This is a genomic window from Antarctobacter heliothermus, assembly GCF_002237555.1.
Classification (GTDB): domain Bacteria; phylum Pseudomonadota; class Alphaproteobacteria; order Rhodobacterales; family Rhodobacteraceae; genus Antarctobacter; species Antarctobacter heliothermus_B.
Map to the genome: position 1 here is coordinate 1302272 of NZ_CP022540.1, position 54900 is coordinate 1357171.

The 54900-nt window shown below is 61.2% G+C and carries 56 protein-coding genes (2 of these 56 only partly in view); 34 read left to right on the plus strand and 22 right to left on the minus strand.

All coding sequences use genetic code 11. From position 1 onward, the window contains the following. Positions 1-329, minus strand: partial view of a Y-family DNA polymerase gene (locus ANTHELSMS3_RS06105; RefSeq protein WP_094034108.1) — the beginning only. Its footprint begins 1327 nt before the window's first position; the window shows 329 of its 1656 coding nt (coding positions 1-329); the start codon lies at positions 327-329; its stop codon lies off the left edge, out of view. 148 nt (positions 330-477) lie between these two features. Between ANTHELSMS3_RS06105 and ANTHELSMS3_RS06110 the strand changes: the two genes are divergently transcribed. From ANTHELSMS3_RS06110 to ANTHELSMS3_RS06130, 5 genes are all read left to right on the plus strand, one after another. Next, positions 478-1590 (plus strand): S-(hydroxymethyl)glutathione dehydrogenase/class III alcohol dehydrogenase, encoded by a 1113-nt coding sequence (locus ANTHELSMS3_RS06110; protein ID WP_094034109.1) that lies wholly within the window; start codon positions 478-480, stop codon positions 1588-1590. A gap of 195 nt (positions 1591-1785) precedes the next feature. Beyond that, positions 1786-2427 carry a PEBP family protein gene (locus tag ANTHELSMS3_RS06115; RefSeq protein ID WP_094036963.1) on the plus strand — a complete coding sequence of 214 codons (642 nt, stop codon included), beginning with the start codon at positions 1786-1788 and terminating at the stop codon, positions 2425-2427. Positions 2428-2438: 11 nt separating this feature from the next. Beyond that, entirely contained in the window at positions 2439-3419 is a 981-nt protein-coding gene (locus ANTHELSMS3_RS06120; protein WP_254694860.1) for a YHYH protein, read from the plus strand. A gap of 160 nt (positions 3420-3579) precedes the next feature. Then, the gene (locus tag ANTHELSMS3_RS06125; protein ID WP_094034110.1) at positions 3580-4341 is read left to right on the plus strand and encodes an ion channel; all 762 of its coding nucleotides are present in this window, start codon (positions 3580-3582) and stop codon (positions 4339-4341) included. 44 nt (positions 4342-4385) lie between these two features. Beyond that, the gene (locus tag ANTHELSMS3_RS06130) at positions 4386-4820 is read left to right on the plus strand and encodes a GNAT family N-acetyltransferase (RefSeq protein WP_198319934.1); all 435 of its coding nucleotides are present in this window, start codon (positions 4386-4388) and stop codon (positions 4818-4820) included. Here ANTHELSMS3_RS06130 and ANTHELSMS3_RS06135 read toward each other — a convergent pair. Then, positions 4817-5785, minus strand: coding sequence for a DUF3137 domain-containing protein (locus ANTHELSMS3_RS06135; RefSeq protein ID WP_094034112.1), 969 nt, complete (start codon positions 5783-5785; stop codon positions 4817-4819). The two genes, ANTHELSMS3_RS06130 and ANTHELSMS3_RS06135, sit on opposite strands and share 4 nt — an antisense overlap. Positions 5786-5897: 112 nt before the next feature. Here ANTHELSMS3_RS06135 and ANTHELSMS3_RS06140 point away from each other — a divergent pair, with 112 nt between their 5' ends. Next, positions 5898-6605 (plus strand): NYN domain-containing protein, encoded by a 708-nt coding sequence (locus ANTHELSMS3_RS06140; RefSeq protein WP_094034113.1) that lies wholly within the window; start codon positions 5898-5900, stop codon positions 6603-6605. 47 nt (positions 6606-6652) lie between these two features. On the opposite strand, the gene ANTHELSMS3_RS06145 is transcribed toward ANTHELSMS3_RS06140, so the two are convergent. Continuing rightward, positions 6653-7588: an AEC family transporter gene (locus ANTHELSMS3_RS06145; RefSeq protein ID WP_094034114.1), complete on the minus strand. Its 936-nt coding sequence runs from the start codon at positions 7586-7588 to the stop codon at positions 6653-6655. A 207-nt stretch (positions 7589-7795) separates the two neighbouring features. On the opposite strand from ANTHELSMS3_RS06145, the gene ANTHELSMS3_RS06150 reads away from it, so the two are divergent. The 6 genes from ANTHELSMS3_RS06150 to ANTHELSMS3_RS06175 all read left to right on the plus strand — a co-directional run bounded on the left by ANTHELSMS3_RS06150 (position 7796) and on the right by ANTHELSMS3_RS06175 (position 12867). Beyond that, positions 7796-8662: a CPBP family intramembrane glutamic endopeptidase gene (locus ANTHELSMS3_RS06150; RefSeq protein WP_254694861.1), complete on the plus strand. Its 867-nt coding sequence runs from the start codon at positions 7796-7798 to the stop codon at positions 8660-8662. A 180-nt stretch (positions 8663-8842) separates the two neighbouring features. Next, the gene (gene accD / locus ANTHELSMS3_RS06155) at positions 8843-9778 is read left to right on the plus strand and encodes an acetyl-CoA carboxylase, carboxyltransferase subunit beta (RefSeq protein WP_094034115.1); all 936 of its coding nucleotides are present in this window, start codon (positions 8843-8845) and stop codon (positions 9776-9778) included. A 28-nt stretch (positions 9779-9806) separates the two neighbouring features. Then, entirely contained in the window at positions 9807-11087 is a 1281-nt protein-coding gene (locus ANTHELSMS3_RS06160; protein ID WP_254694862.1) for a bifunctional folylpolyglutamate synthase/dihydrofolate synthase, read from the plus strand. Between the two features lie 346 nt (positions 11088-11433). Beyond that, the gene (locus ANTHELSMS3_RS25420; RefSeq protein ID WP_157733411.1) at positions 11434-11790 is read left to right on the plus strand and encodes a rhodanese-like domain-containing protein; all 357 of its coding nucleotides are present in this window, start codon (positions 11434-11436) and stop codon (positions 11788-11790) included. A gap of 15 nt (positions 11791-11805) precedes the next feature. Then, positions 11806-12405 (plus strand): LysM peptidoglycan-binding domain-containing protein, encoded by a 600-nt coding sequence (locus ANTHELSMS3_RS06170; RefSeq protein WP_094034117.1) that lies wholly within the window; start codon positions 11806-11808, stop codon positions 12403-12405. 210 nt (positions 12406-12615) lie between these two features. Continuing rightward, the gene (locus ANTHELSMS3_RS06175) at positions 12616-12867 is read left to right on the plus strand and encodes a hypothetical protein (RefSeq protein ID WP_094034118.1); all 252 of its coding nucleotides are present in this window, start codon (positions 12616-12618) and stop codon (positions 12865-12867) included. Between the two features lie 78 nt (positions 12868-12945). Here ANTHELSMS3_RS06175 and zapE read toward each other — a convergent pair whose 3' ends face one another. After that, positions 12946-14010, minus strand: a complete 1065-nt coding sequence (gene zapE, locus ANTHELSMS3_RS06180) for a cell division protein ZapE (protein ID WP_094034119.1) — start codon at positions 14008-14010, stop codon at positions 12946-12948. Positions 14011-14120: 110 nt separating this feature from the next. Here zapE and ANTHELSMS3_RS06185 point away from each other — a divergent pair, with 110 nt between their 5' ends. Together ANTHELSMS3_RS06185 and ANTHELSMS3_RS06190 are read left to right on the plus strand one after the other, a co-directional pair. Then, positions 14121-14849, plus strand: a complete 729-nt coding sequence (locus ANTHELSMS3_RS06185; RefSeq protein ID WP_094034120.1) for a leucine-rich repeat domain-containing protein — start codon at positions 14121-14123, stop codon at positions 14847-14849. Positions 14850-14940: 91 nt separating this feature from the next. Beyond that, complete coding sequence (locus ANTHELSMS3_RS06190; protein ID WP_094034121.1) at positions 14941-16182, plus strand: MFS transporter; 1242 nt, start codon at positions 14941-14943, stop codon at positions 16180-16182. Positions 16183-16545: 363 nt separating this feature from the next. Here the strand turns inward: ANTHELSMS3_RS06190 and ANTHELSMS3_RS06195 are convergent, their stop codons facing one another. The 6 genes from ANTHELSMS3_RS06195 to ANTHELSMS3_RS25425 form a co-directional block, all read right to left on the minus strand. After that, positions 16546-17454, minus strand: coding sequence for an ornithine cyclodeaminase family protein (locus ANTHELSMS3_RS06195; protein ID WP_094034122.1), 909 nt, complete (start codon positions 17452-17454; stop codon positions 16546-16548). Then, on the minus strand, positions 17451-18071 hold the full coding sequence (locus ANTHELSMS3_RS06200) for an HAD family hydrolase (RefSeq protein ID WP_094034123.1): 621 nt from the start codon (positions 18069-18071) through the stop codon (positions 17451-17453). Before ANTHELSMS3_RS06200 ends, ANTHELSMS3_RS06195 begins: the two co-directional genes overlap by 4 nt. After that, the gene (locus ANTHELSMS3_RS06205; RefSeq protein ID WP_094034124.1) at positions 18068-18520 is read right to left on the minus strand and encodes a YaiI/YqxD family protein; all 453 of its coding nucleotides are present in this window, start codon (positions 18518-18520) and stop codon (positions 18068-18070) included. The genes ANTHELSMS3_RS06200 and ANTHELSMS3_RS06205 overlap by 4 nt, the downstream gene beginning before the upstream one ends. 69 nt (positions 18521-18589) lie before the next feature. After that, complete coding sequence (gene fghA, locus ANTHELSMS3_RS06210) at positions 18590-19420, minus strand: S-formylglutathione hydrolase (protein WP_094034125.1); 831 nt, start codon at positions 19418-19420, stop codon at positions 18590-18592. Between the two features lie 33 nt (positions 19421-19453). Further along, positions 19454-20068: a TetR/AcrR family transcriptional regulator gene (locus ANTHELSMS3_RS06215; protein ID WP_094034126.1), complete on the minus strand. Its 615-nt coding sequence runs from the start codon at positions 20066-20068 to the stop codon at positions 19454-19456. Between the two features lie 66 nt (positions 20069-20134). Then, on the minus strand, positions 20135-20299 hold the full coding sequence (locus tag ANTHELSMS3_RS25425) for a hypothetical protein (RefSeq protein WP_157733412.1): 165 nt from the start codon (positions 20297-20299) through the stop codon (positions 20135-20137). 170 nt (positions 20300-20469) lie between these two features. On the opposite strand from ANTHELSMS3_RS25425, the gene mbfA reads away from it, so the two are divergent. The 6 genes from mbfA to ANTHELSMS3_RS06245 all read left to right on the plus strand — a co-directional run bounded on the left by mbfA (position 20470) and on the right by ANTHELSMS3_RS06245 (position 26390). Next, entirely contained in the window at positions 20470-21444 is a 975-nt protein-coding gene (gene mbfA, locus ANTHELSMS3_RS06220) for an iron exporter MbfA (RefSeq protein WP_094034127.1), read from the plus strand. A gap of 230 nt (positions 21445-21674) precedes the next feature. Further along, positions 21675-23408 (plus strand): dihydroxy-acid dehydratase, encoded by a 1734-nt coding sequence (ilvD, locus tag ANTHELSMS3_RS06225; RefSeq protein ID WP_094034128.1) that lies wholly within the window; start codon positions 21675-21677, stop codon positions 23406-23408. 3 nt (positions 23409-23411) lie between these two features. Next, entirely contained in the window at positions 23412-24143 is a 732-nt protein-coding gene (locus ANTHELSMS3_RS06230) for a dihydroxy-acid dehydratase (RefSeq protein ID WP_198319889.1), read from the plus strand. An 83-nt stretch (positions 24144-24226) separates the two neighbouring features. Next, complete coding sequence (locus tag ANTHELSMS3_RS06235) at positions 24227-24988, plus strand: DUF6478 family protein (protein ID WP_094034129.1); 762 nt, start codon at positions 24227-24229, stop codon at positions 24986-24988. Positions 24989-25007: 19 nt separating this feature from the next. Beyond that, positions 25008-25385 carry a hypothetical protein gene (locus tag ANTHELSMS3_RS06240; protein ID WP_094034130.1) on the plus strand — a complete coding sequence of 126 codons (378 nt, stop codon included), beginning with the start codon at positions 25008-25010 and terminating at the stop codon, positions 25383-25385. A gap of 90 nt (positions 25386-25475) precedes the next feature. After that, on the plus strand, positions 25476-26390 hold the full coding sequence (locus ANTHELSMS3_RS06245; protein WP_094034131.1) for a DMT family transporter: 915 nt from the start codon (positions 25476-25478) through the stop codon (positions 26388-26390). 11 nt (positions 26391-26401) lie between these two features. On the opposite strand, the gene ANTHELSMS3_RS06250 is transcribed toward ANTHELSMS3_RS06245, so the two are convergent. The 5 genes from ANTHELSMS3_RS06250 to ANTHELSMS3_RS06270 are packed head-to-tail and all read right to left on the minus strand — an operon-like array spanning position 26402 to position 31984. Next, on the minus strand, positions 26402-27718 hold the full coding sequence (locus tag ANTHELSMS3_RS06250; protein ID WP_094034132.1) for an NAD(P)/FAD-dependent oxidoreductase: 1317 nt from the start codon (positions 27716-27718) through the stop codon (positions 26402-26404). After that, complete coding sequence (locus ANTHELSMS3_RS06255) at positions 27715-28533, minus strand: ABC transporter permease (RefSeq protein WP_094034133.1); 819 nt, start codon at positions 28531-28533, stop codon at positions 27715-27717. The genes ANTHELSMS3_RS06250 and ANTHELSMS3_RS06255 overlap by 4 nt, the downstream gene beginning before the upstream one ends. Then, positions 28530-29420: an ABC transporter permease subunit gene (locus ANTHELSMS3_RS06260; RefSeq protein WP_094034134.1), complete on the minus strand. Its 891-nt coding sequence runs from the start codon at positions 29418-29420 to the stop codon at positions 28530-28532. The genes ANTHELSMS3_RS06255 and ANTHELSMS3_RS06260 overlap by 4 nt, the downstream gene beginning before the upstream one ends. After that, entirely contained in the window at positions 29420-30841 is a 1422-nt protein-coding gene (locus ANTHELSMS3_RS06265) for an ABC transporter ATP-binding protein (RefSeq protein WP_094034135.1), read from the minus strand. The genes ANTHELSMS3_RS06260 and ANTHELSMS3_RS06265 overlap by 1 nt, the downstream gene beginning before the upstream one ends. A gap of 57 nt (positions 30842-30898) precedes the next feature. Then, a complete protein-coding gene (locus tag ANTHELSMS3_RS06270; RefSeq protein ID WP_094036967.1) occupies positions 30899-31984 on the minus strand; it encodes a polyamine ABC transporter substrate-binding protein in 1086 nt (361 codons plus the stop codon). A gap of 151 nt (positions 31985-32135) precedes the next feature. On the opposite strand from ANTHELSMS3_RS06270, the gene ANTHELSMS3_RS06275 reads away from it, so the two are divergent. Together ANTHELSMS3_RS06275 and ANTHELSMS3_RS06280 are read left to right on the plus strand one after the other, a co-directional pair. After that, the gene (locus ANTHELSMS3_RS06275; protein ID WP_094036968.1) at positions 32136-32798 is read left to right on the plus strand and encodes a GntR family transcriptional regulator; all 663 of its coding nucleotides are present in this window, start codon (positions 32136-32138) and stop codon (positions 32796-32798) included. A gap of 214 nt (positions 32799-33012) precedes the next feature. Then, entirely contained in the window at positions 33013-34413 is a 1401-nt protein-coding gene (locus tag ANTHELSMS3_RS06280; RefSeq protein WP_094034136.1) for an aspartate aminotransferase family protein, read from the plus strand. Between the two features lie 3 nt (positions 34414-34416). Here ANTHELSMS3_RS06280 and ANTHELSMS3_RS06285 read toward each other — a convergent pair whose 3' ends face one another. Continuing rightward, on the minus strand, positions 34417-35142 hold the full coding sequence (locus ANTHELSMS3_RS06285; protein ID WP_094034137.1) for an STAS/SEC14 domain-containing protein: 726 nt from the start codon (positions 35140-35142) through the stop codon (positions 34417-34419). Between the two features lie 48 nt (positions 35143-35190). After that, a complete protein-coding gene (locus tag ANTHELSMS3_RS06290; RefSeq protein WP_094034138.1) occupies positions 35191-35568 on the minus strand; it encodes a rhodanese-like domain-containing protein in 378 nt (125 codons plus the stop codon). Positions 35569-36253: 685 nt separating this feature from the next. Here ANTHELSMS3_RS06290 and mutL point away from each other — a divergent pair. From mutL to lpdA, 5 genes are all read left to right on the plus strand, one after another. Then, positions 36254-38098: a DNA mismatch repair endonuclease MutL gene (gene mutL, locus ANTHELSMS3_RS06295; RefSeq protein WP_094034139.1), complete on the plus strand. Its 1845-nt coding sequence runs from the start codon at positions 36254-36256 to the stop codon at positions 38096-38098. Beyond that, positions 38095-39264: a DNA recombination protein RmuC gene (locus ANTHELSMS3_RS06300; protein ID WP_094034140.1), complete on the plus strand. Its 1170-nt coding sequence runs from the start codon at positions 38095-38097 to the stop codon at positions 39262-39264. The genes mutL and ANTHELSMS3_RS06300 overlap by 4 nt, the downstream gene beginning before the upstream one ends. A 472-nt stretch (positions 39265-39736) precedes the next feature. Continuing rightward, positions 39737-42394, plus strand: coding sequence for a pyruvate dehydrogenase (acetyl-transferring), homodimeric type (gene aceE / locus ANTHELSMS3_RS06305; RefSeq protein ID WP_094034141.1), 2658 nt, complete (start codon positions 39737-39739; stop codon positions 42392-42394). Positions 42395-42419: 25 nt separating this feature from the next. Continuing rightward, entirely contained in the window at positions 42420-43652 is a 1233-nt protein-coding gene (locus tag ANTHELSMS3_RS06310; protein WP_094034142.1) for a 2-oxo acid dehydrogenase subunit E2, read from the plus strand. A 10-nt stretch (positions 43653-43662) separates the two neighbouring features. After that, positions 43663-45399 (plus strand): dihydrolipoyl dehydrogenase, encoded by a 1737-nt coding sequence (lpdA, locus tag ANTHELSMS3_RS06315; protein ID WP_198319890.1) that lies wholly within the window; start codon positions 43663-43665, stop codon positions 45397-45399. A 74-nt stretch (positions 45400-45473) separates the two neighbouring features. Here lpdA and ANTHELSMS3_RS06320 read toward each other — a convergent pair whose 3' ends face one another. Beyond that, positions 45474-46124: a ChrR family anti-sigma-E factor gene (locus ANTHELSMS3_RS06320; protein ID WP_094034144.1), complete on the minus strand. Its 651-nt coding sequence runs from the start codon at positions 46122-46124 to the stop codon at positions 45474-45476. A gap of 7 nt (positions 46125-46131) precedes the next feature. Next, positions 46132-46686, minus strand: coding sequence for a sigma-70 family RNA polymerase sigma factor (locus ANTHELSMS3_RS06325; RefSeq protein WP_254694863.1), 555 nt, complete (start codon positions 46684-46686; stop codon positions 46132-46134). 239 nt (positions 46687-46925) lie between these two features. On the opposite strand from ANTHELSMS3_RS06325, the gene ANTHELSMS3_RS06330 reads away from it, so the two are divergent. The 5 genes from ANTHELSMS3_RS06330 (at position 46926) to ANTHELSMS3_RS06350 (ending at position 50693) form a co-directional block, all read left to right on the plus strand. Beyond that, positions 46926-48221 carry an NAD(P)/FAD-dependent oxidoreductase gene (locus ANTHELSMS3_RS06330; protein WP_094034145.1) on the plus strand — a complete coding sequence of 432 codons (1296 nt, stop codon included), beginning with the start codon at positions 46926-46928 and terminating at the stop codon, positions 48219-48221. Continuing rightward, positions 48218-49003, plus strand: coding sequence for a DUF1365 domain-containing protein (locus tag ANTHELSMS3_RS06335; RefSeq protein WP_094034146.1), 786 nt, complete (start codon positions 48218-48220; stop codon positions 49001-49003). Before ANTHELSMS3_RS06330 ends, ANTHELSMS3_RS06335 begins: the two co-directional genes overlap by 4 nt. Beyond that, the gene (locus ANTHELSMS3_RS06340; RefSeq protein WP_094034147.1) at positions 49000-49572 is read left to right on the plus strand and encodes a DUF3833 domain-containing protein; all 573 of its coding nucleotides are present in this window, start codon (positions 49000-49002) and stop codon (positions 49570-49572) included. The genes ANTHELSMS3_RS06335 and ANTHELSMS3_RS06340 overlap by 4 nt, the downstream gene beginning before the upstream one ends. Beyond that, positions 49569-50300 (plus strand): SDR family NAD(P)-dependent oxidoreductase, encoded by a 732-nt coding sequence (locus tag ANTHELSMS3_RS06345; protein WP_094034148.1) that lies wholly within the window; start codon positions 49569-49571, stop codon positions 50298-50300. The genes ANTHELSMS3_RS06340 and ANTHELSMS3_RS06345 overlap by 4 nt, the downstream gene beginning before the upstream one ends. Before the next feature lie 63 nt (positions 50301-50363). Beyond that, the gene (locus ANTHELSMS3_RS06350; protein ID WP_094034149.1) at positions 50364-50693 is read left to right on the plus strand and encodes a DUF3775 domain-containing protein; all 330 of its coding nucleotides are present in this window, start codon (positions 50364-50366) and stop codon (positions 50691-50693) included. Between the two features lie 3 nt (positions 50694-50696). Here ANTHELSMS3_RS06350 and ANTHELSMS3_RS06355 read toward each other — a convergent pair whose 3' ends face one another. Next, a complete protein-coding gene (locus ANTHELSMS3_RS06355) occupies positions 50697-51950 on the minus strand; it encodes a DNA polymerase IV (RefSeq protein ID WP_094034150.1) in 1254 nt (417 codons plus the stop codon). A gap of 34 nt (positions 51951-51984) precedes the next feature. Here ANTHELSMS3_RS06355 and ANTHELSMS3_RS06360 point away from each other — a divergent pair, with 34 nt between their 5' ends. Further along, a complete protein-coding gene (locus ANTHELSMS3_RS06360; RefSeq protein ID WP_254694864.1) occupies positions 51985-52449 on the plus strand; it encodes an NUDIX domain-containing protein in 465 nt (154 codons plus the stop codon). Positions 52450-52537: 88 nt separating this feature from the next. Here the strand turns inward: ANTHELSMS3_RS06360 and ANTHELSMS3_RS06365 are convergent, their stop codons facing one another. Then, positions 52538-52783 carry a hypothetical protein gene (locus ANTHELSMS3_RS06365; protein WP_094034151.1) on the minus strand — a complete coding sequence of 82 codons (246 nt, stop codon included), beginning with the start codon at positions 52781-52783 and terminating at the stop codon, positions 52538-52540. Positions 52784-53015: 232 nt separating this feature from the next. Next, positions 53016-53738, minus strand: a complete 723-nt coding sequence (gene pyrF / locus ANTHELSMS3_RS06370) for an orotidine-5'-phosphate decarboxylase (RefSeq protein ID WP_157733413.1) — start codon at positions 53736-53738, stop codon at positions 53016-53018. 204 nt (positions 53739-53942) lie between these two features. On the opposite strand from pyrF, the gene clpB reads away from it, so the two are divergent. Beyond that, on the plus strand, positions 53943-54900 hold the beginning of the coding sequence (gene clpB, locus ANTHELSMS3_RS06375) for an ATP-dependent chaperone ClpB (protein ID WP_094034152.1). It continues 1658 nt past the right edge of the window; the window shows 958 of its 2616 coding nt (coding positions 1-958); its start codon is at positions 53943-53945; its stop codon lies beyond the right edge, outside the window.

Below are 54900 nucleotides of genomic sequence, written 5' to 3' on the forward strand. Positions count from 1 at the left end.
TCGATCACCAGCCCGTCCGGCGCATCGGGGGCGACCCATGGCGAAAATTTTCCCGCCCAACGGTGCAATGTGCCCAGAAACGCCGCTTCGCGCTGCGGCTGGGCGGGGCGGGTGATCAGCCCGGCGCACATGGCGTGGGCGTCGCGCAGCGGCTGGCCACCTCGCAGCCCGGCCTGCGAGGCGGTCAGAGACAGCGCGCCCAGCACCTGAGCGGCACCGTTCTGGGCGACGGTGGCAAAGGGGACCTCTGCCAGATGTGGCTCAACCCGGATCAGCCGTTCGGCGCCGAGGCGGGGAAACCAGAGCGAGAGGATGCGGCGGTTGGGCATGGGACTCGGGACTATTTGTTCTCTTTTTGTTCTAGTCATGAGGTGGCGCAGAGTCGAGTCCGGCGGCGGACCTGTCGAGGCGGTGCTTGCGACCCCGGAAGGATTGCCGCAGTGTCAGGGCAAACCGCAACACCGAAGGAAACAGGACATGCGCACACGGGCCGCAGTGGCATTGGAAGCGGGCAAACCGCTGGAAATCATGGAAGTGAACCTAGAAGGCCCGAAGGCGGGTGAGGTTCTGGTCGAGATCAAGGCGACGGGCATTTGCCACACCGATGAGTTCACCCGGTCCGGCGCGGACCCGGAAGGCCTGTTCCCCGCGATCCTTGGACATGAGGGCGCGGGCGTGGTGCTGGAGGTGGGCGAGGGCGTGACCAGCCTGAAGCCGGGGGATCATGTGATCCCGCTGTACACCCCCGAATGCCGTCAGTGCGAATACTGTCTGAACCCCAAGACCAACCTTTGTCAGGCGATCCGGACGACGCAAGGCCAAGGCGTGATGCCGGACGGCACCTCACGGTTTTCGATGCTCGATGGGACGCCGATCCTGCACTACATGGGCTGTTCGACCTTTGCCAACCACACCGTCCTGCCGGAAATCGCGCTGGCCAAGATCAACCCGGACGCGCCCTTTGACAAGGTCTGCTACATCGGCTGCGGTGTCACCACCGGCATCGGCGCGGTGATCAACACCGCCAAGGTCGAGATCGGCTCACGCGCCATTGTCTTTGGTCTGGGCGGGATCGGGTTGAATGTCGTGCAAGGGTTGCGGTTGGCCGGGGCCGACCAGATTGTCGGAGTCGATCTGAACAACGACAAGCAGGCCATGGCCGAACATTTCGGCATGACTGATTTCGTGAACCCCTCAGAGGTCGACGGCGATTTGGTGGCGCATCTGGTCGAACTGACCAAGGGTGGGGCCGATTACACCTTTGATGCCACAGGCAATGTCAACGTCATGCGCACGGCGCTGGAGGCGGCGCACAAGGGGTGGGGTGAATCCATCGTCATCGGCGTTGCCCCTGCGGGGGCCGAAATCAGCACCCGACCGTTCCAGCTGGTGACGGGCCGGGTTTGGCGCGGAACCGCCTTTGGCGGGGCAAGCGGACGGACGGATGTGCCCAAGATCGTCGACTGGTATATGGACGGCAAGATCGAAATCGACCCGATGATCACCCACACGCTGACGCTGGACGAGATCAACAAGGGATTTGACCTGATGCACGCGGGGGAATCGATCCGCGCGGTTGTGGTATTTTGAACCGGGCAGCGGGGTGAACTCCGCCTAACGCCAACTGGAAACGCCGGACCCGTGAGGGGCCGGCGTTTCGTTTTGTGGGGCATATCCGCCAGACAAGGCGATTTGTCAGTTAAAGTGGAGATGTGGCGACAAAAATCTGCTCGCGCTACGTTAAACGAAAACGTCTCACAGACGACGCACAACAAGGATCGCCATATGATACGCGCCATTTTAACCGCAGTAGCATTCGCCCTTTCCACCACCGCCCTTTCGGCGGAGACGTTTCTGACCGATGTTTGGGCAGACAATTGGTTCGAACTGCGGGTCAACGGAGTACAGGTCGCCGAAGATAGCGTGCCGATCACGACGGAGCGGTCTTTCAACGCAGAAAGCTTTGAGTTTGATGCAGAGCGTCCGTTTGTCGTTGGCCTTGTCGCCAAGGATTTCAAAGAAAACGATACTGGGTTGGAGTACATTGGCAGCCGACGCCAGCAGATGGGCGACGGTGGGGTAATCCTCCAGATCAAGGATGCCTCTGGTACTGACGTTTTGGTCAGCGACGCGGATTGGCAATGTCTTGTCATCCACACAGCGCCTTTGGACAAATCTTGCGAAGGGGTGAGCAATCCAGTGGTAGGCGAAGGGGCTTGTACCTTTGAAACTTTGGACGCCCCGGCGGGGTGGGATCTGGCTGACTTCGATGCCTCGGACTGGGATCAAGGCACTGTTTTTTCTGCGGATGAGGTCAGCCCCAAGGGAGGCTATGACGACATTCGGTGGACGGATGCAGCAAAACTGATCTGGGGGCCGGACCTTGAGCAGAGCAACACGGTTCTGTGTCGGGCGACTGTCGAATGATGCGGCTGTCCATGACACGCAAGGGCCCGATGCCGCCTACCGTTTTGTCCGCTGTGACGGTGATTGCCGTCAGCTTCGCTGGATCTGCGGCCCTGGCCCATGACGATCACTGTGCCGCAATAGCGGCTTCAGTGGCTCAGGCGGGTTTCAACGACAGGGTGAGTGTTTCCTGCACGGAGGACCATGCGGTCATTTCCTCTGACACCTATCCGGATCACGATCTGATGACGGGGATCGTCGGAACGAATGAGCAGGTGCCTGTTCCTGCGAAGTATGCCGCACCGATCCTCCTGTCGCCGGTGCTAGGGCAGACGCCATTAACCCGCGACGCAGCGCTTGGCGTTGCGGTGAATGGGGTGCCGATCTACGACTACACCGGCGGTGGCGAAATGAGCGTAGCTGACCTTGCGCACCATCAAGCGCAGCACGATACGGTGCAAACCGGGCAGCTTGATATCTGTGGTGGCCATGCCGGGCGCGGGGACGATTATCATTATCACGCCAAACCCACCTGCATGATCGAGACAATGGCCAATTCGGGCAACGATGCCATTATCGGTTGGGCCTTTGACGGATTTCCGATCTATGGAGACGTCAATCCCGACGGATCGGAAATTGCAGAGGGCGCGCTGGACATTTGCAATGGACAGCCGGACGCAGTGTTTGGCTATCGCTATCACACCTCGCCGGATGCGCCTTATGTCGTGCAGTGCCTGATGGGTGTTGTATCAGATTTTGACAAACTGCCCCGCGTACGCCCGCTGGAACATGTTTCAGGCGACAAGCTCGGACCGGGCAGGCCGCCCCGTGGCGGTGTCGATGATCTTGTCTTCTCACAGAAGGACGACGGGCAGCGGAGTATGGATTACACCTATCAGGGTGAGGACTATTTTATCCGTTATGCGCCAGCGGAAACTCCCGGTTGCTATGATTTCCAGACGCGCACAGTAACCAATGGCGGTGAGGTGAAGTCTGGTGAGTTTTGCCGATGATCGCAATGGCGTGACAAGATACGCGACCTTGTCAGGCGTGGCGGTGTGAGACACCGGTGGCAACTTGATGCTTGCGGCAGCGCTCCGGCACGGAGACCGGGTGCCTTCCCCTCTTTTGCAATCCATCCTACCATTTGGCAACGCCACAGAAGGACCTGCAATGCGCCGCACGATCCGTGAGCTATACGTCGGCGACAGTGACCGGGCGCATCAGTTCCGCTATGCGCTGCTGAGCTTTGATGTCGTGACGATCCTCTTTGTGATCGTGACGTCGTTTACCCACCACGGCCCCTTCGTCGAGGCAGTGGATGCAGTGTTTGGCGTCATCATTTTGGCCGAGTTCAGCGCGCGGTTCTGGATCTCGACCAACCGCGTGCGGTTGATGACGCGGATCGTGACGATTGCCGATCTGATCGCGATTGTCTCATTCCTTGCGCCTCTGGCCGGTGAGGGGCTGGGGTTTCTGCGGGTGATGCGGACGCTGCGATTGTTGCACACCTATCACCTGTCACGACAGCTGAAGCGGGATTTTCCTTATTTCCGGCGCAACGACGACGTGATCCTTGCGGTGCTGAACTTGAGCGTCTTCATCTTCATTATGACCGGACTGGTCTACGCCACCCAGTACATGGTCAACCCGCAGATCGGGAACTACGCCGACGCGCTCTATTTTACGGTCACTGCATTGACGACAACGGGCTTTGGCGACATCACCTTGCAAGGCCCTTGGGGGCGGATGATCTCTGTCGTTGTGATGATCTTTGGCGTGACGCTGTTCCTGCGGCTGGTGCAGGTGGTCCTGCGGCCGGACAAGGTGCGGCACGAATGCCCGACCTGCGGGCTGGTGTTGCATGATGCGGATGCGGTGCACTGCAAACATTGCGGCGAGGTGGTGCACATCAAGACGGAAGGACAAACGTGATTATTCGAGAGGCAGTAGGCACAGACCGTACCGGCGTCTGGACGATGTTGGAGCCGGTGTTCCGCGGCGGCGATACCTACGCCATCGACGCGGATATTTCGCGCGACGATGCGCTGGCCTATTGGTTCGGGCCAGAGCGGCGGGTCTTTGTGGCCGAAGATGACGGCGCGCTGTTGGGCACCTACTATATCGTGCGCAATCAAAAGGGCGGGGGCAGCCATGTCTGCAACTGCGGCTATGTCACCTCTGACGCGGCGCGGGGCCGGGGCGTCGCGCGGGCGATGCTGGCGCATTCGCTGGACATTGCGCCACAGCTTGGCTTTCGCGCGATGCAGTACAACTTTGTCGTCGCCACCAACACGCGCGCGATCGAGACTTGGCAGCGTGCGGGATTTGACGTGGTCGGGCGCCTGCCCGGGGCATTCAGGCACCCGGAACAGGGGTTTGTCGACGCGCTGGTGATGTACCGGGCGCTTTAGCCGTGTAGCCGGTCTATGATGCGCCGGATCAGAGCCATATCGTCAAATACACCATGCAGTTCCTCGGTGATCGCATCGACTGGCTGATTGATCTTGGCCATTTCCAGAAACGGTTTGGTCCGTGATAGCGCCAGCCAGAAATCGGTGCCCTCAAACGCGGCGACCATGCCGGAGGTGCCGCCTTCGGACTCTGCCTTGCCGATGGCGGTCAGGTTGTCCAGAAACGCGGGCGGCAGATAGTTTAGCACGCCGTCGGGAGATTGGGCATGCAGCTCAAAGTCCTTTTCGAACTCGGCATGCCCGGTTTCGACACGGGGCATTCCGCGAGTCTTGTCGGACGAAAAGAAACCCGCCAGCTTGTTCAGGGTGCGGCCAAAATTGCGCGCGATCAGGATGCGGGTCGGGGCCGGATGCGGCAGGGTGATGCGGAACAGCAGGCCCTGAAAAACCGTGGATTCGTTGGAAGAGCTGTTGCTGTTGCTCTTGGTGCGGGTCGTCAGCTTGGCCTCGACCATTTCAAAGCCGGTGCCGCGCCATGTGCCGGTCATGTGATCCTCTAGCTTTGCGTTGTCAAAGCCGCGAACCAACCCCATCTCTTTCGCCTGCGTGGCCGAAAAGCTGTTGGAGGCCTTTCGGTCATACTGCATGTCGCCCAAAAAATCGCAGACGGCAGGCATCACGGTTTCGGCCACCTCGCCGGACCATTTTTTGGATTGGCTGCCGCGGATTGCAAAGGCGGGGATGAGAAAGAACACCACGACAATAATGCCAATGACGATGTCGCTCCAGATCGCCAATGCGCCGCCGATCACCGCGCCGACGGCCATCGTGATGCCGAAATTGCGCCAACCCGCCTTGCGCAGTTCGGCGCGCTTGGCCTCCAGCGCGTCCAGTTGCGGGGCGACCCGTTGTGCAAAGACCTCTGCAAAACCGGCCTCGATAGGGGATTTTTCTATGAATTGCATGGCGTTCCTAATGGCTGTTGTCTGAAATACCTGTCAGACTGGGGCCTGAGGACACCATGCTGGCAGGTCCGTCTTGCCCGACAAAGGGGCGACCGAAAAATGCGGAGACCCAATGGCAGATAATACACTTTTAGCCGTGCTGATCGATGCGGACAACACTTCTCCCAAGTACACCAAGGCGATCTTTGATGAGATCGCAATCCTTGGAGAGGCAAGCGTCAGGCGGTGTTACGGCGACTTTTCCAGTCAGCAGATGGCGGGCTGGAACAAGGTGCAGGCAGAATTCGGCATCGTGCCGCATCATTCACCGGCCAATACTGTCGGCAAGAACGCCAGCGACATCGCGCTGGTGATCGATGCGATGGACCTGATGCATACGGGCCGGTTCGACGGTTTTGTACTGGTCAGTTCGGACAGCGATTTCACCCGTCTGGCCAGCCGTATCCGCGAACAGGGGCTAGAGGCCTATGGCATGGGGATGCAAAAGACCCCCGATGCTTTCCGCAAGGCCTGCAAGCGGTTCATCTTTCTGGAAAACCTCGATTCCGCACCGGAGAAATCCACCGGATCGAAACCGGGCAAGGTGCATGACCTGACAGCGGCGCGGGATCTGATCTTCAAGGCGATGGAGTCGATTGATCAGGACGATGAATGGTATCGTCTGGGCGACATCGGTCAGGTGATCACCGCCGCCAACCCAGATTTCGACACCCGCAGCTTTGGCAAGCGCAAGCTGTCTGATCTGGTGGCGGAACTGAAAGTGTTCGAGACCCAGCGCAGCGCCACCGGCAACCAGCTTCTGTTGCGGCGGGTCGACTAGGCGGGGCAGGGGGCTGCTATCGCCGCCGCGTTCGTAGCGCGGCGGTGTCAGTCGATCCAGCCAGTGACCGTGGCAATCACCGCGCTGACGGTCAGGATGCTGACAGCCGTGGAAATCAGGATGGCTGCCGACACCCGCTGTGGTGCGATGCCGTAGTGCTGCGCCAGAATGAACACGTTGCCCGCCACGGGCAGCGCGGCGGCGGACACGGCGACGGCGGCGCGATAGGCATCGATCGGGAAAAAGATATAAACCCCCAGCCCGACAAACAGCGGATGCAGGATCAGTTTGGCAAAGCTCAACCAAACGGCAATCTGGACCCGCTCGGCAGATTTTGAGGCCAAAGACGCACCGATGGCGAACAACGCGCCGGGGGTGGCGGCATTGCCCAGCGTGGTGAGAAAGCTATTGGCGGTTTCGGGCACACCCAATCCGCTGGCAGATACCATGAGACCCAGACCAATAGAGACGATCATCGGGTTTTTCAGGAGCCCGGCCAGCAGTTTGCGCAATATGCCAAGGTGCATGCGCCCCTCACGCGCGCCGGTCACCATTAGTGTCAGGAGCGAGGAAAACACGATCAGGTCAATCGACAGGATCAGGATGATCGGGCCGACCGCCTCTTGTCCCAGCAACAGGGCCAGCATCGGCACGCCAAGAAAGCCGGTGTTGCCAATAGCGGCGCATTGCGCCTCGATCGAGGCGGTGGACAGGTCCAGCCCGCGCAAAAAGGCGACCGCCATGCCCAATCCCCATGTAAAGGCGGTGCCCCAGAGATAAGCAGCTGCAAGGCGCGGTTCGAATATCTCGTCAAAGCGCAAATTGGCGGAAAAGCGGAACAGCATCGCCGAGAGCGCAAAGTAGAAGACGAACTTTGTCAGGCTGGCGCTGGCCTCTTCGGAAAAGAAACGCGACTTTGCCGCGCCGTATCCCAGCGCGATCAGGCAGAAAAAGGGAACGGTCTTTAGGAAGATATCCAGCATGGGCATGTCGTAGCATGGGGGGCGGTGGCGTCAACGGCGCGGCGGCGTTGACAGTGGGGGCTTTGGCGCCGGATCATGGGTGCATGACACCGGGAACGACCTTTTTAACGCGCGACGAGATTCGCAACCTGTCGGCCCGCCCTGACTGGCCCACAGCGTGACCGGCCAGGTATGAACCGCCCGATGCGCTACAGGCGCCACCAGATCATGACAGCGCCCGCTGAGCCGCGCGCCGAGTTGTGGCGGCTGGCGCTGGGACTGGTGCTGTGCGTCGTGATCTGGTTCGGGCTGGCGCGGGGGATTGTCGGGCTTCTGGGCAGTGTCATGCAGGGCGACGCCTATCTTTCGCTGCTGGAGCAGTTGCAGACCGGCACGACACCGCAAAGCCTGCTGCTGGTGCTCCTGTTGACCGGCGCGCTGGGCGTGGGGGCGATGATGGTCGCCGAGATGTTGCACGACAGGCCCGGTCTGAGCCTGTTGGGGCCTTGGCGGTTGTTCCGGTGGGATTTTCTGCGTGTCACTGGCGCGCTGGTGGTGCTGAATATGGCGGTTCTGATGTTGCCGCCCTGGGATCTGCTGACCTCGACGCGACCGGGGTTGCCGTTGGACAAATGGCTGTTGTGTTTGCCTGCAACGCTGGTCGTGGTGTTCGTTCAGACCGGCGCGGAAGAAGTATTCTTTCGTGGCTATTTCCAGTCCCAACTGGCGGCGCGCCTGCGGCACCCGGCGATCTGGTTGGGGGTGCCCTCGTTGGCCTTTGGCTTGGGGCATTACATGCCAGGTGTTTACGGCGACAACGCCCTAATGGTGGCGGGATGGAGTGCGTTGTTCGGGTTGGCCGCAGCCGACCTGACAGCGCGGTCCGGCAGTCTGGGTCCGGCGGTTGCGCTGCATTTCGTGAACAACGTCTTGGTGTTTGCCGGGGTTTCCATGAGTGGAGAGATGTCCGGGCTGGCGCTGCGGCAATGGCCGTTCGGACCGGACGACACCGCAGATATCGCCGCCCTGTTGCCGCTGGATCTGGCGATGATCGGGTTGAGCTGGTTAACCGCACGGGTGGCCCTGCGATTGTAAGCAGGAAGAGGCGTGACGCCAGAGGCATGCTTGCAGCATGACTTCCGGCTCCCTTTGGTCGCCTCCTTTGGGATATTTCCAGACAGAAGAAGCTGGGGCCGTGCGCGTGCCCATGGTTGATTGCATTTCCGGTCCGGCGCGCCTATTTCTCGGCCATCTTGGAACTTGCGCAGGTCGCCCATGAACTGGATCACCAACTACGTCCGTCCGCGGATCAACTCCATCTTCTCCCGCCGCGAAGTGCCCGAGAACCTGTGGTCCAAATGTGACGACTGCGGCACCATGCTGTTTCACCGCGAGATCAGCGATAATTTGAATGTCTGCACCAATTGCGGCCATCACATGCACATCACGCCGCGCGACAGATTTCTGGCGCTGTTTGATGGCGGCGTGTTCAATGAACTGGCTGTGCCAGAGCCGGTGGCCGACCCGCTGCATTTTCGCGATCAGAAGCGGTATCCAGACCGGATGAAAGCCGCGCAGAAGGCCACGCATGAGAAAGAGGCGATGCTGGTCGCAGCCGGTGAGATCGGTCGCACGCCGATTGTGGCGGCGGCGCAGGATTTCAGCTTTATGGGCGGGTCGATGGGAATGTACGTCGGCAATGCGATCATTGCCGCCGCGCAAGAGGCTGTAAAGCTGGGCCGCCCGTTGGTGTTGTTTTCGGCCGCCGGAGGCGCGCGGATGCAGGAGGGTATTCTGAGCCTGATGCAAATGCCGCGCACGACCGTAGCCGTGCAGATGCTGAAAGAGGCCGGGCTGCCCTATATCGTGGTGCTGACGCATCCGACGACCGGCGGTGTGACCGCGTCCTATGCGATGTTGGGTGACGTGCAAATTGCCGAGCCGAATGCGTTGATCTGTTTTGCCGGACCACGCGTGATCGAGCAGACCATTCGCGAAAAACTCCCCGAGGGGTTCCAGCGGGCAGAGTACCTGTTGGAGCACGGGATGCTGGACCGCGTCACCGACCGGCGCAAGATGCGCGAAGAGTTGATCGTGATCACCCGCATGTTGATGGGGATGCCGCCGGCGACATGGGGCGATCTGCCGCCGCCGGGGCCAGAGGATCTGAAACCAGAGCCCAACGCGGCGCTGGACAATAACGCAACGTGATCTTCGACATATCAAGGGGTTTCGGAAGATGAGCGCAGGGGCGCTAGGGTCTGACCTATTGTTGCAGCGCATGATGGCGTTGCACCCCAAGATCATAGATCTCACGCTGGATCGGGTCTGGCGGTTGCTGGAGGCGCTGGATCATCCCGAACGCAAGCTGCCGCCGGTGATCCATCTGGCCGGAACCAATGGCAAGGGATCGACCCAGGCCATGATCCGGGCGGGGATAGAGGCGGCGGGGCAAACCTGCCACGCCTATACCTCGCCGCATTTGGCGCGATTCCATGAGCGGATCCGGCTGGCGGGAGCGCTGATTTCCGAACCCGAACTGGAGGCGGTACTGGACGAATGCGTTGCCGCAAATGGCGCTGAGTCCATCACCTATTTCGAGATCACGACCTGTGCCGCCCTGCTGGCGATGAGCCGAGTGCCTGCCGACTATGTGTTGCTGGAGACAGGGTTGGGTGGGCGATTGGACGCGACCAATGTGATCGCGCGCCCTGCGACTACGGTGATTACCCCGATCTCGATGGATCATGAGCAGTATCTTGGCGACACGCTGGCGCTGATCGCTGGGGAAAAGGCGGGTATTCTGAAACGGGGAACGCCCTGTGTGGTCGGCCCGCAACCGGAGGCCGCGTTGGAGGTGATCGAGGCGCGGGCGGCGGCGCTGGGTGCGCCTTTGCTGGCTTATGGGCAGCAGTGGCATGTCTGGCAAGAACACGGACGGCTGGTGTTTCAGGATGAGATCGGGCTATTGGATCTGCCGTTGCCGGTGCTGCCCGGCGCGCATCAAGTCCAGAACGCTGGTGCTGCGTTGGCGGTGTTGCGACTTCTGAACATGCCGGAGGCGGCGTTTGAGGGCGCGATGACTAGGGCAGAATGGCCTGCCCGACTGCAGCGGCTGCGGTCCGGTCCGCTGGTGGCGGCGGCCCCTGCGATCGAATTGTGGCTGGATGGCGGTCACAACCCGGCCGCAGGAGAGGCTTTGGCAGTGCATCTGTCGGGTCTGCCGACACGGCCCACACATCTGATTTGCGGAATGTTGAACACCAAGGATGCGCGCGGCTTTTTGCGTCCTCTGGCGGCAGTTAGCGACAGTCTGACTGCCCTGTCCATTCCCTACGAGATCAACACCCTGCCTGCGTCAGAGACGGCGCGGCTGGCCGGTGAAGTCGGGCATTCTGTCCATGAGGCCGACGATCTGCACGCTGCGTTGATCGGAATTGCGGCGCAGCAGCCTGACGCGCGGGTTTTGATCTGCGGGTCGCTGTATCTGGCTGGGCATGTGCTGCGCGGCATGGGGTGACCGCCTGCGCGCCTTCGGCGCTTGGGGGTGCGGTTGAGCTTATTGACTGATTTGCAACTTCTGCCCTATATTTCGTGGCTACGATAAGAGGCGAACGCCAGATCGGCGCCCGGAGGACGAGCAGATGTGGAAAGGTCACTATTGGCCCCTATGTTTTGCAATAGCGGTTCTTACTGCGGTGCCTGCCTTCGCACAAACCAGCCAGATCACCGAAGACCTCCCCGATTTTTCACTGTCGCTGAACGGGCAAACACTCAAAATTGACCGCTCCGGTGCGGCCTGTCCGCCGCGGTGTGTGCAGCCGATGATGGTGGCCGCGGGTGTAGGGACGGTCGGAGAGCTTGAAGTGCTGGAGTTTCTTGAGATCTTTGTTGGGGATGGACAGGGTCTGCTTGTCGATGCCCGCATGCCCGATGTCTATGCGGCGGCCACCCTGCCTGGGGCGGTCAACCTGCCGGCCCAGACACTGCGCGCCGACAATCCGTATCGCGACGATCTGTTGACGGCCTTGGGGGTGCGGAATGGCGACCATGCCGGGGCGTTCGATCTGATGTTCTTCGGGGCCGGAGCAGATGATCAGGACGCGCCGAATGCGCTGCGCAGCCTGTTGGAAACCGGGTATCCGGCGACGAAGCTGAAATACTATCGAGGCGGGATGGACAACTGGCGCGCGCTTGGGCTGACCGTTGCTGGCAAGCTGTAACGACAGGGTGGTGAGATGATCAGGATGGTCCTTTTGGCGCTGGGCTTTATGGGGGTGACTGTGGCGCTATTGGTGTTGCAACCGGGAGCATCGGGACGGTCGGGGGAGCGATCCGCGCCAGAGCCTGTCACCCGCGCCGAACCTGCGGTGGTTGACGTGCCGGTCGGTCTTGCGAAAGCCGCGGTCGCGGCGGATGGGGGGCTGAGGTATCCGGCGGTTCTCGCGGCAGCTTCCAGGGTTGCGCAACCGGTGCCCGCCCGAAGAACCGTCGCCGACCCTGTCGGACTGGCGGATGCCGATATACGCCGGTTGACTTGGGATGCGCTGGCCAATCTCAATATCGCCACTGGACGAGACGGCGCGCCCGGTCAGCCGGGTAGTCTGTTGCATACGATTGTTCAGCGGTCTCTAGGCGATACGCCCGCAGCCCCTGTCGCCAAAGCGCCGCTTCTCAATGTCTATGTTGTGCAGCAAGGTGACACTCTGGTGTCCATTGCAGAGCGGGTTTATGGCGACGTCAACATGACCGGACCGTTGTTTGCCTCTAACCAATCTGTGTTGCGCCGTCCGGACGATCTGCGCCCCGGGCAGAACCTGATATTGCCACCGCGCTGAGCGGTCAATCGTTGTGGGCGAAGAAGTCAAACTTCATACTGCTTGAGGTTCCCACCAGATGTTGACGCGTCAGAGATGATTCGCCTATAGTCAATGAGAGCGCGCGCATCTGCCTCTTTGCGACGCGGCTCCTTGGGGGACAAACAGCGTGACATCCTTGTGCGACGCCAATCGAGGGGCGTGCAACTCTGCGACGTGCAGGGGATTTGCATGATCCGGCTAACGCTCTTGATCGTTGGTTTTGCCGTGTCCACCGGCGCGCTGTTCTGGTCTGTCGGAGAGCCATCGCAAGCAGAGCGTAGCGATACTGTGCAACCGGACGACGGCCTGCCCGGCGTTGCTTTATGGTATTACGGCACCACGGTTGCCCATCTTGACATACTGAAGGCCAACGAGGGTCTTCTGAACGATCCAACGGACCTGCGCGCAGGCATGACGCCGCGCATTCCGGACCTGAATTAACACGGGCAGCAAAGCCTTAACGAGCAGCAGCATCTGAGGGTCCTTCGGGACCCTCCTTTTTTGCCGGATCGCCCGGCGTCAGCCCGCCTCGACAGCCCAGTCGGCGGCCTGCATTTCGCGCAGGCGTGAGGCGGTACGCTCAAATTCGAAACTGCCTTCGCCCTCGACATACAACATTTCCGGTTGGGCGGCGGCGGAGGCGATCAGTTTGACCCGCGCCTCATACAGCGTGTCGATCAGGGTGACAAAACGCCGGGCCTCGTTGAAATTCCGGCGCGACAGTTGCGGGATATTCTCAAGGATCAGAACGCGGACGCTTTCTGCCAGTTTCAGGTAGTCGGCGGGGCCGAGCATCCGCCCGCAGAGGTCAAAGAAATCCGCGCGCGCGACGCCGTTGTGATAGCGCGGCAACTCTACCTCGCGGCCTTTGACGTGCAGGGTCAGGGGCTCTTCCTGCCCATGGGTCAGTTCCTCCCACAGGGTGTCTATCTGTGTGCGGGCCGCCGCATTGGCGGGGGAAAAGTAAACCTGCGTCCCGGCAAGACGGTCCTGTCGGTGATCGCGTTCCGAGGCCAGTTCCCGCACCACCATGCGCTCTTTCAACAGGTCGATGAAGGGCAGGAACAACTGCCGGTTCAATCCGTCCTTGTACAGATCGTTCGGGACGCGATTTGACGTGGTGACAACCGTGGTGCCGCCTTCGAAGAGGGCCTCGAACAGGCGGCCGACAATCATGGCGTCGGCTATGTCGGTGATTTGCATCTCGTCAAAGGCCAGAAGGCGCACGGAATCGCTGATCTCTTTGGCGACGGGTTTGATCGGATCTTCGGCCCCCTCACCGCGCAGGGTATGAATACGGCCCTGCACCTCTTGCATGAAGGCATGGAAATGCACCCGGCGGGCGGGCACATCCAGCGTTTCGACAAAGAGATCCATCAACATGGATTTGCCGCGCCCGACGCCCCCCCACAGGTATAGGCCCTTGGGCGCCTCCACGCTGCGCCGGAAAAAGCCGCGTTTGACCGGCTGGGCCAAATCGGCGCGCAGGCGCTCAAACTCTGGCAGGACGGCGGTTTGCGCCTCATCCGGCTTGATCTTGCCAGAGGCTACGCGTGAATTGTACAGGTCAATGACACTTGGCATGCCTTCGCATACCCAATGCGCGCGACGTTGTGTAGAGGCGGCGTGACAGGCGTGCTTGTGCCGTCCGGGTCGCCGTGTCACCTTGCGGATCGGACAACAGGAGCGGGCATATGGCGCAGGGCGACAACAAGGCGGCGCTGGATTCAGAGGTCCGCGACATGATCCTGTCGGTCAAGATGAACCGGCGCGACGGCATTTCCTTTCTCTATATGGAAAGCAGCACGGCGCTGCGCCAATTGCCCGCGCAGATCGGGCGACTGGACTGGATGGTCTGGCTGGATCTTGAGGGCACGCAAGTGTCCGACCTCAGCCCGCTGACCCCGTTGACGCGGCTGGAAAAGCTGGACCTGCGCGGAACGCCGGTCAGGGATCTGTCGCCGATTGCGGGCATGACGGCACTGCGGCATCTGTTTCTCGAAGGGTCAGGTGTGGCGGATCTATCGGCCTTGTCTGGCATGACCCGGCTGCGTGAGTTGTGGCTGGATCATACCGGCGTCACGGATCTGTCGCCGCTTAAGGATTGCATCGGCCTGCGTCAGCTTTCCTTGCGCGGAACAGAGGTCAGCGATCTGTCGCCGCTGGCCGGATTGCCGGACCTAGCTGTATTAGACATCACGGGCACACAGGTAGGCGATCTGACGCCGCTTTTGCGCCTGCCCGCCTTTTGTGAGGGCGATGGCGAGGTGGGGATTTCCTTTGAAAACACGCCCGCCGTTGCCCGCAGCAAGGCGCTGGCCCGGATCGCCACGGATGAAGAAGACCCCGGCCTGCGGGCCGAGGATCTGGTCGATCACCTGACCGGCGGCGCGCGCGAGGCCGGTTGGCGCGGTGATGCATAAGCAAAACTGAACCGACCTATCAACCTTTCCCGTTTGACGCCTTGGGCGGAGCGCGGCAATGCTGCGGCTCCCTGTCCCGGAGAGTTCTGCCATGTCGACCCGCGCCCCGCTTTTCACGCCTGTTCTGATTGTCGGGTGCTTCATCATCATGGTGAGTTTTGCGGTCCGGGCGAGCTTTGGTGTCTTTCAGATCCCTATCGCTGAGGAATTCGGCTGGGCGCGGGCCGAGTTCAGCCTTGCCATCGCAATCCAGAACTTGGCCTGGGGCATCGGCCAGCCGTTGTTCGGGGCTTTTGCGGAACGGCTGGGTGACCGGGTGGCGATCATCCTTGGCGCGCTTCTTTATGCTGTCGGGCTGGTGATGTCGGGCCTGTCCGTCGATCCGTTTTCCATGCAGGCATGGGAGGTGCTTGTTGGCTTTGGGATTGCTGGCACCGGCTTTGGCGTTATTCTGGCTGTGGTCGGGCGCGCATCCAGCGATGCGAACCGATCCATGTCGCTGGCAATTGCCACCGCTGCGGGCAGTGCCGGACAGGTCATCGGCGCCCCAGTGGCTGAGGCGCTGCTGTCTGTCATGAGTTGGCAATCAGTCTTTTTCGTCTTTGCAGCGGCCATTCTGGCGATGCTGATCACCTTGCCCCTAATGCGCGCGCCCATCGCCCCCAAGGCCGAAATCGAAGAGAGCATGGGAAAGATTTTGAATCGGGCGTTCCGTGACCCTTCCTTTTCGCTGATCTTTATCGGGTTCTTTTCCTGTGGGTATCAGTTGGCTTTCATCACGGCGCACTTCCCGGCCTTCGTGACAGAGATGTGCGGGCCCATCGCGGCAGGTGGCGTCCTGCATTCGATGGGGGTTACAACCACTTCGGCCCTTGGGGCCCTGTCGATTGCTCTGATTGGCCTCTTCAACATCATTGGCACCCTGACGGCGGGCTGGCTGGGCGCGCGGTTTACGCGGAAGTACCTATTGGCGGCAATCTATACCGCGCGGACAATCACGGCGGCGGCGTTTATCTTGATGCCGATCACACCAGCCAGCGTGCTGGTCTTTTCGGCAGTCATGGGTTCGCTCTGGTTGGCGACTGTGCCGCTGACTTCGGGGTTGGTCGCGCATCTGTACGGGGTGCGCTACATGGGCACGCTATATGGCGTGGTATTTCTTAGCCACCAGATCGGTGGGTTTCTGGGCGTCTGGCTGGGCGGCCGGCTGTATGACATGTCTGGCGACTATACGTTTGTGTGGTGGATCGGTGTCGGCGTGGGGGCGTTGAGCGCGGTTGTGCATTTGCCGATCCGCGAAAACCGTCCAGAAGCGTTGCCTGCGGTGGCGTAAGAGGGGGCGCTGCCCCCGTCGCCTTTGGCGCCTCCCCCGGGATATTTCTCGACAGAAGAAGCTGTGGGTTGTGGACCAAGGGGCTGTGCGCGCGCGGGATGTGCAGTGTGGATGTAGGTCAGCCCGTGACCGGCTCCTTTGATGACCTCTTGGCGGGCGTTGCGGTTCCATTGAGTGAGCGTTGCCATGGCGCGGGTCGGGATGACCCTATCGTCGCGGCTCCAAATGGCGGCGACGGGTAGGCCACTGGCCGTGATCTCGCGATCTTCGTGCTCTGGTGGGCTGCGCAATTGACCGTGCGGGGAGGGCAGCACTGAGCGGAGAACGCCCCGGCGGGCGGTGCAAAGGCGCCGCCAAGCAGGCTCATGTGCCTTGCCACGCATCCAGGATATAACGCGCGCACATCAGATCCAGATGCGCGCCGCCGCCGTTCTTGAACAGCGTGATCTCATCCGCGCTGGTGCGGCGCATGGCGTCGGGTGCGTAGTAGTCGGCCAGCACGTCAGATTTCCTGATTGCGCCTTGAGTCAGTGGGATTTTAAGCTCACCGATGTGACCCAGCGTCGTGTCGAAGCTGTCTACAAACAGCCGCGCCCGTTTGAGCGCCGTGTCGTCAACCTCGCGCATGTCGGGGCGGTAGGCGCCGATCAGGTCGATGTGCTGGCCGGGCTGGAACCAGTCGCCTTTGAGGATCGGATCTGTCGACATGGTGGCAGAGGTGACGATATCGGCGACGCGCACGGCAGTTTCTAGATCCTCGGCCCAGTCGATGCCGTGTTTTTCGGCAAAGGTGCGGGCCTTGGCGGGGGTCCGGTTCCAGACGGTGAACTTTGCCTCAGGGAAGCCTGCGGAATAGGCCGCATGCAATGAAGCGCCGACGGTGCCCGCGCCGACGATCAAGATGCTTTTGCTGTCGGGGCGAGCCAGTTTGAGCGCGGCGCACAGGCTATCGCCGGCGGTTTTCCACTTGGTCACAAGGTGAAAGTCCACCACCGCCGTCAAGCTGCCGTCCGCATCGTCGAACAGGTTCACCGCGCCGCCGACCATCGGTTTGCCCTTGGACGGATTTCCCGGAAAGACCGTGGCCGCCTTGACCGCCAGTCCCAACCCGTCGATCCATGCCGACCGGTTTAGCAGCGTATCCTTGCCTCGGTAGAGGAATACATCGGCAATTTCGGCCTTGGGCAACTGGTGGCCCGCGTCAAAGGCGCGGCAGAGGGCCAGCCAGTCGAGGTTCTTTTCGCCCTCCTCAAAGGGAATGATGGTTGTCATACCGCTTGCTCCTTGGTCAGCAACCCCTCGTCCACCAGTCGCTGGGCCCAGCCGTCCGCGCCGGTAAAGTGGTGCGTGTGCCAGCCGCGGGCCTCGGCGGCCTTGATATTGTCGATCCGGTCGTCGGCAAAGATCAGCGCCTCACCGGGGAGGTTTAGCTGCTCTTCGACCATTTCGTAAATGCGGGCCTCTGGTTTGATGACGCCCATGTGGCCGCTGACAAAGGCGTGGTTGAATTCGTTGAGAAAGTCATAGGCCGGGGTGGCGATGGCCCATGTGCCGATGCCAAAATTGGTCAGCGCGTGGACTGCCGTGCCTTGCGCCCGCAGCGCCCGCAGCAGGCGGACAGAGCGGGGGATGGCGGGTTTCGCCATCTCTAACCAGTTGTCGTGCCAGAGGCGGATTTCCTCTGCCCATTCGGGCGTCTTGTCGGCCCAGTCGTAGATCGTTTGCCGGAAATCGCCGCCCCGGTCGATGATGTCGTTCATGCCGTGCAGGTCAAGTTGGGCGAACATGGCGCGGCGGCGATCCTCACCGATCTTGGTATCGTAATAGCGTTCCGGTTGCCATTCGATCAGCACATTGCCGATGTCAAAGATCACCGCCTTGATGGTCATACCGTCTTTCCTGCTTGCCTGAGAGTGCGTTCCAGCGCGTCGAGAAAACGGCTGCGGTCTGCCTTTGTAAAGCCCTTGCCGGACCCTTGTCGAAAGGGATCGGCGGCGCGCAGATCCGTCATGAGATCGCGCATGGCAAGTTGTTGGCCAATGTTGGCCTCTGTAAGGGCGCTTCCGTCGTGGCGTAGGACGAGCGCGCCTGCGGCGACGCATTTCGCGGCCAGCGGGATGTCGGCAGTGATGACCACATCGCCCTTCCCTGCGCGGTCCGCGATCCACATGTCGGCCACGTCCGGCCCGTCTGCGACAATCTGCAAGGTCACCAGTGGATTGCGCGGGGGGCGCAAGCCGCCATTGGCGACAAGGATCATCGGAACCTTGTGCCGGGTGGCGACAGTTTCGGCCTCGGCTTTGACTGGGCAGGCATCGGCGTCGATGTAAAGGGTCATTGCGGCGCGTGCCCCGGATGTGACCCAGTACCTGCTGGGGAGAGGTCCCGGAACAAGCCCAGGGCGGGGTCACTCATGGAGTGCCTCTGCGTGAAATCCAACATGGTCCTCCATGAAGGTCGAGACAAAGAAATAGCTGTGATCATAGCCCTTCTGCATCCGGAAAGTGCCGTCCTGCCGGCGCGCGGCCATGGCCCCTGCCAACGACTCCGGTTTGAGTAGATCAAAAAACTGATCGTCTGCGCCCTGATCGATCAAGACCGGCCCGTCAAAGCCCCTGTCGCGCATGAGCAGTGTGGAGTCATGTGGGGTCCAGGTGGAGTCGTCGGCCCCCAGATAGGCCGCAAACTGTTTGCGGCCCCAATCGCTGGCGGTGGGGTGCGCGATGGGCGCAAAGGCGGAGACAGAGACAAAGCGTCCCGGCAGGCTCATCGCTAGTGTCAGCGCGCCGTGTCCTCCCATGGAATGCCCGGTGATCGCCTGCCGCTCCATGTCGAGCGCAAAGTTGTCTGCGACCAGTGCGGGCAACTCCTCGGCCAGATAGTCCCACATTTGGAAATGTCGCTTCCACGGGTCCTGTGTGGCGTTGACGTAAAACCCTGCACCCTTGCCCAGATCATAGGCTTCATCGTCGGCCACGTCTTCGCCGCGGGGCGAGGTGTCGGGGAAAATCAACGCGATGCCCTGTTCGGCGGCCCAACCCTGTGCGCCCGCCTTTACCATGGCGTTTTCGTGCGTGCAGGTCAGGCCAGACAGATACCATAACACGGGCACCGGTCCATATGTCGCCTCTTCGGGCAGGAAGAGGCCAAAGGTCATGTCGCAGGCGCAGGATTTGGACGTGTGCGTGTACACACCCTGCACACCGCCAAAACAGGTATTTTCGGAAACGGTCTTCATCAGTTCTCCCCGGCGCGCCCGCCGGGGCGCATGTCACACCCCGTAACGTGCCATGAAGGTGTCGACAGCGCCATCCACAACCCGCGTGATTTCCGCCTCGGTCACCGTCGACTGGATGCCAAACAGCAGTTTCGGCCACAGATCGGCCTTGCATAGTTCGGCGAACTGGTCGGCGGCAAGATCGATGTCATCGACTTGTAATTCATTCCGGGCGCGGGCAGCGGACAGATAATCGACCATCACCCGGCGCATGATCATCGGACCGCTTTGATAGAACTGTTGCCCGAGGTCCGGAAAGCGTTCGGATTCCGACAGGCAAATCTTGAAAATGCGTTGCCCCATCTCGGAGTAGAGAAAGCCCAGGAATTTGTGCCCGGCTTGCGACAGGACTTCGCGCGGAGAGCGCGACGTGTCGATCGACAGCACGGCCTCATCGGCCTGCCGTCCGCATTGCGCGCTGGCGACCTCGATGAACAACAGGCGCTTGTCGGGAAAATAGCTGTAGAGGGTGGCCTTAGAGACTCCCGCTTCGCGGGCAATCTCATCGACGCTGGCGCCTTCGAAACCGTCGCGCAGAAAAATATCCCGCGCGCCGTCGATGACCTGGTCGAATTTGCGCCCTTTGCGGACGGTTGCCTGTGTGGACATTTCAGCCCTCCCCTTGCCGGGCAGTTATAAACCGACCGGTTCAGTTTGGGCAAGAAAGGCGCCACGTCATTTGCAAGGGTGCGTCGTCGTGCAGCCCTGAGTGGACACATCTGGGTGCGGAGACGGGGCGGGAAAGGTGAAATCCGGCAAGAAGACCGGACCGACATCGGCAAAGCCCGGCCCGGCGAGCAGGGCGCAGGCAGTGGCAAGCGGCAGGAGAATGCGGGTCATGTTGTGCTCCGTCCAAAGTAAACTAAACCGTTCAGTTTTATACTGGAGTGCTTTGGAACGAAAATCAAGATCCTTTGGACGCCTGCGGCAGAATGGACGTGGCCGTGCATATGGCCTTGAGGTTTTTGCCGAGTGGCTTAGTTTGGAATCATTCTAAAGAGGGTGCTGCCATGCTGTACATGGGAAGTCGTCGCCGGTTTCGGGACCTGACAGAACAAGAAATTCTGGCCTTGGCCATTTCGTCAGAGGAAGACGACGCAAGAATATATCGCGGCTACGCGGAGCGCCTGCGGTCTGACTACCCGGACACTGCCAAGGTTTTTGAGGGCATGGCAGTCGAAGAGGATGGTCACCGCCGTGCCTTGATCGACCTTCACCAGACCCGGTTCGGCGAGGTTATTCCCTTGATCCGGCGCGAACATGTGGCGGGCTTTTATGCCCGTCGTCCGGTCTGGTTGGCAGAGACTCTGTCATTGGACAGGATTCGTGAAGAAGCCGAAAACATGGAGCGGGACGCGGAACACTTTTACCACATGGCGGCGCAGAATGCGCAGGACGCGGATACCCGCAAACTGCTGGGCGACCTCGCGGCGATGGAAGCGCGGCATCAAGATGAGGCGCACCGGCTGGAGCGAGAGCACCTTGGCGACGATGCGCGGACCGGTGAGGATGACCGCGCCAAGCGGCAATTCCTTTTGACTTGGGTGCAGCCGGGGCTGGCTGGGCTGATGGATGGGTCGGTGTCGACGTTGGCCCCGATTTTCGCAACCGCCTTTGCGACTCATGACCCCTGGACGACCTTTCTTGTGGGGCTTGCGGCCTCTGTCGGCGCGGGGATTTCGATGGGCTTTACCGAAGCCGCATCCGACGATGGCGAATTGTCTGGTCGCGGATCTCCGACCAAGCGAGGCATCGCCGCTGGCGTGATGACGACGATAGGCGGATTGGGGCACGCGTTGCCCTATCTGATCCCGCACTTCTGGACAGCGACCACCATTGCCCTGATCGTGGTCTTTGTTGAGCTTTGGGCGATCGCCTGGATTCAGAACAAGTTCATGGAAACCCCGTTCCTGCGCGCCGCCTTTCAGGTGGTGCTTGGCGGCGCGCTGGTCTTTGCCGCCGGCGCGTTGATCGGATCGGGGTGACGATGGCGTGGGATTTTCAGCGGGGCGTTTGTGGCGGAGGGGAGACTGGGTAACTTGAAAAGAGAACAAACGGATGAGCGCGCGCCATTTTCTTTGCAGTGAAAAATACCCCTATTCCGTAATCCCAACGCGACCGAAATATTGGTATACCATTTGACGCTAGACGCTTGTGCGTCCTGTAGCGCTTCGCTATTCCAAGGCAAAGCCATTCCATGGGAGGAGCCAGTCCGATGCTCAAGCGTCCATTCGACAAAACCAAGTTACCCAGCCGTCACGTCACCGAAGGCCCAGAGCGGGCGCCGCATCGGTCCTTTATGTACGCAATGGGTCTTTCCGAGGATGAGATTCATCAACCGTTGGTTGGCGTAGCGACCTGCTGGAATGAGGCCGCGCCCTGCAACATCTCGCTGAACCGTCAGGCGCAAGCGGTCAAGTTGGGCGTCAAGGAAGCCTCTGGCACACCGCGAGAGTTCACCACAATCACCGTGACTGATGGCATTGCCATGGGCCACGAAGGCATGCGGTCGTCGCTGGCATCGCGAGAGGCAATTTCCGACACGGTTGAATTGACAATGCGGGGGCATTGCTATGACGCCATCGTCGGATTGGCGGGCTGTGACAAGTCGCTGCCGGGGATGATGATGGCCATGGTGCGCCTGAACGTGCCGTCTGTCTTTATCTACGGTGGCTCAATCGTGCCGGGAAAATACAAGGGTAAAGACATCACCGTTCAGGACGTGTTCGAGGCAGTTGGCCAGCATCAGGCCGGGGCCAACAGCGACGAGGAACTGCGCGCCATCGAAAAAGCGGCCTGCCCCAGCGCGGGTGCCTGTGGCGGCCAATTCACCGCCAACACGATGGCCTGCGTTTCCGAGGCCATCGGCCTTGCGCTGATGAACTCTTCCGGCGCGCCTGCCCCCTATGAAAGCCGTGATGCCTATGGCACGGCCTCGGGCATTGCCGTGATGCATTTGCTGGAGCAAAACATCCGTGCGCGTGACATTGTCACCCGCAAGAGCCTAGAAAACGCGGCGCGCGTCGTCGCCTGCACCGGCGGGTCGACCAATGCGGGGCTGCACCTGCCTGCCATCGCGCATGAAGCAGGCCTGGAATTCTTCCTTGACGACGTTTGCGATATCTTCCGCGATACGCCCTATTTCGTCGATCTCAAGCCGGGCGGGAACTACGTCGCCAAGGACCTGTACGAGGCGGGCGGCGTTCCGGTCGTCATGAAGGAACTGCGCCGCGCCGGTCTGATCCATGAGGATTGCATGACCGCAAGCGGCCGCGCCATTGGCGAAGAGCTGGACATGATCGAGCGTGAGGCGGATGGCAAGGTCATCTATCCCATCGACACACCGATCACGCCGACCGGCGGCGTCGTGGGCCTGAAGGGCAACCTTGCGCCGCAGGGTGCCATCGTTAAGGTCGCGGGCATTGCGCCCGAGGATCAAGTGTTCAGCGGCCCGGCGCGGGTGTTCGAATGCGAAGAGGACGCCTTTGAGGCGGTCAAGATGCGCGCCTACAAAGAGGGTGACGTGCTGGTGATCCGCAACGAAGGCCCCGCAGGCGGCCCCGGTATGCGCGAAATGCTGGCGACCACCGCAGCACTGTCTGGACAAGGCATGGGCAAGAAGGTGGCGCTGATCACCGACGGTCGTTTTTCTGGTGCGACTCGCGGTTTCTGTGTGGGTCACGTTGGCCCAGAGGCGGCGCATGGCGGGCCGATCGCACTGATTGCGGATGGCGACATGATCACCATCAACGCGATTACCGGTGAGATTTCGGTCAACCTGAACGATGAGGATCTGGCCAAGCGCAAAGAGGCCTGGGCCGGTCCGAGAGACACCATCTATGCCTCTGGCGCGCTATGGAAATACGCGCAACTGGTGGGAGAAACCTATAAAGGTGCCGTGACCCATCCGGGCGGCGCCGAGGAAAAGCACGTCTACGCGGATCTTTGACCCATGGCGGCGGTGCGCAAGCTGTTGTGCGCCGCTGGCGTGCTTCTGGTCTCGGGGTGTCTGGGCGGCGTGCCCGCATCCAACCCGGATAAAACGGAGACGGAGGCACGCGAAGGTCTGGCGGCATTTTTTGCGCGCGGCGGGTCCACCGGCGGACGGCGCGCAGCGCCACTGGCCCGGGTCAACCTTGCGGGGGGCGACGTTGTCGTTGCCGGACCGGACGGGTATTGCATTGACCCCTCGACGCGACGTTCAGCGTCCGAACGCGGTTTCGCGTTGATCGCATCCTGCCATATCCTGAGCGGGGGCAAGGTAGGACGCCCCGTGGTTCCGATGCTGGTGACAGTCACCGTGGGCCCGCGCGGCGACGGGACAGACCTGCCATCACCAAAGGCTATAGCGCAGGCTGCAAATGCGGTTCTGCTAGATGGCAAGGCGTCGCCGGACCAGGTGACCGCGCATCTTGCCAGCGGCGGCGATGACATGTTTGACGGCAGCGATCCACGCTATTGGCGGGCGGCCTTTCTGCAAGGCAACAGAATGGTCGGTTTGGCGTTGTATGCGCCGCGCGGCAGTGCCTTGGCAGGCGATCAGGGCGCGACCATGATCCTGCGGGTCAAGAACAGGATCGCACAGTCGAGCCGCACGAACACGCCGCGGACCGGGACGCCGACACAAAAACCGACCGACGGATTGCTTGGTCGTTTATTCAATCGTCAGGACTTGCCACAATAGTTTCCATATCGGAAATTATCACTCTCGGCCGGAGCGTCATCCGCGCGAGGCGGGAAACAGGCAAAACGGGCAAGGGAGCAGGCGTGCAGGACTGGTTGGGTAAGGCGGCCTATGCGGCGGGGTTACGGCGCTGGACACGCGCAGCGCGTGCGGCGCGCGCGGCGGATCTGACCGAACTGCGCAAACAGCGTACGCAGGCACGCAGGCTCAAGACGAGGCTGGACGAGTTGATCCATCACGCGGACGCCCGACTTGCGCTGCCGGTGATCGGGAACCAGTCCTTTCCGCGGCCAGAAGACTCCGATTGGGCCTGGCGGCCGGAATTGTGGTGCGGTCCGCTGCCGGTTCCGGGCATCGTCGGTGTGGCGGGCAAGGCCGGATTGGGGCGTGAGGCAACGCTGTATCACGATTGCCAGCGCACCGAGCTAACCCTGCGCCAGATCCGCAACACGCGTGCCGCCGACCTTGCAGCTTATGGGATGAAACTGGATGTCTTCGGGTTCACAGGATCATATCTGTCACTCGCGGTGGACCTGCCGGAAAATGCAGTGGCAGGGCTGACACGTCAGCATCTCATCCGGATTGAGACAATTGTCGAATCCGAAGAGCCGCTAGAGATTTTTGCCCGCCTGAACGTTAAACACGGCCCTAACACGGAACAGGTGGTTCGGGAATTGCCGCTGCACGAAGAAACGGTGCAGGTGGAATTTGACCTTGCCTATACACGGCTGAATGAAAAACGGGTCGAAAAGATGTGGTTGGACCTGATCTTTGAAGGGCCGCGCATGAATCAGGTCATCTTGCGCGACCTGACGTTCAGCCGCCGCAGACGGGCCGCGCTATAATGCGCCGGAAAGGATCGGAATGAGCGGATTCACATTGACCAAGACCCGTTTTCGCGATGGCGTTTGGGAAGGTCTGCTGATTGCGGGGCCGGGCAATGACCGCCCGCCCGAGGTGGTGGCGAGCCTGGAGGAACGCCCGGTTCATGGGGTTATTGTCGCCGACACGGCCGAGCAGGGCCGGTGGGTAGTTGAGGTGCCCGTCCCTGTCGAGGCATTGGGAGACGGGGTGCGCACGGTCCTGATCCGCGACGGCCGTGACGATGAGTTGCTGGACAGCTTTACGGTGATCGCCGGAGAGGCGCTGGATGAGGACATCCGCGCCGAAGTAGCACTATTGCGGGCGGAACTGGACCTGCTCAAACGTTCGTTCCGAAAGCATTGCCGCGAAACGACTTAGCAACGGCGCGGACCTGACTGGGAAGATCGGCGACTGATTGACCTTTGACAGTTGCAGGGCCACAGTCGCGCCATCCCCGAAGGAGCCCCCATGTCCCCGCTGCGTGGCATTGCGCTGAAGCTGACCGCTGTTGTCCTGTTCACCATCATGGCCTCGCTTATCAAAGCGAGTTCTGAGCATGTGCCGACTGGAGAGGCGGTGTTCTTCAGGTCGTTCTTTGCCATGCCGGTGATCGTTGCTTGGCTGGCGATGCGCGGCGATCTCAGGTCCGGGCTGAAGGCGAAGAATCCGTTGCTGCATATCTGGCGCGGGTTGATCGGGGTGATGGCGATGGGGTGTGGGTTCGCCGCGCTTGGCCTGTTGCCGCTGCCAGAGGTGACGGCCCTCGGTTTTGCCGCGCCGATGATGACGGTACTGCTGGCGGCGCTCATGCTGGGTGAACGCCTGCGGGCCTTTCGTCTGTCGGCCGTCGGGCTTGGGTTGTTGGGCGTTCTTATCGTGCTTTGGCCGCGTCTCAGTCTGGACGAATTGGGCGGGTCGGCGACGCTGGGCGTGGCGCTGGTTCTGACCTCGGCGGTGATGCGCGCTTTGGCACAGATCCAGATCCGCAAGATGGTGGCGGTTGAGGAAACATCGGCCATCGTCTTCTATTTCTCACTGACGGCGACGGTGTTTTCGTTGGCGACGATCCCGTTTGGATGGGTTTGGCCGGCACCAGAAGTTGTGATGATGTTGGTGGGAGCTGGGTTGATCGGTGGCATTGGACAGATTTTCCTGACCTCCGCCTATCGCTTTGCCGGGGCGGCGGTGGTGGCGCCCTTTGACTATGCCTCTATCCTGCTGGCGATCCTGTTTGGTTATTGGTTCTTCGATGAGGTGCCGACGGCCATGGTGCTGATCGGATCGGTGGTTGTGGTGGCCGCGGGCGGAATCATCATCTGGCGCGAACGGCAGCTTGGCCTGCAACGCGGCAAGGCGCGGCCCACCATGACCCCGCAGGGGTGAGCCGTCATTGGTCAGAGGTCCAGCGCCTCCGCCCCCAGATAGGCGGGTGCCAGCAGCAGGCGCCGGTATCGGCCCAGCGGAAAGCGCGGAGGTGGGGTCGATAACCAGTCCGGCCCTTCCACGGTTGTGCCCAGAATAGTGTCGGCGACCAACCGTCCAGCATAAGACCCCATGGCGACCCCGTTGCCATGGTAGCCCATCGCCGCGAACAGGCCGGTCTGATCCGGTATCGCACCCACAAACGGCACAAGATTGCGCATCAGGCAGACAAGGCCAGACCATTCATGTGTAATCTCAACCTGCGCCCAGGCCGGGAACATCCGCGCAAAGTTGCGTCGGATGCGGCAGGACAGGCGTGCTTGCGCCGCTGGGGTCGCGCGCAGTCCGCCACGCATTCCAAACAGGAACCGACCGTCCGGCAGCAGGCGGAAATAGTGCAACAGAAACCGCGTGTCATAAGCCATTTGCGCCGACCACCAGCCTGCCGCCTGTTGCTCGGCCTTGGTCAAGGGCCGGGTGACAATGACACAGGATTGGGCGGGCAGGGTTCGCGCGCGCAGCCACGGGGGCATGTCCTCATGACTGTATCCGTTGGTGGCCAGGATCACGGTGTCCGCCGTGACCCGCCCTCGCGAGGTTTCGATATGCCAACGACCGCCCTCACGCTGCAGCCCGGTTGCGGGGCTGTGTGCATAGAGGGTCGCGCCTGCATCTTGCGCGGCCTGAGCGAGACCGGTGTGGTATTTGCGCGGATTCAGGGCAAAGCCGATGGGCAGGGTCATGCCGCCTTGCCACGGCCCGCCCAAGCCTCTGTCTTGCAGGTCCTGCGCGGTGTGAATGTCTGGCACCACACCATAGGTCTTGGCGATGTCCTCGACCTCGGTCTTAAGCCTTTCAAAGGCGCGCGGCTTGTGGGCCAGCAGGGTTTCCCCCTGCGAATGCCGATCCACGTCCCACCGATGACGGTCGATCAACGTGCCCACATGGTCCACCGCCGCCATTTCGGCCTTGGCCCACTGAAGCGGCGCGTCCGGCCCGAAACGGTTGCGCAGCAAGGCGTCGGGGGCTTTGGACCCGCCGAGACAACAAAAACCACCGTTGCGCCCCGATGCGCCCCACCCAGCATGTTCTGCCTCCAAGACAGTGACGGAGACCCCCGCTTGGGACAGGCGCAGCGCGGCGTTGAGACCGGTAAAGCCGCCACCGATCACCGCGACGTCTCTGCTTTGGCCGGATTCCAGTTGCGGCCAGCTTTGGGGCGGGACGGTGTCAGCCCAAAAGCAGGGCCCCTGCGGCCCGTAGGCCGCAGGCTCAAACAAACGGGTCACGCGGTACGTTGGGCGGCTTGTTCCTCGCGCAAGCGCTGGACAGAGGCGCGTTTGGTGATCAACGAGGCAGAGATCACACCCACGGTCACAATACCGATCAGGATGGTCGAAAGAGCGTTGATTTCGGGGCTGACGCCAAGGCGAACAGCGGAAAAAACCTTGATCGGCAGGGTCGTTGCGCCGGGGCCGGTGGTAAAGCTGGCGATCACCAGATCGTCCAGCGAAAGGGTAAAGGCCAGCAGCCAGCCAGAGACCACAGCGGGCGCGATGATCGGCAGGGTGATCAACGTAAAGCTTTCAAACGGCGATGCCCCGAGATCCAGTGCCGCCTCTTCCAATGCCTGATCAAAGGTGCTGAGCCGCGAGGATACGACGACAGACACATAGCACATGGAAAAGGTCGTATGCGCCAGCACAACCGTCAGCACCCCACGGTCCAGTCCCAACCCGATGAACAGCAGGAGCAGCGACAGGCCCGTGATCACCTCTGGCATAACGAGCGGTGCGTAGATCATGCCGGAAAACAAAGTGCGTCCGGGAAAGCGCCCGGCGCGGACCATGACATAGGCCGCCATTGTCCCCAGCACGGTCGCAATCGAGGAGGAAAAGAACGCAACCTTCAGCGTGACCCATGCCGCATCAAGGAACTCCTCGTTCTGCAACAGCTCGCCGTACCACTTGGTCGAGAACCCGGCCCAGACCGTCACCAGCCGGCTTTCGTTGAAGGAATAGACCACCAGCAAGACCATCGGCAGATAGAGAAAGGCAAAGCCAAGGGTCAGAGAGGTGGCATTGAACCACGAAAACCGTCTCATTTCTCGGCCTCCCGGGCTTTTTCCTCGGACCGTTGAAACAGCACGATCGGGATGATCAGGATCAGCAGCAGCACAACCGCCACCGCCGAGGCCACCGGCCAGTCGCGGTTGGAAAAGAACTCTTCCCACAGAACCTTGCCGATCATCAGCGTATCCGACCCACCCAACAGAGAGGGGATTACAAATTCGCCGATGGTCGGGATGAATACCAGAAAACAGCCGGCGATGATGCCGTTTCGTGACAGCGGGATGGTGACCAGCCAAAAGGCCGCAAACCGGGTCGATCCCAGATCCTCTGCCGCCTCCAGCAGGCTTTCGTCCAGCTTTTCCAATGCCGCATAGATTGGCAGGATCATGAACGGCAGATAGGTGTAAACGATCCCGATGTAGACCGCCCAGTTGGTGTTGAGGATGGTCAGTGGTTCCGAAATCACCCCGATCCCCAACAGGAATTGGTTCAGCACACCTTCGGTCGACAGAATGCCAATCCACGAATAGACCCGGATCAGGAAGCTGGTCCAGAATGGCAGGATCACCAGCATCAGCAGGGTCGGACGCCATTCCTGCGGCGCGCGGGCCATGGCATAGGCCACTGGATAGCCCACAAACAGCGTCACGACGGTCGAAATCAGAGCGATGCGCAGAGAGCTGAGGTAGGCTTTCCAATAGAGGTCGTCGGTGGTCAGAAAGGTGAAATTCTCAATATCGAGGCCGGAGAAGAAAGTGCGCACCCCGGCCCAACCTTCGTTCCAGTCCAGTTGCGGGGCGTAGGGTGGTCGCGCCAGCGCGTAGTCCGACAGCGAGATCTTTATCACGATGATGAAGGGCACCAGAAACAGCGCCAGCAGCCACAGATAGGGGACAGTGATCAGGACCGCGCGGCGCATCACTCGTCCTTCAGCACGACGCCGGCGGTCGCTGTAAAGCTCAACCAGACCTCGTCTTCCCAAGTGATGTCGCGACGCGCGATACGGCGGGTGTTGGCGGCCTGCGCCTTGATCATCGTGCCGCCCTCGATCTCGACATGATAGGTCGAGATGTTGCCAAGGTAGGCGATGTCGATGACTTTACCGCGCAGCGTATTGGGGGCGACGGGGCGTTCCTTGGCGATGCTGACTTTCTCCGGCCGCAGGGACAGGACGACCGATTGCCCGGCCATTGCCGGATCGCCATTGGCGGCAATCACCGGCGACTGGCCGTCGGCCCAATGGATTGCAAGCCCACCGGCAGGAACGTTGGGGGCGGATGGCAAGGGCGCAGGCTGTTCCGGCGCGGGGGACGGCGCAGGTGCAGCAGGTGTTCCTGCTTCTGCTTCAGACGGGGGCGGCAGACGGCGCTGTTCATCGTCGATCCACTTGCCAAAGATCGGGCTCAGCACACGGTCGTGCAGGACGCGGCCCATGTCATTGGGTTGCGGAGCGGTTTTTTGTGCCGCGACGGGCGCGTCCGGTTCGACCATAGGAGTAGGCGGCGGCGCGGGGGTCGGCTCCGACGTCTGTTCCACGGCCTTTTCGGGAGCAGGGGGGCGGGCCTCGGCGGTGCCGCGGATCAGGTTCACGTCGCCGATGAAATCGGCCACATAGACAGAGTTCGGCGCCTCGTAGATCACGTCCGGCGTCGACACCTGTGCGATCTTGCCTTCGTTCATCACCGCCACGCGGGTGGCGACGGTCATCGCCTCTTCCTGATCGTGGGTCACGATGATGAAGGTGGTGCCGGTCTTTTCCTGAATGTCCATCAGTTCAAATTGCGTTTCTTCGCGCAGCTTGCGGTCCAGCGCGCCCAGCGGCTCATCCAGCAACAGCAGCTTGGGGGCCTTGGCCAGTGACCGGGCCAGCGCCACGCGCTGTCGCTGTCCGCCAGAGATCTGGTGCGGCTTGCGGGCGGAAAATCGTTCCAGCCGGGTCAGACGCAGCATCTCCTGCACGCGGGCGTGCACCTCATCCTTGGGCTTTTTCTCACGCCGCAGACCAAAGGCGATGTTGTCGTAGACGGAAAGATGCGGGAAGAGCGCGTAGCTTTGGAACATCATGTTCACTGCGCGCTTGTTCGGCGGCACATGGGCGATGTCGCGCCCGTCCAGCAGGATCTGGCCTTCTGTCGGTTCCTCGAACCCGGCTAACATCCGCATCAGGGTGGTTTTGCCGCAACCCGATGGTCCGAGCAGGGCAAAGAACTCACGTTCGAAAATATCCTGGGTCAGGTCGTCGATGGCGGTGAAGTCGCCAAATCTCTTGGTCACGCCCTTGAACTGAATGAGCGGTTTCGCCGCCGGGTCATTCCACGGGGCAAAAACGGGTTCGGCCATAGTATCTCACCACGCAATGAGTGGGACCGCGCCGGGGTGGCGCGGTCCGGGAAGGGCTCAGGTGCCCGACTTGATCTTGGTCCACAGACGCGTGACGACGCGCTGTACCTTCGGCGGATAAGGCGTGGTGGTGAACGTGTTGTTCATCGCCGCGGCATCCGGATAGATCGCCGGATCGCCGATCACATCTTCTTCAAGGAGTTCCTGCGACGCCTTGTTGCCGTTGGCGTAGTAGACGTAGTTCGACGCCGCTGCCATGTTCTGCGCATCCATGATGAAGTTCAAAAAGGCATGGGCGGCATCTGGGTTGGGCGCGTCGACCGGGATCGCCATCTGGTCGAACCACATTTGCGCACCCTCGTCCGGTGCATAATAGCCGATCACGACGCCATTGTCCGCCTCTGCTGCGCGATCCCGCGCCTGCAGCACGTCACCGGACCAACCTACGGCCACGCAGATGTCACCATTGGCCAGCGCGTTGATGTATTCAGAGCTGTGGAACTTCTGGATGTGGGGACGAAGCGGGCCAAGCACCTCTTCGGCGCGGGCAATCACCTCTGGGTCATGGCTGTCGGGGTCCAGACCAAGATAATTCAGTGCGGCCGGGATCATCTCTGCCGGGGCGTCCAGCATGTGGATGCCGCAGGCGGCCAGCTTTTCAGCATTCTCTGGCTTGAAGATCAGATCCCAAGAGGTGATCGGCGCATCGTCCCCAAGGATTTCCTTGACCTTGGGTTCGTTCACGCCAAGCCCGGTGGTGCCCCACATGTAGTTGATGGCGTATTCGTTTCCGGGGTCGTATTTGGCGGTGCGGTCCGCGATTACGTCCCACATGTTTTCGATGTTCGGCAGCTTGGACTTGTCCAGCGGTTGGAACGCCCCGGCCGAAATCTGACGCTGCAGGAAGGTGCCCGTGGGCACCACAACGTCATAGCCTGACCCACCGGCCAGCATCTTGGTTTCCAGCACTTCGTTGCTGTCAAAGACGTCATAGATCAGGTCGATGCCGGTTTCGGTCTCGAACTTTTCAAGCAGGGCTTCGTCGATGTAATCAGACCAGTTGTAGACGCGTACTTCGTCAGCGGCAGCCAAACCGGCGGCCAGCGCGAGTGACGTCGTCAGTGTCACTAGGGTTTTGGTCATGTCGTTCTCCCGTTGGTGTCGGGGGGTCTTTTTGCGCCCCGTCCCCAATTTTTGATCATAAGTTGCGCCGTCGTGCAACATGCGCGATGGTTCCACGGCCAGATGTCCTGCGCAAGGGATGGTCGAAACGGATGAGCCTAGGGGAATGGCGATGGCGGAAAATGTGGCAGAGGTGACGTCGCAGGCCGGGTTGCCCGCGCATGAACAAGTTTACAGGTCGCTACGCGAAGCCGTGTTGTTCGGGGCGCTTGCTCCCGGAGAACCCGTGACGATTCAGGGCCTTGTCGAGAGATTGGGCGCAGGAATGACGCCGGTGCGCGAGGCGATCCGCCGACTGACCGCCGAGGGTGCGTTACAGGCGATGGGGAATCGGCGCATACAGGTGCCGGTGCTGACGGCCGCGCTGGTCGAAGAGTTGACCGAGGTGAGGCTTGCGTTGGAACCTCGACTGGCGATGCGGGCCGCAGACCGGGCCAATGCAGAGGATGTGGCGCGGTTGACTGCGATCGACGCGCACCTGGATCGGGCGATCCAGCGCGGGGATATTGAGAGCTATCTGCGTGAAAACCATAGATTTCACACTTGTCTAAACGATATGGCCGATGCCCCGATCATGACCGCTCTTGCGGATTCTCTGTGGCTGCGGTTCGGGCCGTCGTTGCGGGTGGTCTGCGGACAAGTTGGTACGCGACACCTGCCGGACTGCCACAAGGATCTTGTCCGGGCATTGGCGGCGGGGGACGGCGCTCTGGCGGCGCGCGCTATCGAAGAAGATCTCGTGCAGGGAATGGACGTTGTCCTGAACAGTCTTTGACGTTGCGCGGGCGCTGTCGTTGCCGAAATCGCCCGGTAAGGCGGGGCTTGCGCGGTAATGGCGGTGGCCGGAATGGATGGGTGTGGCCGGTCGCCGATTCTGCGGAACAGCACCTTGGCTACAGGCCCTGCAAGGCGGGGCTTGCAGGGCCTGATTCGATTGACTTCCCATAATTTGATCATATTCTGCGATCTACCATTTTCGGAGGCCCCGCATGACGATCCTGACCCCCAATTCACCCACCGCCGAACTTCAGGCGCTGGACGCTGCGCATCATATGCATCCGTTCACGCAAGGCGTCGAACTGGCTGAGAAAGGCGCGCGGATCATCACGCGTGCGGATGGGTGCTGGCTGACCGACAGCGATGGCAACCGTATTCTGGACGGGATGGCGGGCCTGTGGTGTGTGAACATCGGCTACGGCCGCACCGAACTGGCCGATGCCGCGCATCGCCAGATGCTGGACCTACCGTTCTACAACACGTTTTTCCAGACCAGCCATGTGCCCGCCCTGAACCTTGCCGCAAAGCTTGCGGAATTGGCGCCCGTTGATCTGAACCACGTCTTTTTTGCCGGGTCGGGGTCAGAGGCGAACGATACGAACCTGCGCATGGTCCGCACCTACTGGCAGGAAAAGGGTCAGCCAGAGCGGCAGGTCATCATCTCGCGCTGGAACGCCTACCACGGGTCTTCTGTCGGGTCGGGGTCGCTTGGCGGCATGAAAGGCATGCACGCACAAGGCGGTATGCCGATCCCCGGCATCCATCATATCGACCAGCCGCATTGGTGGGCAGAGGGCGGGTACAGCACCCCGGAGGCCTTTGGGCTGGAGCGCGCGCAGGCGCTGGAGACCGCGATCCTTGAGATTGGCCCGGAGAAGGTTGCCGCCTTTATTGCCGAACCCGTGCAAGGCGCCGGTGGCGTGATCATCCCGCCAGACACCTACTGGCCCGAGATCCAGCGCATCGTCGACAAATACGACATCCTGCTGATCGCGGATGAGGTCATCTGCGGATTTGGCCGCACCGGCAACTGGTTCGGCAGTGAGACATTCGGCATCAAACCCGACATCATGACCGTCGCCAAGGGGCTGTCGTCTGGCTATCAGCCCATCGGTGCGTCGATTGTTTCGGACAAGGTCGCCAGCGTGATCGGAAACACCGAATTCAACCACGGCTACACCTATTCCGGCCACCCGGTCGCCTGCGCCGTGGCGCTGGAGAACCTGCGCATCCTTGAAGAAGAGGGCATCGTTGAGCGCGTGCGGAATGAAACCGCGCCCTACCTGAAAGAGCGGTTCGAAAGCCTTGCCGATCACCCGCTGGTGGGCGAGGTCAAGATCGTCGGCATGATGGGCAGTCTTGCACTGACCCCGGACAAGGCGACGCGGGCGGCATTTGCTGCGGATGCTGGCACCGCCGGGTTCATTTGCCGTGAGCGTTGTTTTGCAAACAACCTGATCATGCGCCATGTGGGGGACCGCATGGTGATCTCTCCGCCGCTGGTGATTTCGAAGGAAGAAATCGACACGCTGGTGACGCGCGCACGGCTCAGCCTTGATGAGGCGCTGGAGCGGTTGCAGAAGGACGGCCTGATGCAGGCCGCCCCCGCGTGATCGTCAGGACTTGATCCAGACCTTTGCCTCCTCAAAGGAGTCGGCATCGAAAAACTTGGTCTTGGCCCCGCTCAGGCGGCCAAGCACCTTTTCCGCCAGCTTTTGCCAGCTAGAGTTGCCGATGATGGCGGCGCGGTCGATCTGGCGATAGTGGTCGCGCACCACCTTGAGGTGCTCAAGCAGCGCGGCCATGCCTTGCCAACCGTCGAAATCCCGCGCGTCGATCAACAGGCGAAAGCGGTCGTTGGCCCGGATGAAGGCGTTCAGATCCTCGGTTTCCTCGGCATAGATCGAACTGTCGAGTTGCCCGCGCAGTTGCAGGTGCAGCACCCCGTCGCCCAGATCGGTCTGGTGGATCGCGCCCAGCGATTCCGACAACCATCGCCGCGCATCGTCGGCCTCTTCCAGAGGAAAAACCCGGACGGGGCAGGGCAGCAGAATACCCAGACCGCTGGTGGCCCGTCGAATCCACGGCCGTTGGGAAACAACGGCAAGCCGGTCAAACCCGCGCCAATGACGCAGGCCCATACGCGCGTCGTCCAACATTGCACCCAGCGTGAAATCCTCAAAGTCCGCGTCAAAGATGACCAGAACGCGGATGCGGTCGTGATCTTCGATGGCCTGATCAAGCGCGGGCATCAGCATCTGTTCATAGTCTATATCGGTCACGACACCGGACAGACGGACCTCATATATTCCTTTGTCGCCAATTGGTTGCACGGAAATCATAGCTCTCTCCTGTCTGGAATAGCGGCAGTGCCAACAGAGCCTGTCTGATCAGTTGTTGACCCGCCGTGGGGCACCAGTGGCCATGTCGGTGCCAATGTGCGGTTTCTTTGCAGCTTTCCACGCGCCGAACCCGCCCTCCATGTGGGCGATCTGCTTGATGCCCGCGTCGATGGCCGCGCGCGATACCTTTTCCGACCGCACGCCAGAGCCGCAATGAAAGACAATCCGCTTGTCGGACTGGCTCGGCAGTGCATCGGCCTTGAAAAAGGCGAGCGGCATGAGGAGCGCGCCCTCGATATGTTCGAGCATGTATTCTTGTGGCGTGCGCACGTCGATCACAACAATGGCGTGGTCGGCGATGCCCTTGGCGACCTCTTCCACAGTCCATGTCTCGAAAGTGGCGTCGCCAGTGGTTTCGGTTTTCATCTGTTCAAGTCCTCAAAATGTGTTGTCGCGACGGTTGGGGAGGCTGAAGTGCCGCGCGGCGAGTTTTCTCGTATGCCGCCTGAGATATTCAGTTAGGAGAATGCAAACGCTGTACAAGCCACTCTTGTTCCTTGAGGTCGGAAAAGACTGCGGACGGGACAGGGCCGAATTGCGCTCTGGGGACGAGACACGGGGCCGGGGCGCATGCACGGATTTGCAGAATTGCGAAAAGCGGGTGACAAAATGGTCTGCCCCCAAAAAGCACCAGTCTGTCTGTGTAGTCGGGAGTTGTGTATTCCGGAGTAAAGGGGCACGGCCCGTCTTGCGCAGCTAAACCCGAAGTGTGCGGGGCAAGCGGGGGCAGGCCTGTTGCCCCGGCGGTCCGCCGGGGCAGAAGCGTATCAAAAAGACTTTTTGACCGCCGAGACGGGACGGAACCATGTTTTGGCGAAAGCTTCGCCATAGATGGCCGAGATTGTCTCAAACGTAATCAGGGGCACTAGCATGTTCGCTTCCTTGTACTTGTCGGACCTGAAGGCTAGCGCAACGATCTTTCACCGAATAGGGGGCTCATGTTCAATTATTGCTATACTTTCGTCGTACTTCGTGAACGCCGCGACACAACGGGTGGGTTGCTTGTATCGGGGCATTTCAGAATCGCGCAGGGCCTGCTAAGTCTTGTGGCATGAATGCTGTAGACCGCAATATCCGCCCGCTTATTCAACAGCTCGACGAGGCTGCCATCAACCGTATTGCCGCTGGCGAGGTCGTGGAGCGGCCTGCCTCGGCGGTCAAGGAGCTGGCAGAGAACGCGATTGACGCAGGGGCACGTCGGATCAAGGTCGACATTGCCGACGGCGGCAAGACGCTGATCCGTGTGGCTGACGACGGCTGTGGCATGTCCCCCGAGGATCTGCCACTGGCGCTGTCGCGCCATGCCACGTCCAAGATTGACGGCAGTGATCTGCTCAACATTCACTCCTTCGGCTTTCGCGGAGAGGCGCTGCCCTCGCTGGGCGCAGTAGGGCGTCTGACCGTGCAAAGCCGCGTAAGCGGAGAGGCCGGGGCAGAGATTGCCGTAAACGGCGGGGTGTTCGGTGGCGTCAAACCCTGTGCCGTGAACGACGGAACGGTCGTCACACTGCGCGACCTGTTTTATGCCACGCCCGCACGGTTGAAGTTCCTGCGCTCGGATCGGGCCGAGACGATGGCGATCTCGGACACGATCAAACGGTTGGCGATGGCGGAACCCTCTGTCGGATTTACTCTGCGCGACGTGACTGGCGGCCAAGAGCGCGTCACCTTTCGCGTCGACCCTGAGACCGGGGATTTGTTCGACGCGCTGCGCGGCCGCTTGGGGCGGGTCATGGGCGCGGAGTTTGTCGACAATGCGCTGGCCATTGATGCGGAGCGTGAAGAGGTGCGGTTGACAGGGTATGCCGCCTTGCCGACCTATTCGCGCGGCTCTGCTGTGGCACAGTTCCTGTTTGTGAACGGGCGTCCGGTGCGGGACAAGATGCTGATTGGCGCGCTGCGCGGGGCCTATCAGGATTTCCTGTCGCGGGACCGGCATCCGGCAGTTGCTCTATTTGTTGATTGTGATCCGCACCGGGTGGACGTGAACGTGCACCCGGCCAAATCCGAGGTGCGCTTTCGCGAGCCGGGTGTTGTGCGGGGGTTGATCGTGTCCGGCCTGCGGCATGCGCTGGCAGAGGCCGGGCATCGCGCCTCGACCACGGTGGCGGGGGCGACGCTGGGCGCGTTCCGGACAGAGCAACCGGGCGCGCCACGAGTCTATCAGATGGATCGACCGTCAGTCGCGGGGCGTCAGGCGTCTTATGCGGCGCAGGCTCCGGGGTTTTCCGATTTCAGCGGCGACTATTCAGGGCGGGTGGTCGATGCCGCTGCCGACATAGCCGAGGCCCCGGAGCAGGGTCGGGGCGCGGTCTCGCTGCCATTGGGGGCGGCGCGTGGCCAGGTGCATGAGAACTACATTTTCGCCCAGACCGAGGACGGCATCGTCATCGTCGATCAGCACGCCGCGCACGAACGGTTGGTTTATGAAAAGCTGAAACACCAGATGGCGGAAAAAGGCGTGCCCGCGCAGGGCTTGCTGATCCCCGAGGTGGTGGACCTGTCGCCGGAGGACGCCGCGAACCTGCTGGCGCGGGCGGATGATCTGGACCGTATGGGCCTGCGGATCGAACCCTTTGGGGCGGGGGCCATCGCGGTGCGCGAAACGCCCGCGATCCTGGGTGAGATCGACGCCGCGGCACTGATCCACGACATTCTTGATGAACTGTCCGACCTAGGCAACAGCGGGCTGTTGCAGGAACGGATCGAGGCGATCCTGTCGCGGATGGCCTGTCACGGCTCAATCCGCTCGGGTCGCGTCATGCGCGCCGAAGAGATGAACGCGCTGTTGCGCGAGATGGAGGCAACGCCGCATTCCGGTCAGTGCAATCACGGGCGTCCCACCTATGTGGAGCTCAAACTGACGGATATCGAAAGGCTGTTCGGGCGCACATGATCCAGATCGGCGATGCGTCTTACAGGTTGGATGACCCTCTGACGCTGGCTGCGCTGGGCTTTGCCGTGTTGGTGTTGCTGCTGCTCTGGCAGGCGGCACGCGGGGCGCGCCGGGCGGCGCGTTTGTCAGAGCCTGTCCTGCAACACGTCAGCCATCTGTCCGCCCGCGTGCAAAACCTGTCCGACGGGCAAGAGCGGCTGGCGGGTGGTCTGCACCATGTCTCAGAGGCGCAGGCCAATAGTCAAACCGCCATGCTGGAGATGATGGAGCGGCGTCTGGCCGAGGTGCAGGACCGCATGGGTGAGACGCTGCACGGGTCTGCCCGGCGCACTGCGCATAGTCTGGGTGAATTGCGCGAACGGCTTCAGTCTATCGACAAGGCGCAGGCCAATATCACCAAACTGTCGGGTGACGTGCTGTCGTTGCAGGACATTCTGTCGAACAAGCAGACGCGTGGAGCCTTTGGCGAGATCCAGTTGCGTGAGATCGTGACCAAGGCGCTGCCTTCGGATGGGTTCACTTTGCAAGCGACACTGTCAAACGGGCGGCGCGCGGACTGTTTGATCCATCTGCCTAACCCGCCGGGACCGATCGTGGTGGACGCCAAGTTCCCTCTGGAGGGCTATGAGGCCCTGATGCAGGCCGAAGGCAAAGAGATGCGCGCCCGGTCAGCGCAGGCGTTCCGCCTGTCGGTTCGCAAGCACATCCGTGACATCGCCGCGCGCTACATCCTTGAGGGGGAAACCGCCGACGGCGCGCTGATGTTCCTACCCTCAGAGGCGGTCTATGCTGAACTGCACGGGAACTTTCCCGAAGTGGTGCGTGAAGGCTTCGATGCGCGGGTCTGGATCGTATCCCCCACAACCTGCATGGCGACGCTGAACACCATGCGCGCGGTCCTGAAAGATGCCCGAATGAAAGAGCAGGCGGGCGCGATCCGCAAGGAATTGGCTGCGCTGTACGGGGACGTAGAGCGGCTGACGTCGCGTGTGGCAAACCTGGACAGGCACTTTGGTCAGGCGGCGCGGGATATCGAGGACATCAAGATCAGCGCCGACAAGGCGGGCAAACGTGCGCGGCGGTTGGATCAGTTCGATTTCGAAGATCTGGAAGACCCCGTTGCCGCGCCGGGACGGGTGCTGCGGCTGAACGATCCTGCGGAATAGCCATTTCGCCTTGCCCCGGGGCCGGTTGCATTCCCGTATTGGGGTGCGATTGGGCCGCGTGGAATGTTAGCGCTATAAGTTTTCCTGCCGATGTCCAAGTAACCGGTTGAACTGATGCCGGTTTAGCACGCTATACTGAAATGAGAATCGCCGGAACGCGCGGCAACGGGGATGTGGACACCAGAGACCGCACCGCGCCCGCGTGCCCGGCGCTGCCCCAATCCGGGGCGGGAGGACACAGCACAATGCGAGCGCCTGATGGTTTAAGGCTAAACATTCGCCATGCGCCGCGTGCATGGAGGCTATGCATGCGTGCGCCTGCCGCAAGGCACACAGGACTGTTACACGCAGTGTCAACTTTGGGAGGAGTCGGCAGAGATGGTGAATGCGCCACTCTTATCAGTCCTCCCAAAAGTAGTTTAACGCTAAACCAAATTGCGCCACGCTGGCTGCAAGAAAGGGAAGAGGGCATATGAAAGACACTCCGCAGGACGTCGATCCCGTCGAGAGCCAGGAATGGCAGGACGCGATCGAGGATGTGATCGAGCGTGATGGGGCCGACCGCGCGCACTATCTGCTCGACAAGGCGGTGCAGCGGGCACGGGCGGCAGGCGCGAAATTGCCCTTCTCGGCCACCACCCCCTATCAGAACACCATTTCGCCCGACGATGAGGTCGAAATTCCCGGCGACACCGAGATGGAATGGCGCATCCGCACCATCAACCGCTGGAACGCCATGGCGACGGTGGTCAAGCGCAACAAGGAATCGAGCGAATACGGCGGCCACATCGCCTCCTTTGCCTCTTCTGCCGCGCTATATGACATTGGTCTGAACCACTTCTGGCGCGCCAAGTCCGCGATCCACGGTGGCGATCTCGTGTTTTTTCAGGGCCACGTCATCCCCGGAATTTACGCACGCTCCTTTATGGAAGGCCGGATCAGCGTCGAAGAGCTGAAGAATTTCCGCTCCGAAGTCGCCGGTGGTGGTCTGTCGTCCTACCCGCACCCGTGGCTGATGCCCGACTACTGGCAGTTCCCGACCGTCAGCATGGGCCTTGGCCCGCTGATGGCGATCTACCAGGCGCGGTTCATGAAATACCTCGAAAACCGGGGCCTGATCGAAAAGCAGGACCGCAAGGTGTGGGCCTTCCTCGGCGACGGTGAGATGGATGAACCGGAATCGCTGGGCGCGATCCATCTGGCGGCCCGCGAAGGGCTGGATAACCTGATCTTTGTCGTGAACTGCAACTTGCAGCGTCTGGACGGTCCGGTACGCGGCAACTCCAAGATAGTGCAAGAGCTTGAGGGCAACTTCCGCGGCTCTGGCTGGGACGTGATCAAGTTGCTTTGGGGCAAAGGCTGGGATGATCTGCTGGAGCAGGACACCAGCGGCAAGTTGCGCCAACTGATGGATGAAACCATCGACGGTGACTATCAGACGTTCAAGTCCAAGGACGGCGCCTATATCCGCAAGCATTTCTTCGGCAAGTACCCGGAAACCGCCGCGCTGGTGGCCGACTGGACCGATGATCAGATCTGGGCGCTGCGGCGGGGCGGGCATGACCCGAAAAAGGTCTACAACGCGTTCAAACGCGCGACAGAGGCCGAGGGCCAGCCGACACTGCTGTTGGTCAAGACGGTCAAGGGCTACGGCATGGGCACCGCTGGCGAAGGCCAGAACACCACCCACCAGCAAAAGAAGATGCAGCTGGACCAACTCAAGGCGATGCGTGACCGGTTCAAGATCCCGGTCACCGACGAAGAGTTGGACAAGGACATCCCCTTTGTCAGCCTGAATAACGCGCAAAAGGCCTATATGGCTGAACGGCGGAAAGAACTTGGCGGATCTTTCCCCAAGCGTGAGACGGAATCGCCCAAGCTGGAGATCCCCGGACTGGACAAGTTCAAGGGCCAGCTGGAATCGACCGGCGACCGCGAAATTTCCACCACCATGGCCTTTGTCCGCATCCTGACCACGCTCTTGCGTGACAAGAAGATCGGCAAACAGGTGGTGCCGATCGTGCCGGATGAAAGCCGCACCTTCGGGATGGAGGGGCTGTTCCGCTCTGTCGGGATCTATAACCCAAAGGGCCAGCAATACACGCCCGAAGACCGCGAGCAGATGTCCTATTACAAGGAATCGGAATCCGGTCAGGTGCTTCAGGAGGGCATCAACGAAGCGGGTGCCATGGCCGACTGGATCGCTGCGGCGACGGCCTATTCCAACCACGGCGTTCCGATGATCCCGTTCTACATCTACTACTCGATGTTCGGGTTCCAGCGGATCGGCGATTTGGCTTGGGCGGCTGGCGACAGCCGGGCGCGTGGCTTTATGCTGGGCGGCACCGCTGGGCGGACCACCCTGAACGGCGAAGGTTTGCAGCACGAGGACGGCCACAGCCATATCCTTGCCGCGACCATCCCGAACTGCATCAGCTATGACCCGACCTTCAGCTATGAGGTCGCGGTGATCGTGCAGCACGGGTTGCAGCGCATGTTCGTCGATCAGGAAGACGTTTATTTCTACCTGACCCTGATGAACGAGAACTATCAGCACCCCGACATGCCGATGGGCTCCGAAGAGGGTATCATCAAGGGTCTGTACCGCTTCAAGAAAACGGCCAAGCCGGCAAAGAAGCACGTCAACCTGATGGGCTCTGGCACAATCCTTGTACAGGCGCTCAAGGCGGCGCAGATGCTGGAGGACGACTTTGGCGTCACCTCTGATATCTGGTCCGCGACCTCGTTTAACGAACTGGCCCGCGATTTTCAGGACTGTGAGCGTCACAACCGCCTGAACCCCTTCGCAGAAGAGCGTGTGTCCTATGCGACGCAAACACTGAGCAGTGCGCAGGGGCCGATCATTGTCGCCACCGACTATATGAAGAACTACGCTGAACAGATCCGGGGAGCGGTCAAGAACCGCTTTACGGTTCTGGGCACCGATGGCTTTGGCCGTTCGGACAGCCGGGTGAACCTGCGGCGGTTCTTTGAGGTGGATGCAAACCATATCGCGGCTGCCGCGATGGTGGATCTGTTCCGTGAGGGGGCCGTGTCCGAAAAGGATCTCGAGGCGGCTCTGAAGAAATACGACATTGACGGCAGTAAGCCGAACCCGCGTCTGGTTTGACCCGCGGCACGAGGAGAATTGACGAATGACCGTAGAAGTTAAAGTGCCGGATATCGGCGATTTCGACGAAGTGCCGGTGGTAACCGTTCTGGTTGCCGTGGGTGACACGATTGCGCTGGAAGACCCGATTGTCGAACTGGAATCCGATAAGGCAACGATGGAAGTGCCATCCTCGGCGGCGGGTGTCGTGAAAGAGATCAAGGTTGCCGAAGGCGATAAGGTTTCCGAGGGTGCGGTGCTGCTGATCGTCGAAGCGTCAGACGCCCCGGCGGCCAAGGAAGAGCCCAAGGAAGAGGCCCCGGCAGCGGCCCCTGCGTCTGCTGCGTTGACGGATGCCGGGTTCTCGAAGGTCCATGCCTCTCCGTCCGTGCGCGCCTATGCGCGCCGGGTCGAGGTTGACCTGAACAAAGTCAACGGATCGGGCCGCAAGGGCCGCATCCTGCGCGAGGACGTGGAAAAGGCGCTTAAGGCCCAGACGGTTCCGGCCGCTGCTGCCGGTGGTGGTGCCGTGTCCGGCGGCATGGGTATCCCGCCGATCCCGGCTGTCGACTTCTCCAAGTTCGGACCGATCGAAGAGATCGAGATGCCCCGCATCAAAAAGATCTCTGGCCCGGCGCTGCACCGGTCGTGGTTGAACATCCCGCATGTCACCCACAACGATGAGGCGGACATCACTGATCTGGACAAGTACCGGAAAGAGATGGACACCCACGCCAAGGAAAACGGCTATCGCGTCACGCTGTTGTCCTTTGTCATCAAGGCGTCTGTTTCGGCGTTGAAAACCCATTGGGAATTCAACTCGTCGATCCATCCCGACGGCGACAAGCTGATCAAGAAGGATTTCTACAACATCGGCTTTGCGGCGGACACACCCAACGGCCTGATGGTCCCGGTGATCAAGGACGCGGATCGCAAGGGTCTGGTCGACATCTCGAAAGAGCTGATGGACCTGTCCAAGGCCGCGCGTGAGGGCAACCTGAAGTCCAAGGACATGCAGGGCGCTACCTTTACCATCTCGTCGCTTGGCGGGATTGGCGGCACCTCGTTCACGCCCATCGTTAACGCGCCTGAGGTGGCAATCCTTGGCCTGACCCGGTCCAAGATGGCGCCGGTTTGGAACGGTGAGGACTTTGTGCCGCGCCTGATGCAGCCGCTGTCGCTGTCCTATGATCACCGTGCCGTCGATGGCGCCTTGGCCGCGCGGTTTACCGTGACGCTCAAGACGTTGCTGGGCGACATGCGCAAGTTGATGTGGTGAGGTGAACACAATGGATGTCAAAGTACCCGATATCGGTGATTTCGCCGACGTGCCTGTGGTTGCCGTACTGGTCAGCGTAGGCGATATGGTCAGTGAAGAAGATCCGCTGATCGAACTGGAATCCGACAAGGCCACGATGGAAGTGCCTTCGCCCGCAGCGGGCAAGGTCACGGAAATCAAGGTCAAGGAAGGGGATCGCATTGGCGAGGGGGCGGTGATCCTTGTCCTCGAAGGCGCGGATGCCAAGGATGAGGCCCCCAAGGCCGAAGCCCCTGCCGCCGAGGCGCCTAAACAGGTCTCCGCCACCGGCACGGCCTCTGGTCCTGGTGATGTGCATGCCGAGGTCGTTGTTCTGGGCTCTGGCCCCGGCGGCTATACGGCGGCGTTCCGCGCCGCCGATCTGGGCAAGAAAACCGTCCTGATTGAGAAATTCGACCGATTGGGCGGTGTCTGTCTGAACGTCGGCTGTATCCCGTCCAAGGCACTGCTGCACGTCGCCAAGGTCATCACCGAGGCTGAGGAGATGGGCGCGCATGGCATCAGCTTTTCCAAGCCGGGAATCGATCTGGATGAGCTGCGTGCCTTCAAGGACAGCGTTGTCGGCAAGCTGACCGGCGGTCTGGACGGATTGTCCAAGGGCCGCAAGGTGCAGGTGGTGCGCGGTTATGGCAAATTCTCGGGCCCGAACATGATCGAGGTTCAGGGCGACGATGGCGTGACCACCGTGTCCTTTGACCAGTGCATCATCGCCGCCGGGTCCGAGCCCGTGGCGCTGCCTTTCATCCCGCATGACGATCCGCGCGTGATCGACAGCACCGGCGCGCTGGAACTGGCGGACATCCCCGGACGGATGCTGGTTCTGGGCGGTGGCATCATCGGGCTGGAAATGGCTTGTGTCTACGACGCGCTGGGATCGAAGATCACAGTCGTCGAACTGATGGACCAGATCATTCCGGGGGCCGACAAGGACATCGTCAAGCCGCTGATGACCCGCATCAAGGGTCGGTATGAGAACATCTTCCTCAAGACCAAGGTGACAGCGGTCGAAGCGTTGGACGAGGGTATGAAAGTGACCTTCGAGGACGACAAGGGCGAGAGCTTCTCTGACACCTTCGATAAGGTTCTTGTCGCCGTGGGTCGCAAGCCCAACGGCAAACTGATCGATGCCGACAAAGCCGGCGTTGCCGTTGACGACCGTGGCTTTATCGCCGTGGACAAGCAGCAGCGCACGGGCGTGCCGCATATCTTCGCCATCGGCGACGTAGTGGGCCAGCCGATGCTGGCCCACAAGGCCGTGCACGAGGGCAAGGTGGCAGCCGAGGTTTGCGCCGGACACAAGCGATTCTTTGACGCCCAGTTGATCCCTTCGGTTGCCTATACCGATCCAGAGGTCGCTTGGTGTGGTGTCACCGAAAACGACGCCAAGGCGAAGGGCATCAAGTACGAGAAGGGCGTGTTCCCTTGGGCAGCTTCGGGCAAATCGCTATCGAATGGCCGTAGTGAGGGGATCACCAAGCTGCTGTTCAATCCCGACGATGACCGCATCATCGGTGCGTGTATCGTGGGCACCAACGCGGGCGACCTGATTTCCGAGGCCGCTCTGGCCATCGAAATGGGCGCAGATGCCGTGGATCTTGGCCACACAATCCACCCGCACCCGACGCTGTCGGAAACGGTGAACTTTGCGGCCGAGATGTTCGAGGGCACAATTACCGACCTGATGCCGCCGAAAAAGCGCAAGCACTAAGGGTTTGACGACACAATAAAAAGGGCGGGGAATTTCCCCGCCCTCTTTTGTTTGCCATGCTGACCGTGCTGGGGTCAGATCCGCAGAAACGGTTGCGCCAGTCGCGCCAGTCCTTTGAGACGCAGCGGCGCGTCCGTCACCGCAAGACAGATGCAATCCTCGGAAATGTCGGCGACGGGCGTATGGTGCAGGTCTTCGTTGGCAATTTCGATGTCGCCACGCCGGAAATAACCTTCGTCGTCCTGAAACGCGCCCTTGAGGACCAAAGTCAGTTCCAGCCCGCGATGGCCGTGATCCGGCATCGCCGTCCCCGCTGGGATGAACAAAAGCCGCGCCGTGGCCTCACGCGAGGTGGGTAGAATGGCCTGCTTTACGCCCATACCGATGGGCCGCCATTTTACTTCGTCCAAAGTGCCGCCGATGTAGTCACGCAGCGGCGCAGGGGCGACCGGGTCCGCGGCGATGTTGATCGGGCGTGGCGTCGGGGTGAACTCGCTGCCCCGGATCAGCGCCAGTGCGCCGTCAAGAAAGGCGTCTGACACGGGCATCTCCTCGACGGAGTTCAGAACGGCGCCGCCGATGGCATCCTGCGCCTCAATCGCGGCGCGGCATTCATCACAAAGCGAGATATGCGTGGCGATGATGAGATTGACCGCCTCGGGCAGGGTGCCTGCGGAATACCCCAGGATCAGGTCATCGGTCAGATGATGGGTGATGGTGGTCATCGCGTCGTTACTTTCTGTCCATTGCGTGGCGCAAGCGCTGTAGCGCCAGCCGGATACGGGATTTGATTGTGCCCAGAGGCAGGCCAGTCAGATCGGCGATTTCGCTGTGCGTCAGATCGCCAAAGTAGGCCTTTTCGATCAATTCCCGCTGTTTTGCGGGGAGTGCGGCCATAGCCTCTGTCAGGGTTTCCGTGTCTTGCTGGAGGCCCAACTGGTCTTCCTGATCCGGTTCGGCCTCTGGTCCCCACGGTAGGTCCTCGGGTTCTGGGCGCTTTTGTCTGCGCAGTGCGTCGATCCGGCGGTTTCGTGCGATGGTAAAGATCCACGTCGCGACAGAGGCGCGCGCCGGATCAAATTGCGCCGCTTTTTGCCAGACCGTCGCCATCACCTCTTGCGCGCATTCCTCTGCCAAGGCCGGGTCGCCACCGGACCGCATCAAGAATGCCTTGAGGCGCGGGGCAAAATGGCGGAACAACTCGACAAACGCCGTCTCATCCCGGTCATCGCGGATGCGAACCAAGACCGCTGTCCAGTCATTTGTGTCGACTTTTGTCTGTTCCAACGCCGCTCGGTCCCCCCCTGAATGGTGCCTGTTCCTGACATGCCGCTTTAGCGGCAAGGTCGCAACGAACGAAGAGTCGCGGGGTTCGAGAGTATGTGTTGCGCCATTCATGACCTGTTTACGCCAATGATGTGCGAACGGATCACTTTCGAGCGCAAAGTTTTTTGCCTTTTTTACATCCGCCCGCGGTGCCGGTTCGTAGACAGAACAACGCAAACGAACATGGGACGCAAAATATCATGCCATTTGAAGCCAGCCCGGCCACCCCCCGCTCTATCGCCGTGATCGGTGGCGGCATCTCTGGCATGGGGGCGGCGCATATGCTGGGCGACCAGCATCGCGTGACCCTGTTCGAGGCAGAGCCGCGTCTTGGCGGCCATGCCCGTACTCGGATGGCGGGGCGGAACGGGGATCAGCCGGTTGATACCGGCTTTATCGTGTTCAACTACGCCAACTATCCGCTGTTGACAGATTTGTTTGCACGGCTGGACGTGCCTGTTGCGAAATCTGACATGAGCTTTTCCGCCAGTCTGCGGGGCGGGGCTATGGAATACGGGCTGCGCGATCTGCGGGCGGTGTTCGCGCAGAAACGCAATGCACTGAACCCGCGCTTTTTGGGCATGATCCGAGACATCATGAAATTTAATGCTCGGGCGCTGGATCAAGCACGTGATCCGTCAGTTTCGCTTGGGGATTTTCTTGACCGGATGGGGACTGGCGATTGGTTTCGCGACCATTACCTGTTGCCATTGTCCGGAGCGATCTGGTCGACACCGACGGAAAAGATCCTTGATTTTCCGGCCTATGCGCTGATCCGGTTCTTTGAAAATCACGCGCTGCTGAGCCATACGGGCCAACACCAGTGGTACACGGTGCAGGGCGGGTCCAAACAGTATGTGTCGCGCCTTGGTGCAGCGATGAACGGGCAAGGGGTGCAAATGCGGCTTGGCGCGCCGATCGCAGGCGTGCGCCGTGTCGCGGCGGGGGTCGAGGTGCGTGCCCAAGGCGGCGTCTGGGAATTGTTCGATGAGGTGGTGTTTGCCACCCATTCCGACGACACCCTGCGACTTTTGACGGACGCACGTCCGGACGAGTACGCCGCACTCTCTCAGATCGCCTATCAGCCGAACCGAGTGGTGCTGCACGGTGATACGTCGGTGATGCCCAAGCGTCGCGCCTGCTGGTCGTCGTGGAACTACACTGAAACAACGCGCAAAGAGATGAACACCATCGACCTGACTTATTGGATGAACTGTTTGCAGCCGATCCCGATGGACGATCCGATGTTCGTCACGCTCAACTCTACCCGTCCGATCCGCGAAGAGGCGATCTATGATGAGGTCACACTGCGCCACCCGGTGTTCGACCTTGGCGCTTTGGAGGCGCAGCGCGCAGTGGCGGCGATGAATGGCACGTCGGGGACATGGTTCTGCGGGGCGTGGATGAAGAACGGCTTTCATGAGGACGGGTTGGCGAGTGCGGCGGATGTGGCGGGCGCGATCCTTGCGCGCGGCGCCGTGCAGGAGGCGGCATGAGCGACATCGACCTGATCCGGGGCCACACCTATCACGGACGCAAGGGGGCGGTGGCCAATGGCTTTCGCTACTCGGTCGATTGCGTGATGTTGGATGCTGAGGCTGAGGTGCGCGGGCCGATGTTGTTCTCCCGCAATCGGGGCAATCTGACCTCGTTGCAGGACCGGGACCATGGTGGTGCGCCGGGGCAGGGGCGCGGAGCCGTCTGGGCGCGTGAGGTGCTGGGCGCGCATGGCATTGATTGCAACGGACCATTGATGCTGTTGGCGCAACCACGTCTTTTGGGCCATGTGTTCAATCCGGCGTCATTTTGGCTGGCCTATGACGGGGACGATCTTCGAGCGGTGATTGCCGAGGTGTCGAATACCTTTGGCGACCGGCACTCTTACCTTTGCGCACATGCTGACGGATCGCCGATCACGGCGCAGGATCACATATCGGCGCGCAAGGTTTTTCACGTCTCGCCGTTTCAACCCGTTGAGGGGCACTATGTCTTTCGGTTCGACATCCGGGCAGACCGGGTCGGCATCTGGATCGACTACACCCATGAGAACGGCGGGCTGATCGCCACGCTTTGTGGGCCGCGCCAGCCGTTGACCAATGGACAGATCATGCGATCTGCCCTGCGCCGTCCATTTGGCGCGCGTCGCGTGCTGACCCTGATCCACTGGCAGGCACTGAAGCTGTGGTGGAAGGGGGCGGCGTATCGCAGACGCCCGGCCCCCCCGGCGCATGAGGTCAGCGGACATACATCCGGCACCCGGATCAAGGAGGCGTCATGATAACCTCATTCACCCTGATTGCGTTGGGGGCGGCGGGGGGGCTTGTCCTCGTCTATCTCCGCGCGCGGTATTTCGGGTTCATGGCGCAGCGGCCTGCCGACTATGCCGACGGCACGGGGCAGGCGTTTGACCTGCGTATGCACCTCAACGGATCGATGATCTGCGAAGGCGTGATCTATGGCCCGACAGGGCGTGTGACCTCACGGTTTGTGGCGGATATGGAGGCGCGCTGGGATGGCAACCGGGGCGTGATGAAAGAGCATTTCCGCTACGACTCCGGCAGTGAGCAGCATCGCCAATGGACGTTGATCCTGGGCAACGACGGACATATTCGCGCCACTGCACCGGATTTGGTGGGAGAGGGGCATGGCCAGCAAAGCGGGCCAACCGTGCAACTGCGCTATCGCATCCGTCTGGACGATGACGCAGGCGGGCATGTTCTGGACACCACCGACTGGATGTATCTTGCCCCCAACGGGACCATCGTAAACCGTTCTCAGTTCCGGAAATTCGGGATCAAGGTCGCAGAGCTTGTCGCCACAATGCGCCGAAAGGAGGCCCCGGCGTGAGGGTTTGGAAAGGCAAACGGTATTGGCTGGTCGGTGCCAGTGAGGGGCTGGGGCAGGCATTGGCGCACCGGCTCAGCCGTGAGGGTGTTGAACTGATCCTGAGCGCGCGGTCCGAGGACAAGCTGCGCACGCTGGCGGATGATTTGCCCGGCCCCGCACATGTGGCACCCGTAGACGTGACCGACGCCGATGCGCTGGAACAGGTGGCCGCAGAATATGGCGAGATTGACGGCCTGATCCAAGTGGCTGGGGTCTATTGGCCGTTCGGAGCGCAGGATTGGAATGCCGAACAGGCCAACGACATGGCAGATGTGAATTTCACCGGGGCCATGCGGCTGGCAGGGGTTGTGGTGCCCCGCTTTGTGGCGCGGGACCGGGGCCATATCGTGTTGACCGGATCGCTGTCAGGATATCGTGGTTTGCCGGGGTCGGCGGCCTATGTGTCGTCCAAGGCGGCGGTCATGGCACTGGCGGAATCGCTGTATGCCGATTTGCGCAAGACGGGCGTTGACGTGCAACTGCTTGTGCCAGGCTACATCAAGACACGGTTGACCGAAAAGAACGACTTTACCATGCCGTTTATCATGGACCCCGAACAGGCGGCGGACATCTGTTTCCGCCACATGTCGGGCAGCGGTTTTCAACGCGCCTTTCCGCGTGCCTTTTCGTTGTTGTTCCGGGGCAGCCAACTGTTGCCGGACTGGCTTTATTTCCGCCTGTTTGCTTAGGATCAAAGTCGGGCGCCCAATTGTGGTGTCTAGCCTGTCCAGCGAACAGTGAGGAGACGCGAGATGCAAAACATCAGCCCAAGCAAGGTGGCAGCCGTCATCGTAATGGCGCGCGAGTTGGGCCGTGCCGAAGGCGAACTTCGGGGGCTCATCGACCGGATGGACGTCGAAGAGCAGGCGGCCTTGGTCGCAGTCATGTGGGTTGGCCGTGGCGCGTTTGAGGCCGAGGATTGGGACGAGGCCTATCAGACCGCCGTGAACGAGGCGACGACACCCACGGCAGATTATCTGATCGGCACGCCGCATTTGGCAGACAACCTTGAAGCAGGGCTTGAGGCGTATGGCTATGACGCCACGGGTGAAGAAGATGAGGTTTTGGGCAGCCACGATTAGGCGTCAGCGCAGCGTGCGGCCCTTGAGAATCGCGTTTTCACCGAACTTTGCTCGGATCGCATCGGTGGCCCGTTCCGCCTTGGCGCGGGCCTCGGCCTGTGGGTCCAGCAGGTCGCCGGACATGTCGGCCTGCGCCTCTGGCACCAGATCTGAAATACCCGCCCCGATTAGGCGATAGGACTGCCCGGCGGGCATCTGGTCAAACAGCGCCCGCGCAACCCGGTAGATGCGATCAGCAATCTGCGTGGCATCGGGCAGTGCCTGCCTGCGGCTGACGATGCGAAAATCCGACCGTCGCAGTTTCAGCGTGACGACCCGGCCTGCCAAACCCTTGGCCTTGGCGCGATCGGATGCCTTTTCCGCCATGCGCCAGAGATGCCCGTCAAGGATGTCCGGGTCGGCGGTGTCCTCGTTGAATGTGGTTTCATTCGAGATCGATTTCATCGGGGCGTTGCGCGTCACCCGGCGATGGTCCTGCCCGCGTGCCAAATGCCAAAGACGTTCGCCCATCGATCCGAACCGCACCATCAGATCACGTTTGTCCCAGCGCAGCAGATCCTCGAACGTGCGGATTCCGCCGCGTTCCAGCGCCTCTTGTGTAACTTGCCCAACCCCCCAGATCAGGCGGATCGGTTTGGGGCGCAGAAACTCCTGCGTTTCGGCCTGACCGATCACCGCAAAGCCGCGGGGCTTATCAAGGTCAGAGGCGATCTTGGCGAGAAACTTGTTGTGCGACAACCCGATAGAACCAGTGACGCCCAGTTCCGCCTTCATCCGTTTGACCAGTCGCGCCAGCATCACGGCAGGAGGCGCGCCGTGCAGACGGGCGGTGCCGGTGAGGTCCAGAAACGCCTCATCCAGCGACAGCGGTTCAATCGCCGGGGTCAGTTCCTCCATCATCGTACGGATCTGGCGGCTGACCTCGACGTAGACGGACATGCGCGGCTTGACGACGACGGCATCGGGACACAGGTCCAGCGCCTTGAACATCGGCATCGCGGACCGCACGCCACGAATGCGCGCCACATAGCAGGCGGTCGACACCACACCGCGCCGCCCGCCGCCAATGATCACCGGCTTGTCAGCGAGTGCGGGGTTGTCGCGCTTTTCCACGCTTGCGTAAAAGGCGTCACAGTCCATATGGGCAATAGAGAGGTCCCATAGTTCGTCATGGCGCAAGACGCGGGGCCGCCGGCATGCCGGACATCGTGGGCCTGCATCGAACTGGGTCAGACAATCGCGGCATAGGGCGGGCATGGTCCCAATATACGCCGATGCAGAAGGGGACGCCATGAGCGATCCAAAGCCCGACGACCCAAGGCAGGTCTTTTCCGGTGCCAAAGTGATGCTGTTCGCTGGCGCGGATTTGATTGTGCTGCGGCGGGACCGCAAGCCATCTATCCCTTGGCCGGGCTATCTGGATTTTCCGGGGGGCGAGCGGGATGGAGGCGAGTCACCGGAGGACTGCGCCATCCGTGAAACGCAGGAGGAGTTGGGACTGACCCTGACCAAGGCCCAATTGCATCCGGTGCATCTGCGGGATGATGCGGGCAAGGTCAGCTGTTTTTTTGCCGCGCATCTGCCAGCTCGTGCGATTGATGACGTGGTCTTTGGCGATGAGGGCGAAGGCTGGGACGTGATGCCGCCCGAGGCCTTTGTCGATGCGCAGGACGCGATCCCGCATTTTCGGGACATCCTGCGTGACTATTTGGACAAACAGCTTGATTTGGCAAAAGGGCCGGGACCCGCAAGGTAAGGTGCGGATCCCGGCAGTCTACCACAGCACCCGAGGGACAAAGGGTGCGGCGGCGCGGCTCATACAGGCGTGTAACTGAGCCGGAACGTCAGGCTGCGCTGGGCATCTCTGCCGCAGCTTCGCGCAACAGCAGGTGCTCGGGCGTGCCCAGCGAAAGGCGGGCGCGCATCCATAGTCCGCGCGCGGCCTCTTCGAATTCGGTTGTGATGGGTGCCACATATTGGCTTGCCACCCGCAAGAGTCCGTGCGGGGTAACGACCGTGACAAGGGCCTCGAAACACTGTTCGGTGGCGTTGTAACGCACCTGATCGATGCGGGGGGTCCATGTGCTCATGATGGTCTCCTAACCTCGTGCCCTTTTTTGATCGGGCTTATGCAGTAGACTTAGGAGCACTGTGGCAGTGTTTCATCAGGGGCACAGGTCAGGAATTCCCCGCTCTTGATGCTTTTTGGGCGGAATTTCGCCGACAGGTGGGTGAATCGGCGGTCCGATGCCGGGCCGTCAGGCGGTCGGAACGATACGCAGGCTCAGGCGTTTAAAGGGCGTGGCGGTTTGCGCAGCGCGGTCAGCGCGGGCCGTTGGGGCGCTGGGCCTGCGGAGAGATCATTTCTGTCAGAATTGCCTGCGCGGCGGCGTGCGGATCGGGCGCGCGGTGGATGGGGCGGCCCACGACGATGTGGTCGACGCCATCCCGAATAGCCTGCGCGGGGGTCGCGATACGCTTTTGATCGCCCACATCTGCGCCAGCGGGACGCACGCCCGGCGTGACGATCAACCGGCCCTCTGCCTGCGGCAAGGCGCGCACAAGCGCGGCCTCATTCGGCGAACAGATCACCCCGTCGGCACCGGCCTCCAGCGCGCGACCGGCACGCTCTGTCACCAGATCGGAAATTGCACCGTCCTTGATCAGCGCGCCGTCCAGATCGGCGCGGTCAAGTGAGGTCAGGATTGTCACGGCAAGGATCTTGGTTTGCGATCCGGCGGCCCCCTCCTTGGCGGCGCGCACCACATATGGGTCGCCGTGCACCGTCAGGAAATCGAGATCGAATTGCGCGACCCCGCGCACCGCCGCCTCAATCGTGGCGCCGATGTCGAATAGTTTCAGGTCAAGGAAGATGCGCTTGCCGTGCTCTTGCTTCAGCTCATTGGCCAGCGCCAGACCACCCCCGGTCAGCATCCCCAGACCGATTTTGTAAAAGGACACAGCGTCCCCAAGCCGACTGACAAGGTCGAGACCCTCGATCACATTCGGCACGTCCAGGGCTACGATCAAACGGTCATCGGACATGCGCATCTCCTTCGAGGGGTTGGTTGAGGTCTCTTGAAACTCTGTGGCCCCAAGGTCAAGATGCGATCCGTTGCCATTTTGCAACGCTTCTCTCTTGAACCGGATGCGTCGCAGGGCCATCTTGGGTGTGAGGCCCCGACGGGACCGCGTGCTGCATAGCGGGCGCGGCGCATTCAACGGGGCGCTTGTTGAAGGAGACAGACCATGAACTTGGAGAAGTTCACAGAGCGCGCGCGCGGTTTCATTCAGGCCGCCCAGACCATTGCGATGCGGGAAAGCCATCAGAAACTGGCACCCGAACATCTGCTCAAGGCACTGATGGATGACGAAGAAGGCTTGGCCACCAACCTGATCAAGGCATCGGGCGGTGTGCCGGAACGCGTGGTTCAGGTGCTGGACACCAAGCTCGCCAAGATCCCCAAGGTTTCCGGCGATGCGGGTCAGGTCTATCTGGATTCCGCCACCGGCAAGGTGCTGGATGAGGCCGAAAAACTGGCAAGCAAGGCGGGCGACAGTTTTGTCCCGGTCGAACGGATGCTGACCGCGCTGGCCATGGTGCGCAGCCCGGCCAAAGAGGCGCTCGAGGCGGGCAATGTGACGCCGCAAAAGCTGAACGAGGCGATCAACGATGTGCGCAAGGGGCGCACAGCGGATACCGCCACGGCCGAAGACACCTACGAGTCGCTGAAGAAATACACACTCGACCTGACCGAGCGTGCCCGCGAAGGCAAGATCGACCCGATCATTGGCCGGGACGAGGAAATCCGGCGCACCATGCAGGTGCTCAGCCGCCGGACCAAGAACAACCCGGTGCTGATCGGTGAACCCGGCGTGGGTAAGACCGCGATTGCCGAGGGCCTCGCCCTGCGGATCGTGAACGGCGACGTGCCTGAGTCGATCAAGAACAAGCGCCTGCTGGCGCTGGACATGGGCGCGCTGATCGCCGGTGCGAAGTATCGCGGTGAGTTCGAAGAACGGCTGAAGTCGATCCTGTCAGAGGTGACCTCTGCCGCCGGTGAGATTATCCTGTTCATCGACGAAATGCACACGCTGGTTGGCGCGGGCAAGGCGGACGGTGCGATGGATGCCTCGAACCTGCTGAAACCGGCTTTGGCGCGGGGTGAGCTGCACTGTGTGGGCGCGACCACGCTGGACGAATATC

Excerpts from the sequence above, each read along its gene's own strand:
- ANTHELSMS3_RS06190 (WP_094034121.1), top strand. The coding sequence starts at position 14,941 with ATGTCGACCCGCGCCCCGCTTTTCACGCCTGTTCTGATTGTCGGGTGC.
- ANTHELSMS3_RS06355 (WP_094034150.1), bottom strand. The coding sequence starts at position 51,950 with ATGCCCGCCCTATGCCGCGATTGTCTGACCCAGTTCGATGCAGGCCCA.
- ANTHELSMS3_RS06205 (WP_094034124.1), bottom strand. The coding sequence starts at position 18,520 with ATGACCCTTTACATCGACGCCGATGCCTGCCCAGTCAAAGCCGAGGCC.
- ANTHELSMS3_RS06150 (WP_254694861.1), top strand. The coding sequence starts at position 7,796 with ATGACAGCGCCCGCTGAGCCGCGCGCCGAGTTGTGGCGGCTGGCGCTG.
- zapE (WP_094034119.1), bottom strand. The coding sequence starts at position 14,010 with ATGCCAAGTGTCATTGACCTGTACAATTCACGCGTAGCCTCTGGCAAG.
- ANTHELSMS3_RS25425 (WP_157733412.1), bottom strand. The coding sequence starts at position 20,299 with ATGACCCGCATTCTCCTGCCGCTTGCCACTGCCTGCGCCCTGCTCGCC.
- ANTHELSMS3_RS06125 (WP_094034110.1), top strand. The coding sequence starts at position 3,580 with ATGCGCCGCACGATCCGTGAGCTATACGTCGGCGACAGTGACCGGGCG.
- ANTHELSMS3_RS06340 (WP_094034147.1), top strand. The coding sequence starts at position 49,000 with ATGATAACCTCATTCACCCTGATTGCGTTGGGGGCGGCGGGGGGGCTT.
- pyrF (WP_157733413.1), bottom strand. The coding sequence starts at position 53,738 with ATGTCCGATGACCGTTTGATCGTAGCCCTGGACGTGCCGAATGTGATC.
- ANTHELSMS3_RS06200 (WP_094034123.1), bottom strand. The coding sequence starts at position 18,071 with ATGACCATCAAGGCGGTGATCTTTGACATCGGCAATGTGCTGATCGAA.
- ANTHELSMS3_RS06130 (WP_198319934.1), top strand. The coding sequence starts at position 4,386 with ATGTTGGAGCCGGTGTTCCGCGGCGGCGATACCTACGCCATCGACGCG.
- ANTHELSMS3_RS06275 (WP_094036968.1), top strand. The coding sequence starts at position 32,136 with ATGGCGGAAAATGTGGCAGAGGTGACGTCGCAGGCCGGGTTGCCCGCG.
- ANTHELSMS3_RS06290 (WP_094034138.1), bottom strand. The coding sequence starts at position 35,568 with ATGAAAACCGAAACCACTGGCGACGCCACTTTCGAGACATGGACTGTG.
- ANTHELSMS3_RS06360 (WP_254694864.1), top strand. The coding sequence starts at position 51,985 with ATGAGCGATCCAAAGCCCGACGACCCAAGGCAGGTCTTTTCCGGTGCC.
- ilvD (WP_094034128.1), top strand. The coding sequence starts at position 21,675 with ATGCTCAAGCGTCCATTCGACAAAACCAAGTTACCCAGCCGTCACGTC.
- ANTHELSMS3_RS06260 (WP_094034134.1), bottom strand. The coding sequence starts at position 29,420 with ATGCGCCGCGCGGTCCTGATCACTGTCCCCTATCTGTGGCTGCTGGCG.
- fghA (WP_094034125.1), bottom strand. The coding sequence starts at position 19,420 with ATGAAGACCGTTTCCGAAAATACCTGTTTTGGCGGTGTGCAGGGTGTG.
- ANTHELSMS3_RS06110 (WP_094034109.1), top strand. The coding sequence starts at position 478 with ATGCGCACACGGGCCGCAGTGGCATTGGAAGCGGGCAAACCGCTGGAA.
- ANTHELSMS3_RS06140 (WP_094034113.1), top strand. The coding sequence starts at position 5,898 with ATGGCAGATAATACACTTTTAGCCGTGCTGATCGATGCGGACAACACT.
- ANTHELSMS3_RS06240 (WP_094034130.1), top strand. The coding sequence starts at position 25,008 with ATGAGCGGATTCACATTGACCAAGACCCGTTTTCGCGATGGCGTTTGG.
- ANTHELSMS3_RS06310 (WP_094034142.1), top strand. The coding sequence starts at position 42,420 with ATGACCGTAGAAGTTAAAGTGCCGGATATCGGCGATTTCGACGAAGTG.
- ANTHELSMS3_RS06365 (WP_094034151.1), bottom strand. The coding sequence starts at position 52,783 with ATGAGCACATGGACCCCCCGCATCGATCAGGTGCGTTACAACGCCACC.
- ANTHELSMS3_RS06335 (WP_094034146.1), top strand. The coding sequence starts at position 48,218 with ATGAGCGACATCGACCTGATCCGGGGCCACACCTATCACGGACGCAAG.
- ANTHELSMS3_RS06350 (WP_094034149.1), top strand. The coding sequence starts at position 50,364 with ATGCAAAACATCAGCCCAAGCAAGGTGGCAGCCGTCATCGTAATGGCG.
- ANTHELSMS3_RS06160 (WP_254694862.1), top strand. The coding sequence starts at position 9,807 with ATGAGCGCAGGGGCGCTAGGGTCTGACCTATTGTTGCAGCGCATGATG.
- ANTHELSMS3_RS06185 (WP_094034120.1), top strand. The coding sequence starts at position 14,121 with ATGGCGCAGGGCGACAACAAGGCGGCGCTGGATTCAGAGGTCCGCGAC.
- ANTHELSMS3_RS06215 (WP_094034126.1), bottom strand. The coding sequence starts at position 20,068 with ATGTCCACACAGGCAACCGTCCGCAAAGGGCGCAAATTCGACCAGGTC.
- ANTHELSMS3_RS06300 (WP_094034140.1), top strand. The coding sequence starts at position 38,095 with ATGATCCAGATCGGCGATGCGTCTTACAGGTTGGATGACCCTCTGACG.
- ANTHELSMS3_RS06280 (WP_094034136.1), top strand. The coding sequence starts at position 33,013 with ATGACGATCCTGACCCCCAATTCACCCACCGCCGAACTTCAGGCGCTG.
- ANTHELSMS3_RS06320 (WP_094034144.1), bottom strand. The coding sequence starts at position 46,124 with ATGACCACCATCACCCATCATCTGACCGATGACCTGATCCTGGGGTAT.
- ANTHELSMS3_RS06245 (WP_094034131.1), top strand. The coding sequence starts at position 25,476 with ATGTCCCCGCTGCGTGGCATTGCGCTGAAGCTGACCGCTGTTGTCCTG.
- mbfA (WP_094034127.1), top strand. The coding sequence starts at position 20,470 with ATGCTGTACATGGGAAGTCGTCGCCGGTTTCGGGACCTGACAGAACAA.
- ANTHELSMS3_RS06120 (WP_254694860.1), top strand. The coding sequence starts at position 2,439 with ATGACACGCAAGGGCCCGATGCCGCCTACCGTTTTGTCCGCTGTGACG.
- accD (WP_094034115.1), top strand. The coding sequence starts at position 8,843 with ATGAACTGGATCACCAACTACGTCCGTCCGCGGATCAACTCCATCTTC.
- mutL (WP_094034139.1), top strand. The coding sequence starts at position 36,254 with ATGAATGCTGTAGACCGCAATATCCGCCCGCTTATTCAACAGCTCGAC.
- ANTHELSMS3_RS06175 (WP_094034118.1), top strand. The coding sequence starts at position 12,616 with ATGATCCGGCTAACGCTCTTGATCGTTGGTTTTGCCGTGTCCACCGGC.
- ANTHELSMS3_RS06115 (WP_094036963.1), top strand. The coding sequence starts at position 1,786 with ATGATACGCGCCATTTTAACCGCAGTAGCATTCGCCCTTTCCACCACC.
- ANTHELSMS3_RS06270 (WP_094036967.1), bottom strand. The coding sequence starts at position 31,984 with ATGACCAAAACCCTAGTGACACTGACGACGTCACTCGCGCTGGCCGCC.
- ANTHELSMS3_RS06285 (WP_094034137.1), bottom strand. The coding sequence starts at position 35,142 with ATGATTTCCGTGCAACCAATTGGCGACAAAGGAATATATGAGGTCCGT.
- lpdA (WP_198319890.1), top strand. The coding sequence starts at position 43,663 with ATGGATGTCAAAGTACCCGATATCGGTGATTTCGCCGACGTGCCTGTG.
- ANTHELSMS3_RS06170 (WP_094034117.1), top strand. The coding sequence starts at position 11,806 with ATGATCAGGATGGTCCTTTTGGCGCTGGGCTTTATGGGGGTGACTGTG.
- ANTHELSMS3_RS06255 (WP_094034133.1), bottom strand. The coding sequence starts at position 28,533 with ATGAGACGGTTTTCGTGGTTCAATGCCACCTCTCTGACCCTTGGCTTT.
- ANTHELSMS3_RS06230 (WP_198319889.1), top strand. The coding sequence starts at position 23,412 with ATGGCGGCGGTGCGCAAGCTGTTGTGCGCCGCTGGCGTGCTTCTGGTC.
- ANTHELSMS3_RS06145 (WP_094034114.1), bottom strand. The coding sequence starts at position 7,588 with ATGCTGGATATCTTCCTAAAGACCGTTCCCTTTTTCTGCCTGATCGCG.
- ANTHELSMS3_RS06330 (WP_094034145.1), top strand. The coding sequence starts at position 46,926 with ATGCCATTTGAAGCCAGCCCGGCCACCCCCCGCTCTATCGCCGTGATC.
- ANTHELSMS3_RS06195 (WP_094034122.1), bottom strand. The coding sequence starts at position 17,454 with ATGACAACCATCATTCCCTTTGAGGAGGGCGAAAAGAACCTCGACTGG.
- ANTHELSMS3_RS06135 (WP_094034112.1), bottom strand. The coding sequence starts at position 5,785 with ATGCAATTCATAGAAAAATCCCCTATCGAGGCCGGTTTTGCAGAGGTC.
- ANTHELSMS3_RS06265 (WP_094034135.1), bottom strand. The coding sequence starts at position 30,841 with ATGGCCGAACCCGTTTTTGCCCCGTGGAATGACCCGGCGGCGAAACCG.
- aceE (WP_094034141.1), top strand. The coding sequence starts at position 39,737 with ATGAAAGACACTCCGCAGGACGTCGATCCCGTCGAGAGCCAGGAATGG.